We start from the raw sequence: 57,671 nt of genomic DNA on the forward strand, positions 1-57,671 counted from the left end.
CGGGCGACTTCATCGGGCTGCACTTCTTCTCGCCCGTCGACAAGATGCCGCTGGTGGAGATCATCAAGGGCGAGCGGACCGGCGACGAGGCCCTGGCCCGCGCCTTCGACCTGGTGCGGCAGATCCGCAAGACCCCGATCGTGGTCAACGACTCGCGCGGCTTCTTCACCTCGCGCGTCATCAGCCACTTCATGAACGAGGGCGTGGCGCTGGTGGGAGAGGGCGTCGAGCCCGCGTCCGTCGAGCAGGCCGCCGCCCAGGCCGGCTACCCCGCCAAGGTGCTGGCGCTGATGGACGAGCTGACCCTGACCCTGCCGCGCAAGATCCGCGAGGAGACGCGGCGGGCCGTGGAGGAGGCGGGCGGCACCTGGCGGCCCCACCCCGCCGACGCGGTCATCGACCGGATGGTCGACGAGTTCGGGCGCCCGGGCCGCTCCGGGGGCGCCGGGTTCTACACGTACGACGAGGCGACAGGCCGTCGGGCGGGGCTGTGGCCCGGCCTGCGCGAGCACTTCACCAAGCCGGACGTCGCCGTGCCGTTCGAGGACATGAAGGAGCGGATGCTCTTCTCCGAGGCGCTCGACACGGTCCGGCTCCTGGAGGAGGGCGTGCTGACCTCCGTCGCCGACGCGAACATCGGCTCGATCCTGGGCATCGGCTTCCCCGGCTGGACCGGCGGTGTGCTCCAGTACATCAACGGCTACGAGGGAGGGCTGCCCGGCTTCGTGGCGCGCGCCCGCGAGCTCCAGACCCGGTACGGCGACCGCTTCGCGCCCCCGGAGCTGCTGCTGGACAAGGCGTCGAAGGGCGAGACGTTCACGGACTGACAGGGGCCTCCGGGTCCTCCTGCCCGTACCAGCCGCGCAGCTCGCTCTTCATCGACCGCTGGAAGGCGATCACCAGCGCCTGCACCACCAGCGGCTGCATATGTGCCGACAGCGACTTCTTGGCCCTGACCCGCTCGGCCCCGGACGGGCCGGACCCGCCCTCGTGGTCCGGCCCCCACACCTCGTCGCGGAAGAGCCTGCTCAGCTCGCGCGCCGCGGACCGGGTGTGCTCGAGGACGACCGTATGGGCCGCCAGGATGGTCTCCAGCGCGATCGGCACCTCCAGCAGCCGCATGCCCAGGTGCAGCACGCCGGGGTCGATGCGCAGAACGTCCGGGTCCTCGGTGCGCTCCAGCACGTTCAGCGCGGCCAGCCGGTCGATGTCCTCCTCCGACAGCGGGCGCCCGGCCCGCCGCGCCAGCTGCTCCCGCGTCGCCTCCTCCGGCGCGTCGGGCGCCCAGGAGGCCACCAGCGCGCGGTGGATGGCCAGGTCGTCCGCGCTGAGGCCGGGCGGCAGCTGCCGCAGATAGCGCTCGATGGCGGACAGGGTCATGCCATGGTGCTGGAGCTCCTCGATCAGCGCCAGGCGGGAGAGGTGTTCGGGGCCGTAGTGGCCCACGCGGCGCGGGCCGATCACCGGAGGCGGCAGCAGCCCGCGGGTGCCGTAGAAGCGCACCGTGCGGACCGTCACCCCGGCGCGGGCCGCCAACTCGTCGACGGTGAGCGTCGGTTCCTCGGTGTCGGTGGTGGCCGTGTCGGTGGTCGCCATGCGCCGTGCCTCGCTCTCCGCTCTGCCGCACGATCGGCTCATCGGTCGGGTGTTCCAGTATTGCTGTCTCACCATCGGTGTGAAGCCCTCCCTCTGTCGACCCCCGTCCCCCGCCCCTGTTGACGCCGCAGGAGTCACTGCATAGCGTGCGGTGCTGTTCAACTGTGTTGGTTTTCTTCCGAATCTGTGAAGTGGGGTCGGAGTGAGTACTGGGCACAGCAAACACAACAGACGCGGCTTCAGAAGGCTGCTCGGCGCGGTGCTGGCGATGGCCACGGCCGCAGGACTGAGCCTCACCGCGGCGGACACGGCCCTGGGCAGGGCGGCGGACGCGGGCAAGTTCCCGGCCGATGTGCACACCTACCTCGAGGACCCGGAGGTGACCGGCGAGGGGCAGGAGCCGCCGCACACCCTGCTGCGGCCGGACGGTCCGGACCGCGAGAAGTGGGAGCGCAGCCTGGACGGCACCTGGCGGTTCGCGATCGCGGACCGGCCCGAGGACGCGCCGCAGGGCTTCTGGAAGCAGGACTACAGCGCAACAGCCACTTCGGCAACTGCCTGGAGACGCGTCCAGGTCCCGCACACCTGGCAGACCGACGACCTCGACCACCCGCTCTTCCGGAACGTCCAGAGCGAGATGGTCCCCGACGCCCCGCCGAAGGTCCCCCGCGACGTCAACCCCACCGGGGCGTACCTCCGGGACATCCAGGTGCCGGCGAGCTGGGACGGCCGCCGTCAGGTGATCCGGTTCGACGGGGTGACCTCGGGCTGGTTCCTGTGGATCAACGGCCGGTACGTCGGCTACGACCAGGGCGGCTATGTGCCCGCCGAGTTCGATGTGACCGACTATCTGCGCCCGGGCACCAACCGCGTGGCCGTCCAGGTGCACCGCTGGAGCGCCGGTTCGTACCTCGAGGACTACGACCAGTGGCGGTACGCCGGCATCTTCCGCTCCGTCACGCTGTACTCCACGCCCAGGACCCGCATGGAGGACGCGTACCTCACCACCGACCTCGATGACGACTATCGCGACGCCACCCTGCGGGCCGAGGTCGACATCGAGCGAGCCGAAAGCCCCGAAAGCAACGACAGCGGCCCGCACCGGGTCACCGGCGTCCTCTACGACCCCAAGGGCCGCGAGGTGCGGCGGCTGACCGCCGAGGAGAGCGACGGCAGGGCCGAGCTGACCGCGCGCGTCAGCGACCCCGCCAAGTGGTCGGACGAGGCGCCGAACCTCTACCGGCTGGAGCTGACCCTGCGCGACCCGGCCGGGAAGGCGGTGCAGACCGTCGGCCAGAACATCGGATTCCGCGAGGTCGAGGTCAAGGACAAGCAGCTCAAGCTGAACGGCAAGCGCGTCCTGATCCGCGGCGTCAACCGGGCCGAGACCGACCCGGCCACCGGGCGGCACGCCACCCGCGCCCGCATGGAGCAGGACATCCGGCTGATGAAGCGGCTGAACGTCAACGCGATCCGCACCTCCCACTACCCCTCGGACCCCTACCTCTACGAACTCGCCGACCGTGAGGGCATCCTCATCGACGACGAGATGGAGGTGGAGACCCACAGCCACGAGAACTGCCCGAACAACTGCCTGGCCGAGAAGCCCGAGTGGCAGAAGGCGTTCCTCGACCGCCACCAGGGCATGGTCGAGCGCGACAAGAACCACCCCAGCGTCATCATGTGGGACACCGGCAACGAGGCGGGGCTCGGCAAGGCGCACTACACCATGGCGGAGTGGACCCGGCGGCAGGAGCCCACCCGGCCGCTCTACCACCAGTCCAACCGGCCCGACGGCGACGCGCCGTTCGCCGACATCGCCGGACCGCGCTATCCGACCCCGGCCTCCCTGGAGAGCAAGGCCAAGACGTTCACCAAGCCCATCGTGATGGGCGAGTACGCCCACGCCATGGGCAACAGCCTGGGCAACTTCCGGGAGTTCTGGGAGGTCATGCGCGCCTACCCGAACGCCCAGGGCGGCTTCATCTGGGACTGGGCCGAGCAGAACATCCGCCGCCCGCTGATCACCACCCCCGACTCCTCCGGCAACCGCATCGCCGCAAGCCTGTCCGGCCGGCCCGAGGTCGTCCCGGGCAAGCGCGGCAAGGCCCTCCGGCTGTCCGGCCTGGACGACTTCGTGGAGGTCTACCGCGACCCGAAGCTCGACCTCACCGGCACCTCCGTGACCCTCGACGCCCAGGTCGAGCCCGCCGACACCTGGACCGGCGACTTCACGATAGTGAGCAAGGGGGACCAGTACGTCCTGCGGATGAAGGACGAGGACACCCTCGAGTTCACCCTCACCAGCGAGGGCAAACCGCGCACCGTCACCGCCCCCGTCCCCGACGGCTGGACCGGCGCCTGGCACCGCGTCACCGGCACCTACGACGGCAGCAGGCTGACCCTCTACGTGGACGGCGAGCGCCTCGCCGACACCCCCTGGACCGGCCGCATCGACTACACCGGCTTCGACCTCGGCGTCGGCCGCAACACCGACACCATGGAGGACGGCTACGCCGGGCGGACCGCCAAGGGCACCGTCGACCAGGTCCGCGTCTACGGGACGGCGCTCACCGCCGGGCAGCTCGCCGCGGACGAGGACCCCAAGGGCGAGGCGCTGATCGCCCTGGACTTCGACGACTTCACCCGCAAGGGCAGCTACCTTTCCTATGGCCTGTACGAGTCCGGCGTGGACGGGCTGGTCACCGCCGACCGCGACCCGGAGCCCGAGACCGCCCAGCTCGCCTGGGTGCAGGCGCCCATCCGGATCACCGCCCCCTCCGGCACCGACCCCCGCTCCGGCCAGGTGAAGGTCACCAGCGAGCGCGCCTTCACCGGCACCTCCGACCTCCGACTGCGCTGGACGGTCACCCAGGGCGCGAAGACCGTGGCGAGCGGGGCCCGCGCGCTGGACGTCGGCCCCGGCGAGAGCGCCGAGGTCCAGCTGCCCGCCCCGCCCGCCAACCCCGGCGGCCACGAGCGGTATCTCACCGTCCAGGCCGTCACCGCGCGGGACACCGACTGGGCGAAGGCCGGGCACGTCGTGTCGTTCGGCCAGTTCGCGGTCGGCGGCGACAAGGTGCCGGAGCCGGTCGCGCCCGCCGCCGCCGCCCGCCCGGCCACCGCCGACGACCGCGGCGAGAGCGTCGAGGTGACCGGCGAGGGCTTCCGCTACACGTTCGGCAAGAAGGACGGCACGCTCACCTCCATGCGCGTCGGGGGCCGCGAGCTGCTGCGCTCCGGCCCCGAACTGGACGCCTGGCGCGCCCCGATCAGCAACGAGCGCTCCGACTGGGGCACCGCCGAGGGCAAGCGGTGGCGGGCCTTCGGGCTCGACCGGCTGCGCACCACCGTGGACGGGGTGGACGTGACCCCCGCGGGGGACGGCACGGTCACCGTGACCGTCCGCTCCACCGCCGCCGCGCCCGATGTGACCGGGGCGTCCTTCGAGCAGACCGTCGACTACCGGGTCGACGGCGCGGGCCAGGTCGGCGTCCGGCACCGGGTCGAGGCGCGCGGTGAGTTCCGCACGCTGTCGTATCTGCCGCGCATCGGCCTGAAACTGCGGGTGCCCGAGCGGTACGACACCTTCCGGTGGTACGGCCGCGGGCCCGTGGAGAACTTCAACGACCGCAAGGACGGCACCCCCATGGGCGTGTGGTCCAGCCCGGTCGAGGACCAGTACGTCGAATACCTCAAGCCCCAGGACCACGGTAACCATGACGATGTGCGCTGGGCCTCGCTCACCGACGGCGGCGGCCGCGGGCTGCTGGTCTCCGGCGACCTGGAGGCCGGAGCCACCGCGTACGACGAGCTCGACCGCGCCGCCTACCCGCACTTCCTCAAGCGCAACCCGGGCTGGAACACCCTGCACGCCGACCACGCGGTCACCGGAGTGGGCGACACCCCGAACCCGGTCCGCGAGCAATACCGGGTCAAGGCCGACGAGCCCTACGACTACACCCTGACCCTGCGCCCGCTCACCGGTAAGGAGGGCATGTCGAACAGGTGAGCTCCTTGTATCCTCGCCCCTTCGGCGCTTTCGTAGACAGACGCGCGAAAACCCGGCGCCGGGGGGACGGGGGAGTGCCATGCGCCGCCAGTGGGCGGGGGAGTCCGAGCGGGACCGGGCCGTGGAGGCCTATGCCGAAGCGCGGCTGAGACGCGAGAGTGACGGAGGGCGCGGGTCCGGCCTCGGCCGGGCCCGCGCCCCCGGCCCGCAGCTCGACGCCACCCTGCTGCTCGGCCCGCGCGGCAGCGGCAAGACCACCCTCCTGCGCCATCTGGAGCGGTGGGCCCAGCGCGCGCCCGTCGCCCGCCTCGACCTGGCCGACCTCGGCCAGAAGGGCGGCAAGCCCATCGACGCGCTGACCGGTCTGGTCTTCCGGCTCAACGCGCGGAAGGCGGACTTCCCCCGGCTGACCTTCCCCTCGTTCGGCCTCCTGGTCATGGCCGTGGCCGCCCAGGTGGACGGGATCGACCGGGACACCGCCGTACGCGACATGGCGGACGCGCTGGCCGGCCCGGACAGCCGCCGCCTGGAGGTGCTGGGCCGGCTGGCGGACGCGGTGGCCGGGATGGTCGGCGCGCCCGGGCTGGCCGGCGCCGCCCTGCCGCTGCTGCCCGAGTGGCAGCGCGGCTGGGGCCGGCTGCGCACCCGCCTGCGGCTCCGGCGGATCCGCAGCACCGCGCCCCAGCAGCCGTACGACACCTTCCTCCTCGAGCTCAACCGGCGCTACGGCGCCGGTGAGGACGACGAGCGCAAGCGGGCCGAGGCGGTGCTCTTCGCGGCCTTCCTGGACGACCTGCGCCGCGCCTACGGGACCCGGAGCGGCGACCGTCGGCGCACCTCGCGCTGTCTGGTGCTGCTCGACAATGTCGACTCCCCTCTCGGCAGCGACTTCCTCGAACTCCTCCTGGAGGCGCGCCGGGAGGCCGACGCCGCGGACCCGCTGGTCGTCATGGCCGCCGCGGGCAGCTATCCGCGGGTCTTCGAGGACCACGCCTGGGGCGGGGCGCCGCAGCCCGGCGCCTACCCGGGCCGCTGGGACGGCGAGGAGTTCCGGCCGGCCCAGGTCGCCAGGGGCCTGTGCGTCGGACAGCTGCGCGATCTGCGCCGGCTGGAGGTGGAGCGCCAGGCGAAGGAGGTGCTGAGCGCGGCCGGGCGCGACTTACGGGCCCCGAGGGCCGACAGCGGCGTCAAATGGCTCGGCTGGGCGGTCTACGAGCTGACGCGGGGCCAGCCCGCCGCCACCGCCGCGGTGCTGGAGGCGCTGCTCGGCCGCGGCGACACCATGGACTGGGAGGAGCGGCTGCGGCGCGTCCTCGACCCGTCCGACGCGCTGGTCGACGGCCTGCTGGACCGGCTGCTGCCGATCGACGCGAGCAGGGAGCTGATCCGGGCGCTCACCCGGGCCGCCGCGTCCGTCGACCTCGCCCACGCGGGCGTCGCCGGACAGCTGTGGGGCGAGGCCAACGCGGCGGCGCAGAAGGAGTTCGACGACTTCTGCGCGGACGTGCTCTGCACGATGCACATCGACACCGGCGACCGGGCAGCCGACGGGCGGACCGAGACCCTGCACCCGTTGCTGCGGCTGTTGCTGCTGCGCAAGCTGGCCGCTCCGGCCCCCGCCTCGCCCGGCGAATCCGGCGCCGACGGCTGGGAGGCGACCCACACCGCGCTGCGCGCCCGCGCCGAGGAGGCGGACAAGCCCGGCCTGGCCGCGTATCACGCCCTCGCCCTGGGCGATCTGCCCGCCGCGGCCGCCTATCTGAACGAGCGCTTCGGCCGGATCGCCGCCGAGGACTGGTGCGCCGAGCTGTGCCGGCTGCGCCGGGCACCGCTGCGCCCGGTGGGTCCCGACGCCCCCCACCGCCAGCCCTGGGAGCGCTACGAGGCGCTGGTCGAATTCCTCAACGAGGGCGAGGTCGAGAGCCGGCTGCGGACCGTCACCCGCCTGCTGGCGGCCAGCTGGATCGGCCCCGAGCCACCGCCCTCGCCCGCCACCGACCGGGTCGGGGACCCCTATCGCGACCCCCTCGGCGATCTGTACGCCGAGCTCTACGGCGAGATCGCCGCCCGCTTCAGGACGCTCACCACCCACACCGAGAGCGTGAGCTGGGACCGGACGCTGCTGGCGAAGGCGGCGCAGTACGAGGGGAAGCCGTGGTGAGCGACAGGATGTACGTGCCACCGAGACCCCCGTCCCGGCGGGGCCTGTGGGCCGCGGTGACGCTGGCCGTCGTCGCCTGCCTCGTCCTGGCGGGTGTGTGGTGGCTCGGGGACGACGGGCCCGAGCGCTGCGCCGAGGGGGTCTGGAAGCGGGGGCCGGGGCAGGAGTGCGTCGGGGTGACCGACGGCTCGTATGTCTTCAGCCCCGAGCTCAAGAAGGTCAGCGAGAAGATCCGCGCCGAGAACCGCAGGGTGGAGGAGTCGGGCGACCCCTGGGTCGCGGTCGCCTACACCGAGCCCATGACGCGCAGAGAGGGCGGCCCCCGCGCGAACGACCGCGGACCGGAGGTGGTCAGGCAGGCCATCGAGGGCGCGTATCTGGCGCAGCGCGAACTCAACGACCCCGACAGCGGCCACGGCCGCACCCCGCAGATCAAGCTGCTGCTCGCCAACAGCGGGCAGGGCGGCGAGCAGTGGAAGCCGCTGGTGGAGCAGCTGACCACGATGTCCGGGGATGAGCGGCTGGTGGGGGTCGCCGGCTTCGGACAGAGCCTGGAGACCACGAAATCCGCCGTGGACGCCCTGCGTAAGGCGGAGATCCCGATGGTCGGCGCGACGGTCGCGGCCGACCGGCTGTCCGCCGAGAAACCGGTGTTCTTCCGGGTGTCCTCGCCCAACCGGGACCAGACCGCCATCGCCGCCAAGTATCTGAAGGGCCGCCAGGACGCCGATCCGCGGTTCCGGGTCGAGGTCGTCAAGGACATCAAGCACGACGACTCGTACAACGAGTCCCTCGACCAGGACTTCGACCGGGCGCGGCGCGCCCACGGGCTGAAGCTGGAGACCGCGGAGGGACAGTCCTTTGTCTCCGGCAGCTCCTCGACCGCCACCGCCCTCGCCGCGATCGCCGACACCGTCTGCCGTCCGGAGCGTCCGGCCAAGGCCGTCTACTTCGCCGGGCGCGGACGGGAGCTCAAGCTCTTCCTCCAGGCCCTCACGGCGCCCGGCCGCAGCTGCGAGCTCACCGTGGTCTCCGGCTCCAGCGCGGTCGGCGTCTTCTTCGACCCCCAGGCGAAGGGCTCGCTCGCCGTCGCCGGTGACGTCCTCACCCGGTGGAAGCACAGCGGCATCAAGGTCCTCTACACCGCCTACGCCCACCCCGACGCCACGGCCAAGCTCTACCCCCGCGACGGCAACCCCTTCCGCGCCTTCCGGGACGCCTACCACGACGCCCGCTTCGGCGGCGACCAGGAGCTTCAGAACGGCCAGGCGATGATGGGCCACGACGCGGTGCTCTGCCTGGGCAAGGCGAGCCGGCTGGCCGCGGGACCGCAGGGCGAGGCCGCGGTGGACGCGGCCGGGGTGCGCAACATGCTGCTCCAGGTCGGCAAGCGCTCCGAGCTCCCCGGCCTCAGCGGCCGGATCGCCTTCGACGAGCAGGGGAACCCGAAGCGCAAACCGATGGCCCTGGTGGAGCTGAGCCCCGCCGAGAGCGGCCACTACGTGTACCGCGGCACGGTCTCGCCATAGCCGTCCCGGGGGCGGCCGCCTTCGGCGGGGAGGGTCAGCGGGCCGGGTGCCCGTGGACCGTGTCCGTCGCGTGGATGGCGCGCCAGGACTTCGGCCGCGCCGCGGTCACCTTCGCGCCGACGCCGGTGGCCCGCGCGGCCGGCGCCGCCGGCTTGGACGCGGTGAACAGCCAGGTGTCGAAGACGGCCCCGAGCGGTCGGCCGGAGACCTTCTCGGCGTAGGCCTCGAAGTCCCGCACCGACCCGTTCCCGTAGCGCCGCTCCGTGGGCCACCCCTTGAGGATCGCGAAGAAGTCCTCGTCGCCGATCTCGTTCCGCAGCGCCTGGAGCGCGATCGCCCCACGGTCGTACACCGCCGCGTGGAACTGGTTCTGCGGCCCCGGATCCCCCGGCTTCACCGTCCAGAACGCGTCCTCGGCCGGATGCTGCGCGTACACATAGTCCGCGAGCTCCTGCGCCGTGCCGTCGCCCTCCTTCTCCGACCACAGCCACTGCGCGTAGCGCGCGAAGCCCTCGTTGACCCAGATGTCGCGCCAGTCCTTCACCGAGACGCTGTCGCCGTACCACTGGTGGGCGAGCTCATGGACCACCACCGAGACGTTCGAGCCGCCTCCGAACTGGCGGGGGCTGTAGAACGGGCGGGTCTGGGTCTCCAGCGCGTACCCCGTCGGCACATTGGGCACATAGCCGCCGAGCGCGTCGAAGGGATAGGGGCCGAAGACCCGGCTGAGCCAGTCCGCGACCTCGGCCGTCCGTTCGACGCTGGCGCGCGCCGCGCCCGCGTTGTCCCCCAGGTCCTTGCTGTACGCGTTGACGACCGGCAGGCCGTTCGCCGTGGTGTCGGTGGTGAGGTCGAACCGGCCGACCGCGAGCGTGGCGAGATAGGTGGCCTGCGGCCTGCTGGAGCGCCAGGTGTAGCGCGTCCAGCCCAGCCGGGAACTCGTGGACCGCAGCGTGCCGTTGCTGATCGCCTGTGACCCGTCGGGCACCGCGACCGACACGTCGTAGGTGGCCTTGTCGAGCGGGTGGTCATTGCTCGGGAACCACCACCACGCCGCCTCCGGCTCGTTCGCCGCGACCCCGCCGTCCGGGGTGCGCAGCCAGGCCGTAAACCCGTTCACCCGCACCTTGGAGGGCGTGCCGCGGTAGCGCACGACCACGGTGAAGGGGCGGCCGGAGTCGAGCGGGGCGGCCGGCGTGATCTCCAGTTCGTGGTCGCCGCTCGCCGCGAACTCCGCCTTTCTGCCGCCCACCAGCACCTCGCTCACCTCCAGTGCGAAGTCGAGGTTGAAGCGGGACAGGTCCTGGGTGGCGGTGGCCAGGATGGTCGCGGTGCCCTCCAGGCGGTCGGTGGCCGGCCGGTACTTCAGCCGGAGGTCGTAGTGGGAGACGTCGTACCCGCCGTTGCCGTAGCTGGGGTAGTACGAGTCCCCGATGCCGGGCGCGCCCGGGGTGGCGTCGGCCGCCGAGGCCGGGACCGCCAGCAGCAGGCAGGCGGCGGCCACGCTCGGGACGGTGAGTCTGTGACGCAAGGGTCCTCCAACTCGTCGGGGAGAACGATCACTGAGACATTGGGTACTCGCCGTGACCCCCTCCTGTCCATCACCCCGGCGACACACGATCGACATCCGGCCGACGTCAGCGACCCCTCCCGCTTGCGAACGCCCTCTTCTGCGCAGGAGTTGACTCGCGCTACGGTCCGCCCGTGCTGCTACGAATGCGGAAGCCCCGCCTCCATCGGACCGCGCTCAGGCCGCCCGTGGCCGCCGCCCTGGCGGCTCTCACCGTGGCGCTCATACCGTCCCTCGGCATATCTCCCGCCCAGGCCGCCGAGCGGGAGAGCAGACCGGTCTACTCATACGACAAGGCAATTCGCGAATCCGTATGGGTGGACACCGGCCTTGACGGCGACTCGGACGGGAAGACCGACCGGGTCGCCGTCGACATCGTGCGGCCCGGCGAGCCCGCCGCGGAGGGCCGCCGAATCCCCGTGATCATGGACGCCAGCCCGTACTACTCCTGCTGCGGACGCGGCAACGAGAGCCAGCGGAAGACCTACGACGCGGCTGGCAAGCCGGTCCTCTTCCCGCTCTTCTACGACAACTATTTTGTGCCGCGCGGCTACGCCACCGTCCTGGTCGACCTCGCCGGAACCAACCGCTCCGACGGCTGTGTGGACATCGGCGGCCGCTCCGACATCCAGTCCGCCAAGGCCGTCGTCGACTGGCTCAACGGCCGCGCCACCGGCTACACCACCCGTACCGGCAGCGCCACCGCCAAGGCGAGCTGGTCCAACGGCGCCACCGGCATGATCGGCAAGAGCTATGACGGGACCGTCGCCAACGGCGTCGCGGCCACCGGCGTCAAGGGCCTGAAGACCATCGTGCCGATCGGCGCCATCTCCTCCTGGTACGACTACTACTTCGCCAAGGGCGCCCCGCTCTTCGACAGCGGCCCCGACGGCCTCGCGGACGCCGTCGAGAGCGACGGAGCCCACGCCCGCTGCGCCGCCGTCCAGCGGGAACTCGTCGACGGAGCGCCGCGCAACGGCGACTGGACCGACCTGTGGACCGCGCGCGACTACGTGCCCAGCGCCGGCAAGGTGCGGGCCAGCGTCTTCGCCGTCCACGGCATGCAGGACCTGAACGTCCGCACCAAACACCTCGGGCAGTGGTGGAACGCGCTCGCCGACGCGGGCGTGGAGCGCAAGATCTGGCTCTCGCAGACCGGGCACGTCGACCCGTTCGACTTCCGCCGCGCGGAATGGGTGCGCACCCTGCACCGCTGGTTCGACCACTACCTGCTCGGCATCGACAACGGCGTCGAGCGCGAGCCGATGGCCGACGTCGAGCGCGCCCCCGACCGCTGGGCCACCGACCGCACCTGGCCCCCCGCCGACACCCGGCCGACCGCGCTGCGGCCGCGCCCCGGCCGGACCCCCGGCGTCGGCGTCCTCGGCACCGAGCGCGCCGAGCCCGGCGCCACCGAGACCTTCACCGACGACCCGGGGCTGAGCGAGGCCGACTGGGCCGCCCGCATCGACCAGCCGACCGCCGCCAAGACCGGGTTCTCCACCGCCCCCCTCCAACAGGACCTGCGGCTGTCGGGCTCAGGGACCGTCAAGGTCACCGCGACCCCCTCCACCTCCTCCGCCCATCTGTCCGCGGTCGTGGTGGACCTCGGCCCGGACACCATCCGGAACTACACCGGCAGCGGCGAGGGCATCCGCACGCTCGCCGACCGCACCTGCTGGGGCAGCAGCACCGCGGGCGACAGCGCCTGCTTCCGGCAGACCGAGGCGGACAGGGCGAGCGTCGACTACACCGTCCTCAGCCGCGGCTGGGCCGACCTCGGCCACTGGGCGGACGACGGGAAGGGCCGCCCGCTGACCCCCGGCAAGCCGTACACCATCACCCTCGACCTCGCCGCCACGGACCACGTCGTCCCCGCCGGCCACCGGCTGGCCCTGATCGTCGCCGGCACGGACGCGGGCCTGATAGAACCGGCTGACACCACGCCCACCGTCACGCTCGACCTGGCCCGCACCGAGGCCCGGCTGCCCTTGGTCGGCGGCGCCCCGGCGCTGGCCCGGGCCGCCGCGGGCACCCCGGCCGACCCCACCTCCGCGCCCACACTGAAGGGCGTCGCCGAACCACGCCCGCAGCCACGGCTGCCCTGATGAGAGACGCCCGACCCCCTCACCCAAGGAGACACCGCTCCGTGATCTCACGCGCACCCCTGATCCGCACCGCGGCGATCAGCGCCGTCGCACTGCTGACCACCTCGTTCTTCTCCGCGCCCGCACACGCCGGAACCCAGCAGCCCCGCACCGGCTTCGAAGCGAGCCACGGCGCCCGCTGGACGACCGAGTCGGAGGAGGAACGGTTCCTCGCCGCGGTCGACGCCGCGAGCCCGAGCGTCGCCGTCGACCGCATCGGGACCACCGAGCAGGGCCGCCCGCTGCGCCTGGTACGGATCGGCGCGCCCACCAACACCAACTCGCTCCTGCTCATCTGCTCCCAGCACGGCGACGAGCCCTCCGGCCGCGAGGCGTGCCTGTCCACCGTCCGCGACCTCGCCTACACCAAGGACGCCCGGACCAAACGCTTCCTGAGACACACCACCGTCCTCGTCATCCCCACCGCCAACCCCGACGGCCGCGCCGCCGACACCCGTGAGAACTCCCAGGGCGTCGACATCAACCGCGACCACATCGCCCTCAAGACCGCGGAGGCCCGCGCGACGGCCGCCGTCCTCCGCGACCGGCGGCCCGACACCGTCTACGACCTCCACGAGTACGGGGCCACCGTCCCGTACTACATGAAGGACCTGCTGGCGCTGTGGCCGCGCAACCTCAACACCGCGGACGCCGTGCACAAGGAGGCGCGCACGCTCTCCGACTCATACGTCCGGCCGAGCGCCGAGCGGGCGGGCTTCGACACCGGCGTCTACGGCATCTGGACCGACCCGCAGACCGGCGATCCGGTCAAGCAGGTGGCAGGCGACGGCCAGGAGCGCATCCTGCGCAACACCGCCGGGGTCAAGCACTCCGTCGGCCTCCTCGTCGAAACCAGGGTCGACCCGCTCACCGACGCCGAAAAGGCCGACCCGGCGGTCAACAACCGACGCCGCGTAGGGTCTCAACTCGCCGCACTCGACGGGGCCTTCGCCTTCGTGGACCAGCGCCGAGGGCGCATCGAGGCCGCCACCACCCGCGCCCGGCTGGCCGGCTACGCCGACCGCGGCCCGGTCCACCTCGGCGGCGCCGACAACGACCCGGCGGGCGAGGTCCTGGCCGACCCGCCCTGCGGCTACCGGCTGAACGCCGAACAGTACGCGGACGTCAAGGACGAACTCGCCCTGCACGGCGTCACGGTACGGCACGGCGCGGACGGCGCGTTCGTACCGCTGCGCCAGTCGCTGCGCTCACTCGTACCACTGCTCCTGGACGCCCGCGCCACCTACCACCTGACCGAAGGACAGCCCGTCAACAACTGCTGAGCAGCCCGGCGGCCGCCTCCGCACACCCCCAGGACACGGTCACACCCGCCCCACCGTGCCCGTAGTTGTGCACGAGGCGGCCGCCGCCCGGCACGGTCGCCGCCTCCAGCCGCACCGGCGACCGGGCCGGGCGCAGCCCCACCCGGTGCCCGATCACGGGCGCGTCCGCCAGCCGCGGCCCGACCGCGAGGGCGCAGCGCGCCACGATGGCCTCGGCCGTCGCCGGATCCGGCGTCAGATCCCAGACGCCCTCCCGGGCGGTGCCGCCGAGGACCAGCCCGTACGGCTGCGGCAGCACATACAGCGTGTCCGCCGCCGAGTCGGGATCGGCGGCCACGAACCACTCATCGACCCCCACGTTCTCCACCACCACCAACTGCCCCTGCACCGGTGCGACGCCACGATCGGACACCAGCTCGCGCGCCCCGAGCCCGGTGCAGTTGACGACAGCCGGTGCTTCCCGCGCCGCCTCGCCCAGATCGGCCACGACCCGCCGCTCGACAGTGCCGCCCGCCGCTTCCAGCCGCCGCCCCAGATAGCCGAGATAAGTCGCCATGTCGACCACCGGAACGCGCGCCCGCAGCCCATGGCCCCAGCCCTCCGGCAGCTCCTCGCGCCGCGCCGCACGCATCCCCGGCACCTCGGCCGCCCAGGGACCGAGATCTTCGAGGCGCATCCCCGCCAGAGTCCCGTCGACCATCCGGACGCCGGTCTCCCCAGGCCGGCCGGCCAGCTCGGTCAGCACCCCGAGCGTGCGCAGGGACCAGGCGCCCACCTTCTCCTCGGGCTCGACGCGATACGGCCACCAGAGCCCGCCGGCCACCGCCGACGTGGTGGCCCCGACCGGGTCCCGGCTCCACACCGCTACCCGACGGCCGCTCTCGGCCAGCACGATGGCGCTGGTCAGACCGATGACCCCGCCCCCGACGACTATCGCATCGCTCGCCATGCCCCGAGGGTATCGCCGGGGCGCTGAGCGGTGGCGGTGCCTCGATAGGGCAATACTTGGCGCATGACCTCCGAGTACGCGACCTTCGGCCTGGCGCCGGCGATGCGCGCCGGCGGCGTGCTGCCTCATGGCGCGTACCGGATGCACCGCGACTTCCTGGACTTCATCGTCGACGGCGAACCCCTGCTGTCCAGCCTCGCCGACCTCGACGTCATCTCGCCGCTCGCCGCCGACCTCGGTCCCACCGTCTTCACCACCCGGGTACGCGGCCTGCTGCTGGAGACCGAGCCGCCGCTGCCCGAGGGCCGTCGCGTCGTCTACGGCTGCCCCGAGTGCGAGGACCTGGAGTGCGGCGTGGTCACGGCGGTCATCGAGCGCGAGGGGCCGGGCGTCGTCTGGCGTGACTTCGCCTGGCAGGCCGGCGACACCCCGGACAGCTACCCCGACCTCGGCCCCTACCGCTTCCGCGGCGAGCAGTACCGCGCCGAGCTGCTGGCACACGAGGCCCCGGCGGGCCGCCGGGTGCTGCTCGTGGGGCGGCGCGCCGCCTTCCTCGCCAAGCTCGCCGCCGCGCTGCGCACCATCGGCATCGGCGCCGAGATCACCCAGGACGCGCCCTCAGCACACGCTGACGAGCTGCGCGGATACGACGCGGTGGCCTTCGGCCGCACGGTCGGCCCCGAGGAGCGCGCCGCCGTGCGCGACGCCTTCGCGGCGGCGGGCGCAGGCGCGGTCTTCGTCGCCGACGCGGCCCCGATCGTCCCCCTCCTCGTAGCCCGCATCGAACAGGCCCTCAACCACACCCCCCAACGGCTGGCCGGGCTCAGGGCCGAGGGCGCCGAGGCGCTGCTGGAGGTCGTCGCGCCGTGCCGGGTGGGGCTCCTCGCCCACCGCCTGGACCGGCTCGGCCGCCCGCGCACCCACCCCCTGTTCAACGGCTGGCTGGAGCCCGGCACCCATCGCATCCCCCTGGACGCGCGGGCGATCCGGGGAGAGGCCTATGTGGTGGCCCGCACCTCCACCACGGTCCTGGTCGCCCCGGTGGCCCGCTGACGGGCGGCCGCCGCCCCCGGACCCACCCGCACACCGCTCCGGTTAGGATCGGCGCCCTGATGACTGCCACTCTCGTAGCCAAGGACCTCGCCGCGGGACACGGCGACCGCACTCTCTTCTCCGGCCTCGACCTGGTCGTGGCGCCCGGCGAGGTGATCGGCCTCGTCGGTGTCAACGGCGCCGGGAAGTCCACACTGCTGAGGCTGCTGGCCGGGCTGACTGACCCCGAGCAGGGCGCCGTGCGGCTCAGCCCGCCGCACGCGACCGTCGGCCATCTGCCGCAGGAGCCCGAGCGGCGGCCGGGCGAGACCGTACGGGGCTTCCTGGCCCGCCGCACCGGCGTGGCCGCCGCCCAGACCGCGCTCGACACCGCCACCCAGGAGCTGGTCGACGGCGCGCCCGGCGCCGACGACGCATACGCCATCGCCCTGGAGCGCTGGCTCGCGCTGGGCGCCGCCGACCTCGACGAGCGCGCGGACGAGGTAGCGGCCTCGCTGGGGCTCGACATCTCCCTGGACCGCCCCATGACCGCCCTGTCCGGCGGGCAGGCGGCGCGCGCCGGGCTCGCCTCGCTCCTGCTCAGCCGCTACGACGTCTTCCTGCTCGACGAGCCGACGAACGACCTCGACCTCGACGGGCTGCGGCGCCTGGAGACCTTCGTCCAAGGGCTGCGCGCCGGCACCGTCCTGGTCAGCCACGACCGCGAGTTCCTCGCCCGCACGGTCGACAAGGTCCTCGAACTCGACCTCGCCCAGCAGCAGGTGAACCTCTACGGCGGTGGCTACACCTCCTACCTGGAGGAGCGGGAGACGGCCCGACGCCACGCCCGCGAACGCTACGAGGAGTACGCGAACACCCGCGGCTCCCTGGAGGCACGGGCCCGCACCCAGCGCGCCTGGATGGAGAAGGGCGTCAAGAACGCCCGCCGCAAGGCCCCCGACAACGACAAGGTCGGGCGGAGCGCCCGGGTCGAGTCCACCGAGAAGCAGGCCGCCAAGGCGCGCCAGACCGACAGGATGATCGAGCGGCTCGAGACGGTCGAGGAGCCGCGCAAGGAGTGGGAGCTGCGGATGGAGATCGCCGCCGCGCCCCGCTCGGGCGCGGTGGTGGCGACCCTGCGCGGCGCTCAGGTGCGGCGCGGCGACTTCCACTTCGGCCCCGTCGACCTCCAGATCGACTGGGCTGACCGGGTCGCGGTCACCGGAGCGAACGGCTCCGGCAAGTCCACGATGCTGGCCGCGCTCCTCGGCCGGCTGCCGCTGGACGAGGGGGCGGCGGCGCTCGGGCCGGGAGTGGTGGTCGGCGAGATCGACCAGGCGCGCGCCCTGTTCTTCGGCGGCGAGGCGCTGCTGGACGCCTTCGGCGCGGCGGTGCCGGAGCTGGAACCGGCGGAGGTGCGCACGCTGCTGGCCAAGTTCGGCCTCAAGGCCGAGCATGTGCTGCGGCCCGCGTCCACCCTGTCCCCGGGCGAACGCACCCGCGCGGCGCTCGCGCTGCTCCAGGCCCGCGGCGTCAATCTGCTCGTCCTGGACGAGCCCACCAACCACCTGGACCTGCCCGCCATCGAACAACTCGAGTCCGCGCTCGCGTCGTACACCGGCACCCTTCTGCTGGTCACCCATGACCGCCGGATGCTCGACGCGGTCCACACCACCCGCCGTCTCGAGGTCGCCGACGGCAAGGTGACCGAGAGCTGACCCGGGAGACCTGACCCGGCGGAAACGCTCTCCCGCCGGGTCGGCTCTCCGGGGATCCGCTACCGCTTCTTGGGGTCCAGCAACCCCGCCCGCCGCAGCGCGTCGGCCATCGCGTCGTTGACCGGGGCCGTGTCGCGGCCGCCCGCCCCGCCACGCTGACCGCGGCCGCCGCCCTGGCGCTGCTGAGGGGCGCCGCGGCGGCCGCCGCCGCGCGGGCCGCGGGCGTCCTGCTCGGAGCGGTCGCGGTCGCGGTCGCGGTTACGGTCCCGGCCGCCGCCGGAACCGGCGCCCGCCTCGTCGTCCAGCCGGAGCGTCAGCGAGATCCGCTTGCGCGGGATGTCCACGTCCAGGACCTTCACCCGCACGATGTCCCCGGGCTTCACCACATCCCGCGGGTCCTTGACGAACGTCTTCGACATCGCGGAGACGTGCACCAGGCCGTCCTGGTGCACACCGACGTCGACGAACGCCCCGAACGCGGCGACGTTGGTCACGACGCCCTCCAGAATCATCCCCGCAACCAGATCACCGATCTTCTCGACGCCCTCCTTGAAGGTCGCGGTCTTGAACGCGGGCCTCGGGTCACGGCCGGGCTTCTCGAGTTCCTTGAGGATGTCGGTGACCGTGGGCAGTCCGAAGGTGTCGTCCACGAACTCCGCGGGCTTGAGCCGGCGCAGCACGGCCGTGTTGCCGATGAGCGACGAGACCTCGTCGCCCGCCGAGCCGGCCATCGCCCGCACCACCGGGTACGCCTCGGGGTGCACGCTGGAGGCGTCCAGCGGGTCGTCGCCGCCGCGGATGCGCAGGAAGCCCGCGCACTGCTCGTACGCCTTGGGGCCGAGCCGGGGCACGTCCTTGAGGGCCTTGCGGCTGTGGAAGGGGCCATGGGCGTCGCGATGGGCGACGATGTTCTCCGCGAGCCCGCCGCCGATGCCGGAGACCCGGCTGAGCAGCGGGGCCGAGGCGGTGTTGACGTCGACCCCGACGCCGTTCACACAGTCCTCGACCACCGCGTCGAGCGAGCGGGAGAGCTTCACCTCGGACAGGTCGTGCTGGTACTGGCCGACGCCGATCGACTTCGGGTCGATCTTGACCAGCTCGGCCAGCGGGTCCTGGAGCCGCCGCGCGATGGACACGGCGCCGCGCAGCGAGACGTCCAGCTCGGGCAGCTCCTGCGAGGCGAAGGCCGAGGCCGAGTACACGGAGGCGCCGGCCTCGGAGACCATCACCTTGGTGAGCTTCAGCTCCGGGTGGGCGCCGCACAGCTCGCCCGCGAGCTTGTCGGTCTCGCGGGACGCCGTGCCGTTGCCGATCGCGATGAGCTCGACGTCGTGCTCGCGCGCCAGCCGCTCCAGCTTGGCGAGGGACTCGTTCCACTTGTTCTGCGGGACGTGCGGGTAGATCGTGTCGGTCGCGGCCACCTTGCCGGTCGCGTCGACCACGGCCACCTTCACCCCCGTACGGAAGCCGGGGTCCAGGCCCATCGTGGCGCGGGTGCCGGCCGGGGCCGCGAGGAGGAGATCGCGCAGATTGGCGGCGAAGACGCGCACCGCCTCGTCCTCCGCGGCCTGCCGCAGCCGCAGCCGCAGGTCGATGCCGAGGTGCACCAGGACCCGGGTGCGCCAGGCCCAGCGCACGGTGTCGGCCAGCCACTTGTCGGCGGGGCGGCCCCGGTCGGCGATGCCGAAGCGGTGCGCGATGCTGCGCTCGTACGAGGTGGGGCCCGCCTCCTCGGAGGGCTCCTCCGGCTCCAGGGTGAGGTCGAGGACCTCCTCCTTCTCGCCGCGGAACATGGCCAGCACCCGGTGTGAGGGCAGCTCGGTGAACGGCTCGGCGAACTCGAAGTAGTCGGCGAACTTCGCGCCCGCCTCCTCCTTGCCGTCCCGCACCCTGGTGGCCACCCGCCCGCGCGTCCACATGCGCTCGCGGAGCTCGCCGATGAGGTCCGCGTCCTCGCTGAACCGCTCGGTGAGGATGGCCCGGGCGCCCTCCAGCGCGGCGGCGGGGTCGGCGACCCCCTTCTCCGCGTCGACGAAGGCGGCCGCGGCGGCCGACGGCTCCACGGAAGGATCGCCGAGCAGCCCTTCGGCCAGCGGCTCCAGACCGGCCTCCCGCGCGATCTGCGCCTTGGTGCGGCGCTTCGGCTTGAAGGGCAGGTAGATGTCCTCCAGCCGGGCTTTGGAGTCCGCGGCGAGGATCTGCGCCTCCAGGGCCTCGTCGAGCTTGCCCTGCGATCTGACGGACTCCAGGATCGCGGCGCGCCGCTCCTCGAGCTCCCGCAGATAGCGCAGCCGCTCCTCGAGGGTGCGCAGCTGCGCGTCGTCGAGCATCTCGGTCGCTTCCTTGCGATAGCGCGCGATGAACGGCACGGTCGAGCCGCCGTCGAGCAGCTCGACGGCGGCCTTGACCTGCCGCTCCCGTACGCCGAGCTCCTCGGCGATCCTGCCTTCGATGGACGTCGTCACGATCACGCTCCGCTTTCTGTCTGCGCTGCGATCTGCATTGTGGCAGGTGGCACTGACAGAGGCGGGTGCGACCGACCGACAGCCGCCGCCGGGCGCCGTACGCGGCGCGGGGCACGGGCTTGTCGCCGGCGTGCGCGGCGCGCGGTTGGGCGCCCTGGAGGGACGGCCGATCGTCCTCGCTGACCGGGTATCCCGCCGCCCCACCGCCAAACCCGCGCCGCTCGGCGCCCGCCGATACCGCTCAGCGCTTCCCGATGAGGTCCGCGGGGAACCCGCCCGCCGCGATCACGGCGCCGGTGAAGGCCTCCGCCAGCTCTGTCAGCCGCGCCACGCCCGCCGCCCCGAGGTGCTCGTACGGGGCCCGGTCCAGCCGGTCCGTCTCGTCCTCCAGGGCCTTGCGCAGCTCCGTGCCCGCCGGCGTCAACTCCCCGTCGGCGGCCAGCAGTCCGCGCTCCCGAAGCCGCTCCTGCGCGGCCGCCCACTCGTCCGCCGACCAGCCCCTCGACCGCAGGATCCACGTCGGGGACATGCCCCTGCCGCTCGCCGTATGGCTGGCCAGCGCCTCCACGGGGTCGAGCCCGGCGCCCAGGATCGTCATCAGATGGCCGTCGCCGCGGTGCTCGCGCAGCAGCGTGGCGGCGTGCCAGTAGGCCAGGTGCGGGGCGTTGGGGACGGGGAGGTCGGCGTGCGCGGCGTACAGGGGGCGGGCGGCGCGGGAACACGCCTCCGTGGCGCGTAGCGCCAGCTCCGCGGCCTCGGCCATCTCCTTCGAGGAGACCGCGTCGTCGCCGAGCAGCCGCCGCAGCACGCTGTCGGCCGCGCGCAGCCGGGCCGCCAGCGCGTCGTCGGGGGAGATCACGTCCCAGGCGGCGGGGAGGTGCCGGGCGACCAGGTCGTGCTTGAAGTTGAAGAAGGTCGCGGTGACGGTCCCGGCTCCGACGCGGCCGAACGCCGCCGCACGGCTGACGAAGTAGTCGGCGCCCCGGTCCTCGACCCCCAGCCGCTCGAGCTCACGCCCGATGTCGCGCTGGAAGTAGACGGTCGAGTGGAAGGGGTTGACGACGGCGTGGCAGCGCCGACCGGCACGCTCGGGAAGTGAGGTCATGCCCGCATGTTACTTATGGGTATGCGATGGTGTGCAGGCCCGTTCCCGCCCCGGGAGCCGGGGCGGGAACGCGGTGCGGGGCTTCAGCGGCTGTGATCGGCCGGAACCGAGGGGCCGGCGACGGCGGGGTGACGGTCTGAGCGCGCCGGGGGCGTCCAGCCGAAGCGAGGGGCGCGGCGCTCGACGAAGGCGGCGATGCCCTCCCGGGTCTCGCCGCTGTCGCTCGCCTGCTCCCGCCAGTACTCCAGGCGCGCCGGATCGACGGGCCCGGCCGTGAACTCCTTGGCCGCCGCCTGGGCGAGCGCGGACCGGGACAGCAGCACCCGCGTGAACTCCGCCACCCGCCCGTCCAGCCCGCCCGGTGGCAGCACCTCGTCCACCAGCCCCGTCCGCAGCGCCCGCTCGGCGCCGATCAGTTCGCCGGACAGCAGCAGGTACTTGGCGGTCGCCGGGCCGACCAGATCCACCAGCCGCCGGGTGGACGAGGGCGCGTAGACGATCCCGAGCCTGGCCGGGGTGACCCCGAAGCAGGCGCCCTCCTCGGCGAACCGCAGATCGCAGGCGGCGGCCAGCTGGCAGCCGCCGCCCACGCAGTAGCCCCGCACCGCGGCGAGCGTCGGCTTGGGGAAGTGGGCCAGGGCCTCCTCGGCGGGCAGCGCGAGCGCCGTGGACTCCTCGTAGGTCGTGCCCAGCGAGCCGATGTCCGCGCCCGCGCTGAAGGTGTCGCCCTCTCCGGTGAGCACCAGGGCCCGTACGGCCGGGTCGGCGGCCAGCCGCTCCAGCAGCGGGGGCAGCGCGCGCCACATACCGGGGGTCAGCGCATTGCGCTTGGCGGGGTTGCGGATCACGACGGTCGCTGTGCCGTCGGCGACGTCGTGGTGCAGGCAGGGCTCCATGCGGCGGATCGTAGCCGGGCCGCTCAAGCGACCGTCGGCATCGCCGGAAGCAAGCCGGGCAGGAACAGTCGAGCGAGTGACGCTGGCATACGCACGCGGTCAAAAGCCGTCGATAGGCGGCGACTTGCGCTCAGTTACCCGGTCCGTACCAACACATTCCCAACACTCGACGGAGAGAGTTCGAGCTGCGGCGATGGGTGGGGATCGGACATGGAGATCGTCGGGAGTGTCCCTCCTGAACCGGGAGCCGCCCCGCCCCGCGGGCCGGTCGCCTACGAGGGCGTCTGGCGCTTCACCGCCCCCGCACTCGACACCTCGGTCCCGCAGGCCCGGCACGCGGTGCGGGATCTGCTGGCCCACCAGCGGGTGCCCGCCCCCGACGACCTGGTGCAGAGCCTTCTGCTGATCGTCTCCGAGCTGGTCACCAATGCCGTACGGCATGCGGCGCTGCTCTCCCCGGAGATCGCCGTGGAGGTGTCCATCGGTCCGGACTGGGTGCGGGTCGCGGTCGAGGACAACCACCCCTACCGGCCGAAGGCGCTGATGGCCGACCAGGGCCGGACCGGTGGGCGCGGGCTGTTACTGGTCCAGACGATCACGGAGGAGGCCGGCGGGGTCTATGACGTCCAGCACACTCCCAGCGGCGGCAAGGTGGTCTGGGCGGCGCTGCCGCTCGCGGCGGCCCGGGCCGGGCTGACCGCTACCAGCCCGCCGCGGTTCCGGTGATCTCCCGGATCGCCGGCCGGGCGGCGTCCAGCACGGTCATGAACCAGGCCGAGAAGGGGTTCCGCTCGAACAGCGCGGCCAGCTCCTCGGGGGTGACGAAGGCGATCTCGCCGATCTCCTCCGGGTCCGGATGCGGCTTCGCCCGCACCAGCCCCGCGAACAGGTGGTTGTACTCCTGCTCCACCAGGCCCGACACCGGATCCGGGTGGTTATAGCGCACCGTGCCCGCCTCACGCAGCAGCGCGGGCGCCACCCCCAGCTCCTCACCCGTGCGCCGGGCCGCGGCCACGAACGGCGGCTCGCCGGGGTAGGGGTGGCCGCAGCAGGTGTTCGACCAGACGCCGGGGGAGTGGTACTTGCCCAGGGCCCGGCGCTGGAGCAGCAGCCGCCCTTCGTCGTCGAAGAGGAAGACGGAGAAGGCCCGGTGCAGCCGGCCGGGGGCGAGGTGGGCGGAGAGCTTCTCCGCGGTGCCGATGGTCCTGCCGTCCTCGTCGACCAGCTCCAGCATGATCGGCTCGGTGGAACCGGCCGGGGCGCCCGGCGCGGTGGGCCCGGCGGTGTCGGCGGTGCGGCCGTTGGCGGGTGTGATTGGCATGACCGTCCTCATCGTCCGTCTCGGAACCCTCAAGTCTGCCGCACCTGTGCCATGTGTCAGTGGCAAAGCTTGGCTTCGTGCTCAGCATGTCCGCCCGGCTCCAGCTGGAACGTGCAGTGGCTCACGTCGAAGTGTTCGCCCAGACAGCCCTGTAGGTCGTGCAGCATCCGTTCATGGCCGACTGCGTCCAGCACCCGACGGCTGACCACAACGTGTGCGGAGAGTACCGGCATGCCGGAGGTGATGGTCCATACATGCAGATCATGCAGCCCTTCGACGCCGGGGAGAGCGAGGATGTGGGCCCGTACCTGGCCCATGTCCACATCCCGCGGCGCCGCCTCCAGCAGGACGTTCAGCGTCTCCTTCAGCAGCCGGAGCGTCCGCGGCACGATCATGAGGCCGATCAGCAGGGAGGCGATCGGATCGGCCGTCTGCCAGCCGGTGGCCACGATGATCCCCGCCGAGACGAGGACCGCGACCGAGCCCAGCGCGTCCGCCAGCACCTCCAGAAACGCCCCGTGGACATTGAGGCTGTCCCGCTGCCCGCCCCTGAGTATCGCCAGCGACACCGCGTTCGCGGCCAGGCCGATGGCGCCGAACAGGATCGTCAGCCCGCCGTGGCTGGTGGTCGGCGTGATGAACCGCGCCACCGCCTCGTACAGGATGTAGCCGCCGACGCCGAGCAGCAGCAGACAGTTCGCCAGCGCGGCCAGGATCTCGGCCCGGGCGTAGCCGTAGGTGCGGCGCGGGCTCGGCGGGCGGTTCGCGAAGTGGATCGCCAGCAGCGCCATCGCGATCCCGAGCGCGTCGGTGGCCATGTGGCCGGCGTCCGCCAGCAGCGCCAGCGAGCCGGCGATCACACCGCCGGTCACCTCCACGGCCGTCACCGTGAGCGTGATCCAGAGGGCGGCCCGCAGCCGCCACTGATGCCTGGCGCCCGCCGTGGCGAGGCCGCCGCCGTGGTTGTGGCCTGCGCCCATGTACGGCCTCCTCCCGCGCGACGTCGGGCCGGGGCGCGCGCCTGCCCTACGCCCCAGTGAACTACGGCGCCGCCCGGCGGCGCGGTCAGCCGCGCCGGGCTTCGGCAGGCCGCCCGGGCGGCCGTCAGCCGCGCCGGGCCTCCGGGTGGTGCAGGCACCAGCCGTCCCAGGCGGACCGCACCATCGCCTCCACCCCGTGCCGCGCGCTCCAGCCCAGGTCCTTGGCGATCAGCTCGGCCGACCCGACGACCCGGGCCGGGTCGCCCGCGCGGCGCGCCTCGACCACCGGGGCGAGGTCCGGGCGGCCGGTGACCTCGCCGATCAGCTTGGCCATCTCGCGCACGGAGACGCCCTCGCCGGTGCCGATGTTCACCGTCAGATTGCCCGCCCCCGGCCGCTCGGCCAGCCGGCGGGCCACGGCGAGGTGGGCGGAGGCCAGGTCCTCGACGTGGATGTAGTCGCGGATGCAGGAGCCGTCCGGCGTCGGATAGTCGTCGCCGAAGATCCGGGGGGCCTCTCCCCGGGTGATCCGCTCGAACATCATCGGGATGATGTTGAACACGCCGGTGTCGGCCAGCTCGGGGCGCGTGGCGCCCGCCACATTGAAGTAGCGCAGACAGGCCGTGGAGATCGAATGGGCCGCGCCCGTGGCTCTGACCAGCCATTCTCCGGCCAGCTTGGTCTCGCCGTACGGATTCATCGGCTGGCAGGGTGTGTCCTCGGTGACGAGTTCCACATCCGGCATCCCGTAGACCGCGGCGGAGGAGGAGAAGAGGAAGCTGCCGATCCCGGCCGCGACCACCGCCTCCAGCAGCACGGTCAGGCCGTGCACATTCTCCCGGTAGTAGCGCAGCGGCTGCTCGACGGACTCCCCGACCTGCTTCTTCGCCGCCAGATGCACCACCCCGGTCACCCCGAGGTCGGCGAAGGTGCGGTCCAGCAGCTCACGGTCGAGCGTGGAGCCGGTTACCAGAGGGACGCCGTCCGGCAGCCGCTCGGCGACGCCGCTGGACAGGTCGTCGAGCACGGCGACCCGCTCCCCGGCCTCCGCCATGACCCGCACGACATGCGCCCCGATATATCCGGTACCACCTGTGATCAGCCACGTCATGTCCGCACCCTACCCACAGCCGGGTCGGCCGCCGTTTGTCGTGGAGCGCCGCCATCCACCATGATGATCGCGGCAGCGGAAGCCGTCGTTCCCCCGATCGGGCGATGAATGTGCGGTGAACGGACGCTTCCTTCCATCCGATAGCCTCTGCCGACGTGCCGCCCGGCCCTTACGGGGTCCGGGGGCGTGCCACGCCCGCTGCCCGGACGGCGACCCCTGGGCCGATGCCTGTCCGGCGCGGCCACCGTGCCAGCTGCCAAGGAGTGAGTTCGTCTGTCGACCGCCATTCTCACCGGTCCCGCGGTCGCGGGCTCGTCCCTTGAGGACGACCTGCGGTCGCTGGGGTTCGACGTGCGCACGGCAGCCGACGCCGCCGGGGTCGCGAGGGAGCTCGCGGCCGCCCCGGCGCGTGAGCGGGTGGCCCTGGTCGACCCGCGCTTCGTCGGCCACGTCCACGCACTGCGCCTGGCTCTGACCGATCCGCGCTTCCCGGCCGCCGCGGTCCACGGTGCCCTCACCGCCCAGCCGGAGGCCCGCGCGGCGCTCACCCGCGCGCTGACGGCGTACGCCCCGGGAGCTCCGGCTCCCGGACGCGGCGCCCTCGCCGCGGCGGGCGCCCCGGCGGCCCCCGCGGCCGAGGCCCCGCTGCCGGTCCCGGACGGCCCGGCCGTGCTGCCCGACGCCCTCGCCGACGCCCTGGGCGCCGAGGACGTCGCCGTGCACCGGCCCGAGCTGGGGGTGCTCGTCGCCGCCGTGCCCGAGGACGCGCCGGAGCGCGGAGAGGCGCTGGCCCGCACCAACGCGGTGGACGACGAGCGGGTGCGGCTGCGCAGCGCGGTCAAGGCGCGGGACGGCTTCTTCACCACCTTCTGCATCAGCCCCTATTCGCGCTACATCGCCCGCTGGTGCGCCCGCCGCGGGCTGACGCCCAACCAGGTCACCACCGCCTCCCTGCTCACCGCCCTCATCGCGGCGAGCTGCGCGGCCACCGGCACCCGCCCCGGGTTCATCGCGGCCGGAGCGCTGCTGATCGCCTCCTTCGTCCTGGACTGCACCGACGGGCAGCTCGCCCGCTACTCCCTCCAGTACTCCACGCTCGGCGCCTGGCTGGACGCGACGTTCGACCGGGCCAAGGAGTACGCCTACTACGCGGGGCTCGCCTTGGGCGCCGCGCGCGGCGGGGATGACGTATGGGCGCTCGCGCTCGGCGCGATGGTGCTCCAGACCTGCCGCCATGTCGTCGACTTCTCCTTCAACGAGGCGAACCACGACGCCACCGGCAACACCAGCCCCACCGCCGCCCTCTCCAACCGCCTCGACAGCGTCGGCTGGACGGTCTGGCTGCGGCGGATGATCGTGCTGCCGATCGGCGAGCGCTGGGCGCTGATCGCCGTGCTCACCGCGTGCACCACGCCCCGTATCACCTTCTATGTGCTGCTCGTCGGCTGCGCGCTGGCCGCCTGCTACACCACCGCGGGCCGCGTGCTGCGCTCGCTGACCCGCAGGGCGCGGCGCACCGACCGCGCGACGCTCGCCCTCGCGGACCTCGCCGACTCGGGTCCGCTCGCCCAGGGCTTCGCCGCGGCCCTCCGCGGGGCCGCGCGCCGGCTCCCGGCCTTCGCCGCCCCCGCCGTCGCCCTGCTCGGGGCGGTCGCCGTCGTCGCCGTGGCGGCCCTCACACCCTTCGGCAGCCCCTGGGCGGTCGTCGCCGCCGCGGGCTACGCGCTCACCTCCGGGCTGGCCGTGGCCCGTTCGCTCCAGGGACCGCTCGACTGGCTCGTGCCGCCGGTCTTCCGCGCCGCGGAATACGGCACCATCCTGGTCCTGGCAGCTGACTCGGGGGTGAACGGGGCCTTGCCCGCCGCTTTCGGGCTGGTGTCGGCGGTCGCCTACCATCACTACGACACGGTGTACCGCATCCGTGGCGGCACCGGCGCGCCCCCGCACTGGCTGGTGCGGGCGATCGGCGGGCACGAGGGGCGGACCTTGGCGGTCACGGTCGCCGCCGCCCTGCTGTACGAGCAGAACCAAGGCTTCACCATCGCGCTGACCGCTCTCGCGGCGGCCCTCGCGCTGGCCGTGCTCAGCGAGAGCATCCGCTTCTGGGTGTCCTCCGGAGCACCCGCTGTACACGACGAAACAGGAGAACCCGCATGATCGGCCTCGTGCTGGCGGCCGGCGCCGGACGGCGTCTGCGCCCTTACACCGACACCCTCCCCAAGGCCCTGGTGCCGGTGGGTCCCGAAGGGAACGAGGAGGCCATCACCGTCCTCGACCTGACCCTCGGCAACTTCGCGGAGGTGGGACTGACCGAGGTCGCGATCGTGGTCGGCTACCGCAAGGAGGCCGTGTACGAGCGCAAGGAGGCGCTGGAAGCGAAGTACGGCCTCAAGCTCACCCTGATCGACAACGACAAGGCCGAGGAGTGGAACAACGCCTACTCCCTGTGGTGCGCCCGTGATGCGATCAGGCACACCGTGATCCTCGCCAACGGCGACACCGTGCACCCGGTCTCCGTCGAGAAGACCCTGCTCGCCGCCCGGGGCGACGGCAAGAAGATCATCCTCGCCCTGGACACGGTGAAGCAGCTCGCCGACGAGGAGATGAAGGTCGTCGCGGACCCCGAGAAGGGCGTCCAGAAGATCACCAAGCTGATGGACCCGGCCGAGGCGACCGGCGAGTACATCGGCGTCACCCTCATCGAGGGCGAGGCCGCCGCGGAGCTGGCCGACGCGCTGAAGACCACCTTCGAGCGCGACCCCGACCTGTACTACGAGGACGGCTACCAGGAGCTGGTGAACCGCGGCTTCAAGGTCGACGTGGCCCCGATCGGCGACATCAAGTGGGTCGAGATCGACAACCACGACGACCTCGCGAAGGGCCGTGAGATCGCATGCCAGTACTGACCCGCCTCATTCCGTCTCCCGTCTCCGTCGACATCAACGCCGGGGCCCTGGACGACTTGGCGGGCCTGCTGGCCGACCAGCGCATCTCGGCCTCCGGGAAGCTGGCGGTCGCGATCAGCGGCGGCTCCGGCGCCGTGCTGCGCGACCGGCTGGCCCCGGTGCTGCCGGGCGCCGACTGGTTCGAGCTGGCCGACGGCACCATCGACGGCGCCATCCAGCTGGGTGACGCCATGAAGTCCGGGCACTACGACGCGGTCGTCGGCCTGGGCGGCGGGAAGATCATCGACGCCGCCAAGTACGCCGCGGCGCGCATCGGCCTGCCGATGGTCGCCGTCGCGACGAACCTGTCGCACGACGGCATCTGCTCGCCGGTGTCGATCCTGGACAACGACGCGGGCCGCGGCTCGTACGGTGTGCCGACCCCGATCGCGCTGGTCATCGACCTCGATGTGATCCGCGACGCCCCGGTCCGCTTCGTCCGCTCCGGCATCGGCGACGCCGTCTCCAACATCTCCGCGATCGCGGACTGGGAGCTGTCCCACAAGGAGACGGGCGAGCCGATCGACGGCCTCGCGGCGGCCATGGCCCGCACCGCGGGCGAGTCGGTGCTCCGGCACCCCGGCGGCTGCGGTGACGACGACTTCCTGACCGTGCTGTCCGAGGGCCTGGTGCTGTCCGGCATCGCCATGTCGATCGCCGGTCACACCCGGCCGTCCTCAGGCGCCTGCCATGAGATCAGCCACGCCTTCGACCTGCTCTACCCCAAGCGCTCCGCGCTCCACGGCGAGCAGGTCGGCCTCGGCGCCGCCTTCGCGATGCACCTGCGGGGCGCGCACGAGCAGTCCGCGCTGATGGTCGATGTGCTGCGGCGGCACGGCCTGCCCGTCCTGCCGACCGAAATCGGATTCAGCGAGGACGAGTTCGTCAAGGCGGTGGAGTACGCGCCGCAGACGCGCCCCGGGCGCTACACGATCCTCGAGCACCTTGACCTCTCCTCCGACGCGATCAGGGACGCATACGCCGACTATGCCAAAGCAGTCAGTCAAACCATCGGTGGCTGAACTCCGCCCGGTCGTCCACCCCGCGGGTGTGAAGGACCGGCGGAGCGGTGAGCACTGGATGGGACGCCTCTACATGCGCGAGGTCTCCCTGCGGGTCGACCGCCATCTGGTCAACACCAGGGTCACGCCCAACCAGCTCACGTACCTGATGACCGTCTGCGGCGTGCTCGCGGCCCCGGCACTCCTGGTGCCGGGGATCCCGGGCGCCGTGCTCGGTGTGGTCGCGGTTCAGCTCTATCTGCTGCTGGACTGCGTCGACGGTGAGATCGCGCGCTGGAGGCAGCAGTTCTCGCTCGGCGGGGTCTACCTGGACCGGGTCGGCGCCTATCTGACCGACGCCGCGGTGCTCGTCGGCTTCGGTCTGCGCGCCTCCGACCTGTGGGGCGGCGGCCGGATCGACTGGCTCTGGGCCTTCCTCGGCACCCTGGCCGCCCTCGGCGCGATCCTCATCAAGGCCGAGACCGACCTCGTCGGCGTCGCCCGCCACCAGGGCGGGCTGCCGCCGGTCAAGGAGGCGGCGTCCGAGCCGCGCTCCTCCGGCATGGCGATGGCCCGCAAGGCCGCGGCGGCGCTGAAGTTCCACCGGCTGGTCCTGGGGATAGAGGCGTCCCTGCTGATCCTGGTCCTGGCGGTCCTGGACTCGGTGCGGGGCGACCTGTTCTTCTCCCGGCTCGGCGTCGCCGTACTCGCGGGCATCGCCCTTCTGCAAACCCTTCTTCACCTGGTGTCCATCCTCGCGTCGAGCAGGTTGAAGTGATGACGGACACACTCAAGGTCGGCGCGGTCGTCCTCACGATGGGCAACCGCCCCGACGAGCTGCGCGCGCTGCTCGACTCGGTCGCCAAGCAGGACGGCGACCGGATCGAGGTGGTCGTCGTGGGCAACGGCTCGCCGCTGCCCGAGCTGCCGGACGGGGTGCGCACCGTCGAGCTCCCGGAGAACGTGGGCATCCCGGCGGGGCGCAATGTCGGCATCGAGGCGTTCGGCCCCGGCGGCGCCGAGGTCGACGTGCTGCTCTTCCTCGACGACGACGGCCTGCTGCCCAACTCGGACACCGCCGAGCTGTGCCGCCAGGCCTTCGCCGCCGACCCCGAGCTCGGCATCGTCTCCTTCCGTATCGCCGACCCTGAGACCGGCACCACACAGCGCCGCCATGTGCCCAGGCTGCGCGCCTCCGACCCCATGAGGTCCTCGCGCGTGACCACCTTCCTCGGCGGCGCCAACGCGGTCCGTACGAAGGTCTTCGTGCAGGTCGGCGGCCTGCCGGACGACTTCTTCTACGCCCATGAGGAGACCGACCTGGCCTGGCGCGCACTGAACGCCGGCTGGATGATCGATTACCGGTCGGACATGGTGCTGCACCACCCGGCCACCGCGCCGAGCCGGCACGCGGTCTACCACCGCATGGTCGCCCGCAACCGGGTCTGGCTGGCGCGGCGCAACCTCCCCATCCCGCTCGTCCCCGTCTATCTCGGCGTCTGGCTGCTGCTCACCTTGGCCCGGCGACCCTCCAAGGATGCGCTTCGTGCCTGGCTGGGCGGGTTCCGGGAAGGCTGGAAGACGCCATGTGGTGCGCGGCGCCCCATGAAGTGGCGTACGGTATGGCGCCTGACCCGACTGGGCCGACCGCCTGTCATCTGACAAGCTCGTATCTGAGAGCATCGGGCGCGACCCGGGGCGCGGCCCCCGTCAGCGCACCCCTGATGAGGACGAAAGTGTCAACTGTGAGCGAGACTACGCACAACAGTGCGGTCGCCAGCGCCCCGCCGTCGCCGGACGACGGCTTGGCCCCGGCAGAGCTGGCGGCGAAGTACGGGCTGTCGGTGAGCGGCGCCCGGGTGAGCCTTCCCGATTACGTCCGGCAGATGTGGGGCAGGCGCCACTTCATTCTGGCTTTTTCGCAGGCCAAGCTCACCGCCCAGTACAGCCAGGCCAAGCTCGGCCAGCTGTGGCAGGTGGCGACGCCGCTGCTGAACGCGGCGGTGTACTTCTTCATCTTCGGACTGCTGCTGAAGAGCAGCCGGGGCATGCCGCACGACATGTACATCCCGTTCCTGGTGACGGGTGTCTTCGTCTTCACCTTCACCCAGAACTCCGCGATGTCGGGTGTGCGCGCGATCTCCGGGAACCTGGGTCTGGTGCGGGCCCTGCACTTCCCGCGGGCCTCGCTCCCCATCTCCTTCTCGCTCCAGCAGCTCCAGCAACTGCTGTTCTCGATGATCGTGCTGGTGATCGTGCTGCTGGGGTTCGGGCACTACCCGGGCCCGTCCTGGGTGCTGATCCTCCCGGCGCTCGCGCTCCAGTTCGTCTTCAACATCGGTCTCTCGCTGATCATGGCCCGGCTGGGAGCCAAGACCCCGGACCTGGCTCAGCTGCTGCCGTTCCTCCTGCGGACGTGGATGTACGCGTCCGGAGTGATGTTCCCGCTGGCGCGGACGCTGGAGTCGGCGGGGGCGAGCGGCTGGGTCTCGGACGCCATGATGGCCAACCCGGCGGCCGTCTACATGGATCTGATGCGGTACGCGCTGATCGACGGCTATGGCGCGGGGAACCTGCCGCCCCATGTGTGGGCGCTGGCCCTGGGCTGGGCGGTGCTCTTCGGCGTCGGCGGCTTTGTGTACTTCTGGAAGGCAGAGGAGCAGTACGGCCGTGGCTGAGCAAATCCTTGATCAGGCTTCTCAGGCGTCCGACGCGCCCCAGGCCTCTCCGGCGGCGCCGACCGCCGGGCGCATCCCGACCGTCATCGCCGACGATGTGCACATCGTCTACCGGGTCAACGGCGGTCCGCGTGGCCGGGGCAGCGCCACCGCGGCCCTCAGCCGCATCCTCCGGCGCAAGAACTCCCCGGGTATGCGCGAGGTGCACGCCGTGCGCGGGGTCACCTTCGTGGCCTACCGCGGTGAGTCGATCGGCCTGATCGGCTCCAATGGCTCCGGCAAGTCGACGCTGCTCAAGGCCGTCGCGGGGCTGCTGCCCACCGAGCGCGGCAAGGTCTACACCGATGGCCAGCCATCGCTGCTCGGCGTGAACGCGGCGCTGATGAACGACCTGACCGGCGAGCGGAACGTCATCCTCGGCGGGTTGGCCATGGGGATGTCGCGGGAGCAGATCCGCGAGCGCTACGAGGGCATCGTCGACTTCTCGGGCATCAACGAGAAGGGCGACTTCATCACGCTGCCGATGCGCACCTACTCCTCCGGTATGGCGGCCCGGCTGCGGTTCTCGATCGCCGCCGCCAAGGACCACGATGTACTGATGATCGACGAGGCGCTGGCCACCGGCGACCGGAAGTTCCAGAAGCGCTCGGAGGCCCGCATCCGCGAGCTGCGCAAGGACGCCGGCACGGTCTTCCTGGTCAGCCACAACAACAAGTCGATCCGGGACACCTGTGACCGGGTGCTGTGGCTGGAGAAGGGCGAGCTGCTGATGGACGGCCCGACCGACGAGGTCATCAAGGCGTACGAGAAGGAGACCGGCAAGTAGCCGACCTCCGCGCACCAGCAGGCCCCGCCGGACACCGTCCGGCGGGGCCTGCGGCGTTTGCCGGCCGATGGGAGAACCCCGCGCCGCTGAAATTGACCGAGACTCAAATTGACCCCAGCGACAAGTGTTTGCTCCAGAGCGACGCGGGCTGCGCCTGTCAACCGTCTCCGGGGGCTGTGGAAATGTCGTCTGGCGGGTAGTCAATCGTCTATGCGTCCGCCGTATCTGAATCTGACATTCCGCCATCTGTAGAGTGAGGTGCGCCAAGAGAGGAGTCACCCGATGAGCGAGACCGCGAGCGAACGCGGCGGGATCCGTGTCGCGCGCCTGGCGGATGTGCAGCCTGGCGAGATGACGACGGTGGAAATAGAGGGCGTCAAGGTGCTCCTGGCGAACGTCGGAGGAACGCTCCGCGCCCTGCGCGACAGCTGCTCGCATGAGGAAGCTCCCCTGTCCGAGGGCGAGTTGGAGGGGGAGACGGTGGTCTGTCCCTGGCACTACAGCAGCTTCTGCCTCCGCACGGGCGAGGCCCTGGAGCCGCCCGCGGTGGACCCCGTGGAGGCCTACGCGGTCCACGTGGCGGACGGAGAGGTGTTCCTTTCTCGCCAGTGAACGCGGGGAACTGACGTGGGCGGCGTTCACTAAACGGAGGCGCTGTATCGTGTGCCTGAACGCCGAGTTCTTGTCGAGCGGCGGGGTATCAGGGAGGGGGACGCGTGTCGCCAGGGGAAGCGCACGTCGCACCGTACTCACGGCGCGAGCGGCTGCGCATCGCGACCATCCGAGAGATCAAGGATGTCGCCCGGACGCTCCTGGTTCAGGAGGGTCCGGAGAATGTGACGATCCGGGCCATCGCCCGTGAGATGGGCATGACCGCGCCCGCCGTCTACCGCTATTTCAGCAGCCGTGACGCCCTGATCCTCCAGCTGCGTGTGGACATCTTCGCCGAGATGGCCCGTTATATGCGCGGGGTGATCGGCCGGCTGCCCGAGTCGGAGCCCGGCCGCGGGCTGATCGGCGGGGCGCGAGCGCTGCGCATCTGGGCCATCAAGCACCCCCATGAGTTCGGGCTCATACTCGGCCCCTGGGCCCCGGGCCTGGGCCGGGAGGAGACCAAGCCGGACCGGAACATGGGCTGGGTCTTCGGCTCGGTGTTCTCCGACCTGATCTCGGACCTGTGGCGGGTGCGCGGCTTCCCCGCCCCCAAGGAGGAGGAGCTCGACCCCGGGCTGGTGCGGGCGCTGGTGGAGCTCAGCGAGGACCAGGGCGTCGAGATGCCTCCGGGCGCGCTCGCCGTGATGCTCCGCTGCTGGGTGCGGCTGTACGGGGTGATCTCCATGGAGGCCCTCGGCCATATGTCGTTCGCGATGCCGGAGGGGAAGTCGTTCTTCGAGTTCGAGCTGCGCCATCTGTGTCTGATGCTGGACATCGAGGAGTTCTACGAGGAGGACACGGCCTAGGGTCCCCCTAGGGGATCTCCCGGGGCCGCCTCGGGGTACATCCCCGCACGTTTGTACACCGAGAGGCGTAAGCTGTACCGGTGCTCATTCGGACACGTGGGACCTGCGTCGCCGCCCCCTGCGGGGGGCGTGGCCGTGAGCGCCCTTGACCTGGCGGTGCGGCGTGTCGGCGTGTCGGCGTGTTCACGTCTTGTCGACCTTGGTAACCGGTGTAGAACGGGGGATGTGACGGCATTGGCTACCCGGCCCATCTCCAGCTCTCCTACAGGGCCCGGTCACCCGGGTCCGGGCGGAGACCTGGACCTTGCCCGTGCGCCTGGCTGTCCACGGTGACCGTGGAGGACGAGCGCAGCGGGTCCCATAGCACGTCCAGCGGTCCCCTCGACGGGCGGGAGGCCGCCCGGGCCGTACTCGACAAGGCCGCGCACGAGAACTTCCCCGTCGCACCCTTCTTCCTCCCCCGCGCCTGGCGGGCCGACCTCATGGCCGTCTACGGCTACGCCCGTCTGGTCGATGACATCGGCGACGGCGATCTGCCCCCCGGCGGCGCCGACGCCGAGCTGCTGGGCCTCGACCGGGACCGGGCCGGCGATCCACTCGCGATGCTCGACGCCTTCGAGAGCGATCTCAGGCGCGTGTTCGACCATGCGCACAGCAACATCGCAAACGGCAACATCGCAAACGGCAACATCGCAAACGGCAACATCGCAAACAGTGACAACGCAGGCGGCACCGGCGACACGGACACCGCGGACGGAGCGTCCCCGGAGCCCCGCCATCCGCTGCTGCGCGCGCTGCTGCCCACGGTCCGCCGCCACCGGCTGTCCCCCGAGCCGTTCCTCGGCCTGATCGAGGCGAACCGGCAGGACCAGCGGGTGCGCCGGTACGCCACCTATGAGGACCTCCTCGGCTACTGCGAGCTGTCCGCCAACCCCGTGGGCCGCCTGGTGCTCGGCGTCACCGGCACCACGAGTCCCGAGCGGGTCCGCCGCTCCGACAAGATCTGCACCGCACTCCAGATCGTCGAGCATCTCCAGGACGTCGCCGAGGACCTCCGCCGCGACCGCGTCTATCTGCCCGCCGAGGACATGAAACGCTTCGGTGTGACCGAAGCCGACCTCGCCGCTCCCACGGCCGGGGCCCCGGTGCGCGCCTTGATCGCCCATGAGGCGGCGCGCGCCGAGACCCTGCTGAATGAAGGGACCCCCCTCGTGGGTAGCGTCCACGGCAGGCTCAGGTGGTTGCTCGCCGGGTTTGTGGCCGGGGGGCGGGCCGCTCTGAGGGCGGTCGCGGCCGCGGGATACGACGTACTTCCTGGACCGCCCAGACCCACCAAGCTCAGCCTGCTGCGCGAGGCGGGGGCGACACTGCGAAGAGAGGGGTGAGCCGGACCGTGACCGGATCTCCGCACGAGTCCGCGCCAGTGCTCGCGGCGTACCGGTACTGCGAGGTCGTGACCGGGCAGCAGGCCCGTAACTTCGCGTACGGCATCAGGCTGCTGCCGACCGAGAAGCGCCGGGCGATGTCGGCGCTCTACGCCTTCTCGCGCCGTATCGACGACATCGGGGACGGCCGGCTGGACGCCGACGCCAAGCGGGCGCGGCTGACCGAGACCCGCGCCGTGCTCGACCGCATCAGGAGCGGCGCCATCGAGGAGGACGACACCGACCCGGTCGCCGTCGCGCTCGCCCACGCCGCGCGCCGCTTCCCGATCCCGCTCGGCGGGCTCGACGAGCTGATCGACGGCGTGCTGATGGACGTGGCCGGCCAGACCTATGAGACCTGGGACGACCTCAGGGCCTACTGCCGCTGTGTCGCGGGCGCCATCGGGCGGCTCTCCCTCGGCGTCTTCGGCACCGTGAGCGCCCCCGGGGTGAGCGCGCGCGAGCGGGAGCGCGCCCCCGAGTACGCCGATACGCTCGGCCTGGCCCTCCAGCTCACCAACATCCTCCGGGACATCCGCGAGGACGCCGTCGGCGGTCGCACCTATCTCCCCGCGGAGGACCTCGCCAAGTTCGGCTGTCCGCCGAGCATCCACACCTCGACGGCCCCGCCGGACGCCGACTTCACGGGACTGGTGCAGTTCGAGGTCCGGCGGGCCAGAGCCCTCTTCGCCGAGGGCTACAAGCTGCTGCCGATGCTCGACCGCCGCAGCGGGGCCTGCGTGGCGGCCATGGCCGGGATCTACCGCAGACTCCTGGAGCGCATCGCCCACGAGCCGGAGGCCGTGCTGCGCGGCCGGGTCTCGCTCCCGGGCCGCGAGAAGGCGTATGTGGCCGTCCGCGGCCTGGCCGGGCTCGACGCCCGCGCCGCCGCCCGGCGCACTCCCCGGGGGCGGACATGACACTCCCCGCGGATCCGCACCCACGCCCGCGCCCACGTGCGCAGGCCGGCCCCGGCGCCCGGGGCGCAGAGACTGAAGGCCGCCCCCTCGGGGCGGCCGCGCCGTCGCGGACGAAGACCGAAGCGACGGCCGGAGCGAAAGCCGGAGCGAAGGCGGACGGCGTCGGTGCGGGGGCGGGAGCCGGCGGCGGGCGGCGGGGCTCCGTGGTCGTCGTGGGCGGCGGGCTGGCGGGCACCACCGCGGCGCTCGCGCTGGCCGACGCCGGGCTGCGGGTGACGGTGCTGGAGGGCCGCCCCCGGCTGGGCGGGCTCGCCTTCTCCTTCCGCCGCCCGTCCCCCGTCGGGGAGCTGACCGTGGACAACGGCCAGCATGTGTATCTGCGTTGCTGCACCGCCTACCAGTGGTTCCTCGACCGGGTCGGCGGCTCCCGGCTCGCCCCGCTCCAGAGCAGGCTGGACGTGCCCGTTCTGGACGCCGCAGGGCGGCCGGGGCGGCGCCTGGGCCGGCTGCGCCGCGCCGCCCTGCCCGTGCCGCTGCACCTGGCCGCGAGCCTGGCCACCTACCCGCACCTCTCGCTCGCCGAGCGCGCCCAGGTGGGGCGCGCCGCGCTCGCCCTGGGGCGTCTTGACCCGGCCGACCCGGCGCTGGACGGGGTGGACTTCGGCGACTGGCTGCGCCGCCACGGGCAGTCCCCGCGCGCCGTCGAGGCGCTGTGGGACCTGGTCGGGGTCGCCACGCTCAACGCCACCGCCCGCGACGCCTCGCTCGGCCTGGCCGCCATGGTCTTCAAGACCGGGCTGCTCTCCCACCCCGGCGCGGCGGACATCGGCTGGGCCCGCACCCCCCTCGGCGAGCTGCACGACACCCTCGCCCGCGCGGCCCTGGACCAGGTCGGCGTGGACTGCGAGCTGCGAGCGAAGGTGACCGCCGTCACCCGCACCGCCCAGGGCCGCTGGACCGTGCACAAGGCGGGCGGCGCGCCGCTGGAGGCGGACGCGGTGGTGCTGGCCGTACCGCAGCGCGAGGCCCATGCACTGCTGCCCGAGGGCGCCCTGGCGGACCCGGACCGGCTGCTGCGCATCGACACCGCGCCGATCCTCAACGTCCATGTCGTTTACGATCGCAAAGTCATGCGCCGCCCCTTCTTCGCCGCGATCGGCACCCCCGTCCAGTGGGTCTTCGACCGCACCGACGCCTCGGGCCTGGCGAAACTCCCCGGGGCGGGGGAGAGCCAGTATCTGGCGCTGTCCCAGTCCGCGGCGCACCAGGAGATCGACCTCCCCGCCGCCGAGCTGCGCGCCCGCTATCTGCCCGAGCTGGAGCGGCTGCTGCCCGCCGCCCGCGGCGCGGCGGTGCGCGACTTCTTCGTCACCAGGGAGCGCACCGCGACCTTCGCCCCCACCCCCGGCGTCGGCCGGCTGCGGCCCGGGGCCCCCACGAACGTGCCTGGCCTGTATCTGGCCGGTGCGTGGACCGCCACCGGCTGGCCCGCGACCATGGAGGGCGCCGTGCGCAGCGGGTTGTCCGCCGCCCGTGCGGCCGTCTCCGACATCGTCCGCCCGCACCTCGACCCTCCCCCCGCCGCCGGCCGGGGGATCCCCAAGGAGGCGGCATGAGCACCATCACACAGAACCATCAAGGAGAGACCGTGACTCCGGCGACCCCCGCAGCCGACACCGCAGGCGTCATCGCGCTGCTCGAGCGCGGACGCACGCTTGCCACGCCGGTGCTGCGCGCCGCCGTGGACCGACTGGCCTCACCCATGGACACCGTGGCCGCCTACCACTTCGGCTGGATCGACGCCGAGGGCCGTCCTGCCGCGGGCGACGGCGGCAAGGCCGTCCGCCCCGCCCTCGCGCTGCTGTCCGCCGAGGTGGCGGGCCAGGCCCCCGAGGTGGGCGTGCCCGGCGCGGTCGCGGTGGAGCTGGTCCACAACTTCTCGCTGCTGCACGACGACCTGATGGACGGCGACGAGCAGCGCCGCCACCGTGACACCGTCTGGAAGGTGCACGGACCGGCGCAGGCCATCCTCGTCGGCGACGCGCTCTTCGCCCTGGCCGGCGAGATACTGCTCGAACTGGGCACGGTGGAGGCCGGGCGCGCCACCCGCCGGCTCACCTCCGCCACCCGCAAGCTCATCGACGGCCAGGCCCAGGACATCAGCTACGAGCACCGCGAGCGGGTCACCGTCGCCGAGTGCCTGGAGATGGAGGGCAACAAGACCGGAGCGCTGCTCGCCTGCGCCGCCTCCATCGGCGCCGTCCTCGGCGGCGCCGACGACCGCACCGCCGACACCCTGGAGCGCTACGGCTACCACCTGGGGCTCGCCTTCCAGGCCGTGGACGACCTGCTGGGCATCTGGGGCGACCCCGACGCCACGGGCAAGCAGACCTGGAGCGACCTGCGCCAGCGCAAGAAGTCACTGCCGGTGGTGGCCGCCCTCGACGCGGGCGGCGAGGCCTCCGAGCGCCTCGCCCGGCTGCTGGCGGCCGACGCGAAGAAGACCGAGGCCGAGTTCGCCGACTTCGACGAGGAGGAGTTCGCGGCCCGCGCCGAGCTGATCGAGCAGGCCGGCGGCCGCGACTGGACCTCCCAGGAGGCCCGCCGGCAGCACGCCACCGCCATCGCGGCGCTCGACCAGGTGGACATGGAGGACCGGGTCCGGGCGCAGCTCGTGGCGCTCGCCGATTTCGTCGTCGTACGAGAGAGATGATCACTATCGACCGCATATAGCTCGCAGTCGCCGGCCGGTACCCCATCGGGGTGCCGGCCGACGGAAGCCCCACGACGGCAGAGATCTCACACTGCAAGGGGAAGCCATGACAGCGACAACAGTCCATCCGCCCGAGCCACTCGAACCCGCGACTTTAACGCTTGCCCGGGAGGCGACGGCCCGGGCCACCCGCCACCTGTTGGACCGCCAGGACGAACAGGGCTGGTGGAAGGGCGACCTGGAGACCAATGTCACCATGGACGCCGAAGACCTGATGCTGCGCCAGTTCCTGGGCATCCAGGACCCGGCCACGCTCGAGGCCGCCGCCCGTTACCTCCGCTCCGAGCAGCGCGCGGACGGCACCTGGGCCACCTTTCACGGCGGCCCTCCGGAGCTCTCCGCCACCATCGAGGCGTATGTCGGCCTGCGGCTGGCCGGCGACCGGCCCGACGCGCCCCATATGGCCGCCGCCTCCGTCTGGGTGCGCGAGCAGGGGGGCATCGCGAGCAGCCGGGTGTTCACCCGCATCTGGCTGGCGCTTTTCGGCTGGTGGAAGTGGGAGGACCTGCCCGAGCTGCCCCCTGAGCTCATCTACTTTCCGAAGTGGTTCCCGCTCAACATCTACGACTTCGGCTGCTGGGCGCGGCAGACGATCGTGCCGCTCACCATCGTCTCGGCCAAGCGCCCCGTGCGGCCCGCGCCCTTCGCCCTCGACGAACTCCACACCGACCCCCGGCGGCCCAACCCGCCGGCCGCTCCCGCCCCCCTCGCCTCCTGGGACGGCGCCTTCCAGCGCCTGGACCGGGTGCTGCACGCCTACCACAAGGTCGCGGTCCGGCCGCTGCGCCGGGCCGCGCTGAGATCCTGCGCGCGCTGGATCGTCGAGCGCCAGGAGAACGACGGCTGCTGGGGCGGCATCCAGCCACCGGCCGTGTACTCCCTGATCGCCCTGCACCTGCTCGGCTACGACCTCGACCACCCCGTGATGCGCGCCGGGCTGGCCTCCCTGGACCGCTTCGCGCTGTGGCGCGAGGACGGCAGCCGGATGGTCGAGGCCTGCCAGTCACCGGTCTGGGACACCTGTCTGGCCACCATCGCGCTCGCCGACGCCGGGCTGGCCCCGGACCACCCCGCGCTGGTCAAGGCCGCGGACTGGATGCTCGACGAGCAGGTCACCCGCCCCGGCGACTGGTCGGTGCGGCGCCCCGGGCTGCCGTCCGGCGGCTGGGCGTTCGAATTCCACAACGACAACTACCCCGACACCGACGACACCGCCGAGGTCATCCTGGCGCTGCGCCGGGTGAGCCACCCCGACCCCGGGCGGGTCGAGGAGGCCGTGCGGCGCGGCACGCGCTGGACGCTCGGCATGCAGTCCAGCGACGGCGCGTGGGGCGCCTTCGACGTCGACAACACCAGCCCGCTGCCCAACCGGCTGCCGTTCTGCGACTTCGGGGAGGTCATCGACCCGCCGTCCGCCGATGTCACCGCACATGTCGTCGAAATGCTCGCCCATGAGGGCAGGGCCCAGGACCCGGCCGCCCGGCGCGGCGTCGCCTGGCTGCTGGCCGAGCAGGAGGACGACGGCTCCTGGTTCGGCCGCTGGGGCACGAACTACGTCTACGGCACCGGCTCGGTCGTCCCCGCGTTGGTGGCCGCCGGGATCCCGGCCTCCCACCCGGCGGTCCGCCGCGCCGTCCGCTGGCTGGAGGGCGTCCAGAACGAGGACGGCGGCTGGGGCGAGGACCAGCGCTCCTACCCCCACCGGCAGTGGTCCGGGCGGGGCGCCTCCACCGCCTCGCAGACCGCCTGGGCGCTGATGGCCCTGCTGGCGGCGGGGGAGCGGGAGAACAAGGCGGTCGAGCGCGGGGTCACCTGGCTCGCCGAGACGCAAGGCCAGGACGGGTCCTGGGACGAGCCGTACTTCACGGGCACCGGCTTCCCCTGGGACTTCTCCATCAACTACCACCTGTACCGGCAGGTCTTCCCGGTCACCGCGCTGGGGCGGTACGTCAACGGCGAGCCCGCCGTGGCGCGGCCGCGGAGATCCTGATGACCCCCGGCCCGGGCCCGGCGCCGCTGCTGATCGCCTGCGCGCTCGGCATCGAGCGGTTCGCCCTGCGCGGCGGCGACTTCGGCGCGGCCGCCGGGCCGGTGACCGTACTGCGCACCGGCATGGGGCCGCAGGCCGCCGAGCGCGCGGTGACGCGCGCGCTCGCCGGGTCCGTCGTGCCCGGCGGAGGCGCGCCCGGCGCCGCCGTCATCGCCACCGGCTTCTGCGCCGGCCTGGCCCCCGGGATGCACCCGGGGGACCTGGTGGTGGCCGAGGAGACCCGGGACGGGGCGGGCCACACGCCGTGCACCGGCACCGCGGTTCTCGCCGAGGCGCTCACCCGACTGGCCCGGGCGGGCCCCGGGCGCGCCGTCCACACCGGCCCGCTCGTCGGGTCCGGCCATGTCGTACGGGGCGCCGAGCGCGCCCGGCTGCACGCCACCGGCGCGATCGCGGTGGACATGGAGTCCGCCGCGACGCTCCGAAGCGCCGTGGCCGCCGGGGTACGCCCGGTTGCGGCCGTACGAGTGATCGTGGACGCTCCTGAACATGAACTCGTCCGTATCGGAACACTGCGCGGGGGAATATCGGCTTTCCGTGTACTACGCACTGTCCTTCCCGCTTTCTTTGCCTGGCACCGTTCTTCGCTGCTCCCAGGAGGTGAGCTAGATGGCCATGCCGCTCCGTCAGACCATCCGGGTCGCGACGTATCTCTTCGACCAGAAAGTGATCAAGCGTCGTGACAAGTTTCCGTTGATCGTCGAGCTTGAGCCGTTGTACGCCTGCAACCTGAAGTGCGAGGGATGCGGAAAGATCCAGCACCCCGCCGGGGTGCTGAAGCAGCGGATGCCGGTCGCCCAGGCGGTGGGCGCGGTGCTGGAGTCCGGTGCGCCGATGGTGTCCATCGCGGGCGGCGAGCCCCTGATGCACCCGCAGATCGACGAGATCGTGCGGCAGCTGGTGGAGCGCCGGAAGTATGTCTTCCTGTGCACCAACGCCATGCTGCTGCGCAAGAAGATCCACAAGTTCAAGCCCTCTCCCTATTTCGCGTTCGCGGTGCACATCGACGGGCTGCGCGAGCGGCACGACGAGTCCGTCGCCAAGGAGGGGGTGTTCGACGAGGCCGTCGAGGCGATCAAGGAAGCGCAGCGGCGCGGCTTCCGGGTGACCACCAACTCCACCTTCTTCAATACCGACACCCCGCAGACCGTCGTCGAGGTGCTCAACTTCCTCAACGACGAGCTCAAGGTGGACGAGATGATGATCTCGCCCGCCTACGCCTATGAGAAGGCGCCCGACCAGGAGCACTTCCTGGGCGTCGAGCAGACCCGCGAGCTGTTCAAGAAGGCCTTCGCGGGCGGCAACCGGAGGCGCTGGCGCTTCAACCACAGCCCGCTCTTCCTGGACTTCCTGGAGGGCAAGGCCGACTTCCCCTGCACCGCGTGGGGAATCCCCAACTACTCGCTCTTCGGCTGGCAGCGCCCCTGCTATCTGATGGCCGACGGATACGTCCCCACGTACCGTCAGCTCATCGAGGAGACCGACTGGGAGAAGTACGGCCGCGGCAAGGACCCGCGCTGCGACAACTGCATGGCCCACTGCGGCTATGAGCCCACCGCCGTGCTGGCCACGATGGGCTCCCTCAAGGAGTCGCTGCGCGCGGCCCGCGAGACGGCCGGTGGAAGCCGCGGGTGACGTTGGCCGAAGACGGCGACGGCGGATGTCTCGTCGAATCCGCGGCAGTGGCCGATACGCAAGGAGGGGATCCGCGCATGCGACTGCTCGAGGGTGTCCGGGGCCCACACGACCTCAAGGAGCTGAGTGAGGGAGAGCTCGCCGAACTGGCGGAGGAGATCAGGGCGTTCCTGATCGAGGCGGTGGCCAGAACCGGCGGACACCTGGGGCCCAACCTCGGTGTCGTCGAGCTGTCCATAGCCCTGCACCGCGTCTTCGACTCGCCCCGGGACCGCATCCTGTGGGACACGGGGCACCAGTCCTACGTCCATAAACTGCTCACCGGCCGCAAGGACTTCTCCAAGCTCCGCGGCAAGGGCGGCCTGTCCGGCTACCCCTCGCGAGCCGAGTCCGAGCACGACGTCATCGAGAACAGCCACGCCTCCACCGTCCTCGGCTGGGCCGACGGCCTGGCCAAGGCCAACGAGGTGCTCGGCCGCACCGACCGGCATGTCGTCGCGGTCATCGGCGACGGCGCGCTGACCGGCGGCATGGCCTGGGAGGCGCTCAACAACATCGCCGCCGCCCGGGACCGCCCGCTGATCATCGTCGTCAACGACAACGAGCGCTCCTACGCGCCCACCATCGGCGGCCTCGCCGACCACCTCGCCACCCTCCGCACCACCGACGGCTACGAGCGCTTCCTGGCCTGGGGCAAGGATGTGCTCCAGCGCACCCCGGTGGTCGGCCAGCCGCTGTACGAGTCGCTGCACGGCGCCAAGAAGGGGTTCAAGGACGCCTTTGCGCCGCAGGGCATGTTCGAGGACCTGGGGCTGAAGTACGTCGGCCCCATCGACGGACATGACATCGCGGCCGTCGAATCGGCCCTGCGCCGCGCGCGGCGCTTCCACGGCCCGGTCCTCGTCCACTGCCTCACCGAGAAGGGCCGTGGCTACCGGCCCGCGCTGGAGGACGAGGCCGACCGCTTCCACACGGTCGGCGCCATGGACCCGCTCACCTGCGCGCCCCTCGCGCCCTCCGGCGGACGGTCCTGGACCTCGGTGTTCGGCGAAGAGATGGTGCGGATCGGGGCCGAGCGCCCCGACGTGGTGGCGATCACCGCCGCGATGCTGGACCCGGTCGGCCTCGCCGAGTTCGCCCGGGCGTATCCGCGGCGGGTGTGGGACGTGGGCATCGCCGAGCAGCACGCCGCGGTCTCGGCCGCCGGTCTGGCGACCGGCGGGCTGCACCCGGTCGTCGCGGTCTACGCCACCTTCCTCAACCGGGCCTTCGACCAGGTGCTGATGGATGTCGCCCTGCACAAGTGCGGGGTGACCTTCGTGCTGGACCGCGCGGGCGTCACCGGCACCGACGGCCCCAGCCACAACGGCATGTGGGACATGTCCGTCCTCCAGGTGGTGCCCGGTCTGCGGATCGCGGCCCCGCGCGACGCGGAGCAGCTGCGCGCCCAGCTGCGCGAGGCGGTCGATGTGGACGACGCGCCCACCGTCATCCGCTTCCCGAAGGAGTCGGTGGGCGCGCCGATCCCGGCGCTCGCCCGCGTCGGAGGCATGGATGTGCTGCGCCACGGCGGCCCGGAGCCGGCGGACCGGGGCGGCGGCGGTGATGTGCTGCTGGTCGTGGCCGGGGTGATGGCCCAGGTCGGCCTGGCGGCCGCCGAGCTGCTGGCCGAGCGCGGCATCGGCTGCACGGTCGTCGACCCGCGCTGGGTCAAGCCCGTCGACCCCGCGCTGCCCGGGCTGGCGGCGCGCCACCGCGCGGTGGCCGTCGTCGAGGACAACAGCCGCACCGGCGGGGTGGGGGCGGCCGTCGCGCAGGCGCTGCGCGACGCCGAGGTGGATCTGCCGGTGCGCACCTTCGGCATCCCCGAGGCGTTCCTGGCGCACGCCAAGCGCGGGGAGGTGCTCGCCGACCTCGGGCTCACCCCCGCCGAGACGGCGGGCCGGATCGGGGCCGCCCTGGCCCGTATCGACATGGCCCGGATGGGCGCGCCCGCCCCGGCCGGCGCCGGCTCCGCCTCCACCCCCGCCGCCCGCCCGGCCCCGCCCGCGGCCCGCAAGGAGAAGGACGCATGACAGCAGCCGAGCAGCGATCGGGCTTCGACCTCGGGAAGCTCCTGGCCGACCGCGGCTCCGAGCGCTACGACCTGCACGCCCGGCACCTCAACCACCAGCTGCCGCGCATGCTGCACACCATCGGCTTCGACAAGGTCTACGAGCGGGCCGAGGGAGCGTACTTCTGGGACGCCGAGGACCAGGACTACCTCGACATGCTCGCCGGCTTCGGGGTGATGGGCCTGGGCCGCCACCACCCGGTCGTCCGCAGGGCGCTGCACGACGTGCTGGACGCCCAGCTGGCCGATCTGACCCGGTTCGACTGCCAGCCGCTGCCCGGCCTGCTGGCCGAGAAGCTGCTCGGCCACGCCCCGCACCTGGACCGGGTCTTCTTCGGCAACAGCGGCACCGAGGCCGTGGAGACCGCGCTGAAGTTCGCCCGGTACGCCACGGGCAGGCCGCGCGTCCTGTACTGCGAGCACGCCTTCCACGGGCTGACGACCGGCTCGCTGTCGGTCAACGGGGAGGACTCCTTCCGCAAGGGGTTCGCGCCGCTGCTGCCGGACACGCCGATTCCGCTCGGCGACCTGGCCGCGCTGGAACGGGAGCTGAGGCGCGGCGACGTGGCCGGGTTCGTCGTCGAGCCGATCCAGGGCAAGGGCGTCCACGAGACCCCGCCCGGCTATCTGCCGGCCGCACAGGAGCTGCTGCGCAGGCACAAGGCGCTGCTGATCGCCGACGAGGTGCAGACGGGGCTCGGCCGCACCGGGGACTTCTTCGCCTATCAGCACGAGGCGGGCGTGGAGCCGGACCTGGTGTGCGTGGCCAAGGCCCTGTCGGGCGGATATGTGCCCGTCGGCGCGACGCTCGGCAAGGACTGGATCTTCAAGCGCGTCTATTCGTCGATGGACCGGGTGCTGGTCCACTCGGCGAGCTTCGGGGCCAACGCGCAGGCGATGGCGGCGGGGCTGGCCGTCCTCGCGGTCATGGAGGACGAGAAGGTCGTCGAGAACGCCCGGATCACCGGCGACCTGCTGCGCACCCGGCTGGCCGCGCTGGTGGACCGCTATGAGCTGCTCCATGAGGTGCGCGGCCGCGGGCTGATGATCGGCATCGAGTTCGGGAGGCCGACCTCACTGGGGCTGCGGAGCCGCTGGGCGATGCTCCAGGCGGCCCGCAAGGGGCTGTTCGCGCAGATGGTGGTGGTGCCGCTGCTCCAGCGGCACCGCATTCTCACCCAGGTCTCCGGCGACCATCTTGAAGTCATCAAGCTGATCCCGCCGCTGATCATCGGGGAGCGGGAGGTGGACCGCTTCGTCGACGCGTTCACGGCGGTCATGGACGACGCGCATGGGGGCGGCGGCCTGATGTGGGACTTCGGGCGGACGCTGGTCAAACAGGCCATGGCGCAACGCTGACCGCGCCGGGGCGGGCGGTGGCGCCCGCGCCCGCCCCACGCCGGATCAGCGGCTCAACCGGCGAGCAGCCGCTCCCGCAGCCGCTCCCGCTTGGCCGCGTCGAGGCCGAGCCCCTGGGCGAGGTACTTGTCGGTGTCGCCCCAGGTCTCCTCGATGGCCTCGAAGGCGGTCGCCAGATACTCGGCGCGGGCGTCGAAGAGCGGCGAGAGCAGCTCCATCACCTCGGGGGACATGCCGTCCTCCGCATGTGAGGCGCGCCATACCTTGTAGCGGCGGTGGGCGGCGGCCGACTCCAGATAGTCGGCCTCGATGGCGTCCCGCTCCACGCCGAGGGCCAGCAGGGTCACCGCGATCGACAGACCCGCGCGGTCCTTGCCGGCCGAACAGTGCATCAGCGCGGGCGCGCTGCCGTTCGCGAGCTCGTCGAGCACCTGGCTGTGCTCGGCGGTCCGGGTGGTGATGATCAAGCGGTACGAGTCGATCATCCGCTGCGCCGCCCGCCCCTCGCCGAGCATCTCGCGCAGGGTGGCCAGATCGCCCTCGCGGACCATGGTCCAGAACCCGGCGCCGTCGGCCGGGTCGGAGAGCGGGAGGCCGACGGTCCGTACGCCCGTGAGCGCCACGTCCGAGCCCTCGAGCCTGATGTCGGCGGAGTTCCGGAAGTCGAAGACGGTGTGCAGCCCGAGCGATTCGAGGAAAGCGGTGTCGCTCTCGGTGGCGTGCGCTAGATGACCGCTGCGGAACAGTACGCCAGGCCCCACGCGCCGCCCGTCGACCGTCGGCAGACCGCCCACGTCCCGGAAGTTGCGCACGCCCGAGAGCTCGGGCTCGATCGACGGAACCTGCGGCGTCTGCTGCGTCACGGGCGCTCCTCACGGCTCGGCCGCCAGCGCCGCTCGTCGGCGAGGCGGACTGTGCTGACCATACGACATGCGTGCGCACCGGCGACCGGTCCATGACCGGGGCCGGTCGAGTATTGCGCGCCGGGTGCGCTGCCCCGATGATGTTCAGGTCTGTGCGGAATTGGGGAGAGTGATGATCGAAATCGGTGGTAGTGGTCGCGTCTGGCTGCTGTCGGGACGGCGGAGCAGCTATGCGCTGCACCTCACGGAGAACGACGAGCTGCTTCACCTCCACTGGGGCCCGCGCATCGCGCTCCCGGACGCCGAGGCGCTCGCTGATGAGTCCGTCCCCCCGGAATGGGGGTTCGAATCCCCCCTGGACGGGCGCGAGGAGTACCCGGTGGAAGGCGGGCCCCGCTTCGTACGCCCCGCCCTGTCGGTGCGGTCGCGGGACGTCCGGGGCACCGAGTGGCGCTTCGAGCGGGGCGAGGTGGCCGACACCGGCGACGAGCTGCGGCTCCACTTCCACGACCCGCTGCACCACCTCGCCCTCACCCTCCACTACCGGATGCGCGACGACTTCGACGTGATCGAGCGCTGGACCACCGCCGCCCACGCGGGCGGCCCGGACGACGCCCCGCTGGAGCTGCTGCGCGTCGACTCCGCCGCCTGGTCCCTCCCGGGGCGCGACCGCTGGCGGCTGACGCATCTGTACGGGCGCTGGGCCGCCGAGAGCCAGGTGGCGCGCACCGAGCTCACCCCCGGCGAGAAGGTGCTCGGCAGCCGCCGCGGCCACACCAGCCATCAGCATCTGCCCTGGATCGCCCTGGACGAGGGCGCGGCCACCGAGGACCACGGCGAGGTGCACAGCTGCGCCCTCGCCTGGTCCGGGTCCTGGCGGATCGCCGTACAGCGGCTGCCCGTCGGCACCGTGCAGACGGTCGGCGGCGTCGGCCACGACGACTCGGGCCAGCTGAGCCTGGCACCCGGCGAGTCCTACGCCACGCCCGTCTTCGCGGGCCTGTGGACCGACGGCGGGTTCGGCGGAGCCAGCCGCGCCTGGCACGCCTGGCAGCTGGCCCATGTGATCCCCGACGCCGACCGGTCCAGGCCGGTGCTCTACAACTCCTGGGAGGCGACGTTCTTCGACGTCGGCGAGGAGCAGCAGCGCGGGCTCGCCCGCCGAGCCGCCGAGATGGGCGTGGAGCTGTTCGTCGTCGACGACGGCTGGTTCGGGGCGCGCACCAGCGACCGCGCCGGGCTCGGCGACTGGACCCCCAACCTCGACCGCTTCCCCGGCGGCCTGAAGCCCCTCGCCGACGAGGTGCACGCGCTGGGCATGCAGTTCGGCATCTGGGTCGAACCGGAGATGGTCAACCCCGACAGCGACCTCTACCGGGCCCACCCCGACTGGGCGCAGCACCGCCCCGGGCGCACCCGCACCGAGTTCCGCAACCAGCTGGTGCTCAACCTCGCCCGGCCCGATGTGCGCGAGCACCTGTGGGAGCGGCTGGACACCCTGCTGTCCGGCGCGCCCATCGACTATGTGAAATGGGACTTCAACCGGTCCTTCACCGACCCGGGATGGCCCGGCGACCCGTACCCCCAGCGGCTCTGGATCGAGCATGTGCGCGGGTTCTACGAGCTGCTGGAGCGCCTGAGGGCCGCGCACCCGGGCGTCGCCTTCGAATCCTGCTCGGGCGGCGGCGGCCGGATCGACCTGGGCGTCCTCGGACTCACCGACCAGGTGTGGACCTCGGACAACACCGACCCGCTGGACCGGCTGCCCATCCAGCACGGCTTCAGCCAGCTGCACCCGGCCCGCGTCATGGCCGCCTGGGTCACCGACACCCCCAACGCCCTGGGCAATCAGCGGGTCACCTCGCTGCGCTTCCGCTTCATCAGCGCGATGGCCGGGGTGCTCGGGGTGGGCGGCGACCTGAGCCGGTGGAGCGAGGCCGAACTCGCCGAGGCGCGCGACTGGGTGGCGCTCTACAAGCGCATCCGGCCCGTCGTCCAGCACGGCGAGCTGTACCGGCTGCGGCCGCCGGGGGACGGCGGGCTCAGCGCGGTGCAGTACGTGCGCGGCGAGGAGACCGTGGTGCTGGCCTGGCTGCACGCGCAGCGCCTCGGCGAGCGCCAGCCACGGCTGCGGCTGCGCGGGCTCGACCCCGAGGCCCGGTACGAGGACCTGGAGACCGGAACGGTCCACCGGGGAGCCGTGCTCGCCCACCACGGCCTCGCGACCGGGCTGCGTCACGACCTGGACGCCGCCGTATTCCACCTTCGGCGCATCTGACCAGGTGGGATAGATCACCCTTCGTCAACCCCTGCCTACGGTGGCGTAGGTCACTCGTCAGGGTGAAAGATGTCGGGACGTGGCAGACGATGCGAAGAGACTCAACAGTGGCGTGATCGGGTCGTACGCAGCCATCGGGGACAGCTTCACCGAGGGCGTCGGAGACCCGGATCCCGAAGGCATGTTCATCGGCTGGGCGGACCGGCTGGCCGTCCTGCTCTCCGACCGGCATTCCGGGGGCGGGCCCGCGAGCCCGCCCCCGGCCGAGTTCCGCTACGCCAACCTCGCCGTGCGCGGCCGGCTCCTCGACCAGATCGTCGAGGAGCAGGTCCCGCGCGCGATGGAACTCGGCCCCGATCTGGTGACCTTCTGCGCGGGCGGCAACGACATCCTGCGGCCCGGCAGCGACCCCGACGATGTCGCCGAGCGCTACGAGGCGGCCGTGGCCAGGCTCACCTCCCGCGTCGGCACCGTGCTGCTGTGCACCGGGTTCGACCCGCGCGGCGTGCCGGTGCTGCGCCATCTGCGCGGCAAGGCCGCCATGTACACGGCCCATGTGCGCTCGATCGCCGACCGGTACCGATGCCCGGTGCTCGACCTGTGGTCGCTGCGCTCCGTACAGGACCGGCGGGCCTGGAGCGAGGACCGGCTGCATCTGTCGTCCGACGGACACACCCGGGTCGCGCTGCGCGCCGCCCAGGTGCTCGGCCTCGAGGTGCCGGCCGACCCGGATCAGCCCTGGCCGCCGGAGGGGCCGCGCTCGGCCGCCGAGGTGCGCCGGGACAACCTCCACTGGGCGCGCGAATACGCGGTGCCCTGGATCGGCCGACGGCTGCGCGGGGAGTCGTCGGGGGACCATGTGGAGCCCAAGCGACCGGATCTGCTGCCGCTGCGCCCCTGAAGCTCCCGAAGCGCCCCTGAACTCCCGGCCCCCTGAACTCCCGGCCCCCCTGAACTCCCGAAGATGGCCAAACCGCGAACGCGGAACAGGGCCGCGTGCGATGCTAGGCCAGGTAGGCCCACACGGCGCGGCCCGTGCCTCCGGTGTCAGGTCTGACGCCCCATGCCTCGGAGAGGGCCTCCACCAGCATCAGCCCGCGTCCGCCCTCCTGGTCCACGCTCACCGACCGGGCCTGTGGCTCCGTACGGGCGCACCCTTGGTCGGCCACTTCCAACCGCAAGCGCTTGCCCATGAGCTGCAAGCTGCACCGCACCTCTTCGCTGGATGTGTGGCGCACGGCGTTGGTGAAGAGTTCGGAGACCACCAGCTCGGCGTTGTCGCACATTTCCTGCGTTGCTCCCCATGAGCACAGCCGCAGCACGACCAGCCTTCTCGCCTCCGCGACGGAAGTGCTCAGTGCCGGCAGACGAAACGCGTCTTGCAGGCACGGAGCGGAGAGCGAGCCGCTGCGCCCTAACCGGAGAGCCTCATAGGAAGGAGCCACGCCGACACTATGCTCTGCGCCACTCGCGTATGGCAAGGTTCAATCTGTAAATTGCAGAATCGAAGACACAGTCTGTTGTTGAAGCTGAGCGCGTGCCAGACTGCTGTGATGTGAAGGTAGTTGGAGGGGGACGGTAGTGCCGGATGCGAGGGCGGGCGGCGGCGCCCCGACCGTCCTGAGAGTCGTGCTCGGCAAGCGGCTACAGGACCTCAGGGAGAAGGCCGGGCTGTCGTACGAGCGGGCGGGACGCGCGCTCGACGTCACCCATGCCACGATCCGTCGCATGGAGAAGGCCGAGGTCGGCCTGAAGCTCCCGTATGTCGAGAAGTTGCTCCGCACCTACGGGGTCACCGACCCGGAGGAGGTCGAGGGGTTCCTCTCCCTCGCGCGCGAGGCCAACAAGCCCGGCTGGTGGCACCGCTTCCGGGATGTACTGCCGGAGTGGTTCAACACGTTCGTCAGCCTCGAGGGCGAGGCCAACCTCATCCGGGCCTACGAGCCGCACTATGTCCCCGGGCTGCTCCAGACCGAGGACTACGCCCGTGCGGTGCTGCGCGCCGGCATGCCGCACGCCCCCGAATCGGAGATCGAGCGCAATGTCGCCCTGCGCATGGAGCGGCAGTCCCTCCTCATCCGCGAGAACTCACCGATGCTCTGGGTGGTGATGGACGAAACGGTGCTGCGCCGTCCCATTGGCGGGCCCGACGTCATGCGCGATCAGATCACGCGGCTCATCGATGCCGCGACCTTGTCCAACATCAGGTTGCAGATCATGCCGTTCGACGCCGGGCCCCATCCGGCGATGTACGGCCCCTTCCATATCTTCCGGTTCCCGATCCAGGAGTTGCCGGATATCGCGTACACGGAGTCGCTCGTCAGCGGCTCCTACTACGACCAGCGCGATGACGTTTCGGCGTTCCTGGAGGCCTTGGACCGGATGTGTGCGCAGGCCGCGCCTGCACAGACCACTCAGGCCATTCTGAGTGGCATTCGCAAGGAGATCTGACCAATGGATCGCATTCGCAGGGACCGCGTCTACAGCGGAATGCCGGCGACCGACCTCGGAACCGAGGGCTGGCACAAGCCGTGGAGCGGCGGCAACGGGGGAAGTTGCGTCGAGGCCATGAGACTGAAGGACGGAAGGGTCGCGCTGCGCCAGTCCACGGATCCGGACGGGCCGGCCCTCATCTACACGCACCTGGAGATGAAGCGGTTCATCCAGGGGGCGAAGTCGGGCGAAGCGGACTTCCTCCTCGCCTGATCCGAACCGGGCCGGCCGTGGCCGGAATCCGCTCCAGCACCCCGCCCGCGAAGACGTCGTACAGCGGCAGCGACTCCAGGTGCACATAGCCGATATGGCAGTCGCAGACGGCGAGCGGGCAGGAACGGGGTGCCAGGGCCGCGCGGTACGACCCGTCGTAGAGATTGCCCAGTTCCGCCCGGACGAAATGGCAGCGGCGCACCGTGCCGTCGCCGTCCACCGAGATCACCGAAGCGCCGGTCCGGCACGGCAGACCGGCGCTTCGGTGCGGATGGCGGCTGTAGCCGAACAGCGGGTCGAGCGCGGTCCACTCGGCCGCCTCCTCGTCCGTATAGGAGCGCCCCTCGGCCGCGTTGACCCACAGATAGACGTGCTCGGGCAGCTCGGCGCGCAGCCTCCGGGCGGGCTCCAGATGCTCGGGCAGGCCGACGATGCCGACGCTGTGGCGCACCCCGAGCGCCGCCAGCTCACGGCTCTTGGCCAGGAACCGGTCGTACGGCGTCTGGCCCGGGTGGAAGGTGCACCACAGCGCCACGGTGTCCGTGTCGGCCTCCGCCAGCCAGCCCGTACGGCAGCTGAGATTCGTCTGGATCGCCACCCGGGCGATGTGCGGCAGCCGGCTGAGCTCGGTCAGCGCACGGCGGTACCAGGAGCGCACCAGTCCCTCGCCCCACGGGGTGAACAGCACCGACAGCCGGTCGCCCGTGTTCGCCGCCGCCCAGGCGGTGAAGCGCTCCAGCGCGGCCCGGTCGGCGCGCAGCTGCTCCGGGGTGTCGCGCCGCTTGGCGAACGGGCAGTAGGGGCAGTCGTAGTCGCACGAGGCCAGCGGGCCGCGGTAGAGGATCGTCAGGTCCACGCCGGTCGCCTCACTTCAGGTCGTAGTCGGCCATGGCGGCGCGCACCGCGGGGGAGAACAGCTCCGGCCCGAGCGCGTCGGAGTACGCCAGCCCCTCGGCGGAGAGCCGCAGCAGTCCGGGGGCGGCGTCCGGGTCCAGCCAGCCGCGCTCGGCGAACCGCGCCAGCTCGGTGGGGAAGTCCTCGGCCGGGTCGGTGCCGAACCGTGCCTGGTAGCCGGCGACCGGCATGCCGTCCGCCTGGAGGACCGACTGGAGAAGGTGGCGCCGGCGGGCCTCGTCCCCGGTCATCGCGCGGCCCACCTCGGCGCGCGCGAAGTCGGCCGCGGGCCGCGCCGTGTAGTCGTCGATGATGCCGCGGATCTCCCGCATGTCCACCGCGTAGTCGAACGAGTAGTGCAGCGCCGAGGTGTACGAGCGGGCGCCGCAGCCAAGACCGACCATGCCGTCGGTCTGGCAGGCGTAGTCGTCCCCGCCGCCTGGCTCCCTGCCGGTCCCGGGCGCGTCCCGGCGGCGGAACATGCGCATGGACACCTGCTCATAGCCGTGGGCGAGCAAGTGGTCCCGGCCCGACCGGTACAGCCGCAGCCGCTGGGCGTCCCACTCCGCGTCGGTGGCCGCGGCGTCGCGGCGGCCCAGACCGGTCAGCGGGCGCACGTACAGCGGATACAGATACAGCTCCTCGGGGCGCCAGGCCAGGGCGGCGTCCAGGGACCGCCGCCAGCTCCGCTCGGTCTGCCCGTCGATGCCGTAGATCAGATCGATGTTGAGCACGGGGATACCGGCCTCGCGGATCCGCCCCAGCGCCGCCTCGACGTCCTCCCGGCGCTGCGGCCGCACCGCCGAGCGCGCCTCGTCGTCCACGAAGCTCTGCACGCCCAGGCTCAGCCGGGTGGTGCCGCGCTCGGCCAGCACGGCCAGCCGGTCGGCGGTGGCGGTGGCCGGGGACGCCTCGACCGAGAGCGGAACGGCCGCCAGATCGGCCCCCATGCGCCGGCTCGCGATATCGCACAGCCGCTCCAGCTCGGCGGCCTCCAGGAAGGTCGGGGTGCCGCCGCCGAAGGCCGCCGTGGTGAACCGGGCCCGGTCGCCCAGCGCCTCGCGGACCGTGTCGGCCTGCCGCTCCAGGGCGCCCAGATAGGCGCTCACCAGCCCCTCGGGGGCGCCGACGCGCGTGAAGAGATTACAGAAGCCGCAGCGCACCTCGCAGAAGGGGATGTGCAGATACAGCGAGAGCGAGTCCTTGGGCTCCTCCTCCCACAGCTCGCGCAGCGCGGGCCGCGGGTCCAGCGGGCGGTAGGCGGTCTTGTGCGGGTACGCGTAGACGTACGACTGGTACGGGCGGACGGGCGCGGCGGTACCGGTGGCGTGGCTGACGGTGGTGCTGGTGGTCATGAGGCCTCGAGGAAGAAGTGGGTGTACGGCACGGTCCAGACGACTTCATGGCCGAGCCGGTGGCCCGTGTAGCCGTCGTCTCCGTACGCCGTGCCGTGGTCGGAGCAGACGATCGCGAAGCCCGGGCCGCGGCCGCTCATCGCGGAGAACAGCCGGCCGATGTGGCGGTCGACGTACTCAAGTGCGGCGGCGTGCGTGGCGCGCGAGTCGCCCGCCTCGCGGGTCGCGCCGGGCAGATGGAACCAGTTGGGCTGGTGCAGCGCCGAGATGTTCACGAAGAGGAACAGTCGGCGGTCAGGCTCCAGCCCGGCGATGACCTTCTCGGCGCACGCGACCTGCGCCTCGAAGGAGGTGGGGGACGGAACGCCGAACTCCGGCTCCCAGTGGCTCTCCTGGAAGAGCCCGGGGAGCACCGAGCCCAGCGCACCCCGCTTGTTGAAGAACCCCACCCCGCCCACGCAGACCGTGTGATACCCGGCGGCCGCGAGCCCGGACACCAGGTCCGGGGTGTCGAACACATAGGTGCCCTCGGCGGTGGTCTCGCTGCCCGCGAACCGGGCGGCGAACAGCCGCCGGTGCGGACCCGGCGCGGCGGGTGTGGGCAGGAACCCGGCGAACATCGCCTGGTGCGAGGCGTAGGTGAAGCTGCCGGGCGCATGCCGCTCGTCCCACGCCCCGCCGGGCATCCGGCTCGCCAGGTGCGGGATCCGACCCTCGGCGGCCAGCTCGGCCGCCACGTCGTAGCGCAGGGTGTCCAGGGTGACCAGCAGCAGATCGTGGCTGCCCACGATCTCGTTCATATCGGGCTCAGGCAACGGCATCGGCGCCGCCCTCTCCCGCCACCCTTTTTGCCGCGGGCTTTCGCCCCCGGACCACGGCCGCGACCTGCGCGCCGTAGGTGTCCAGGCCCTCCGCGCCGCTGCCGGGCAGGCCGGTGAGCCGGGGCAGCAGATCGCCGAAGGCGTTGACCTCGCCGATCGAGAAGTGCCGCCATCCGGTGCCGGGCAGCAGATCCACGCCGACGCACAGGGTGCCAGGGAAACAGGCCGCCGCCCGCTCCGCCAAGCCCAGCACCTCGCCCCAGGACACCCCGGCCGCCTCCGCCGCGGCGCGCGCGGCGGCCAGGTCGCCACGGATGCCGCCGAGGTGGAGATTGGTCATCGGGGAGCGGCTGGTGCGCACCACGGCGTGGCTCGCCCGCCCGTCGACCACCACGACGCGCAGGTCGGCGGCGCGGCCGTGCTGCGCCGCCTTGGGCACCCAGCGCTCGATGTGCAGCCCGTCCGGGGCCAGCGTGTCGACGATCGCGGCGATCTCCGCCTCCGTCTCGTACCGGCGCACCCGCAGCGAGTTGAACAGCCGCCCGTCGGCGGTGCGCTCCACCGAGGTCGCGGCGCGCACCCGGCCGTGGGCGCCCCACTCGACGGCGAGCACCCCGGAGGCGGACGAGCCGTGCGCGAGCTTCACAAAGGCGCGACGCAGCCCACCGGTGCCCGCCAGCAGCGCCCGTACGTCCTCCCAGCCGCGGACGGGCGGCGCCTGGGGGCCGGAGGTCGGCGACGGCGGCACCGGGACCCCGGCCTCGCTCAACACGCCGTGGCACAGCCGCTTGTCGAACATGACGGCCAGCTCGCCCGGATCGTCCAGCATCCGCGCGCCCCCCGCCGCGGCCGCCCCGGCGACCTGGCGCACGGCGCCGGTGAACCGGGCGTACCAGCGCGCGGTGCCCTCGACGCGGGTCGGGTCGTCGGCGCCGCGCAGCAGCAGCTCCACCTCCTCGTCCTCGCCGGGGGAGTCCAGCCGCACCGTCTCGCCCGGCTCGAACCGGGGCCCGCTGTCGTACAGCACCTCGCGCCAGGGCAGCACCCGGGGCTCGGTCAGCCCCGCCGCCCGCACGGCGTCCGCGAACATCTCCACCCGGCGGCCACCGGGGTTGCCGACCACCGCGAAGCGCACGTCGCCGCGCCCCTCATGGCGCGTCTCATTCGGAGACGGCGACATAGCGGTGCTCCTCGTCGCTCTCGTCCCCTGCCCACCTGTGCGGCTGTTGCTGCTCCGAGAGGTCCACCTCGACCCCGCTCGGCTCCAGCGCCTCGCGCACTCGCTGCGCCAGCTTCTCGCTCAGGTAGTGGTGGTGGAGGTCGAGCGCTGTGAGGTGGGTCAGCGGCTGGCCTTCGAGCAGGGCCTCGGCGCCCGCGTCGGTCAGCGTGCCCATGGACAGGTCCAGGGAGGCGAGCTGGGCGACGACGGGGGCGGCGGCGACGGCGGCGGCTATCTCGTCCTGCATCTCGCTGTTCTGAAGGCCCAGATGGCGCAGCTCGGGGAAGCGGCCGCCGGCCAGCAGCGGCGCGAGGTCGGCGACGGTGGCGTCGCCGCCGTACTGGTCGATCCCCAGCCACAGCGCGAGGTGTTCGAGGCGGGGCAGCTCGCTGTCGCAGACGGCCCGTACGATACTCGCGGGCAGACCGCCGGACTCGAACCGCAGCGTCCGCAGCCGCTCATGGCGCACGGGGCGG

47 protein-coding genes (2 of these 47 cut by a window edge) are annotated in these 57,671 nt (G+C 72.3%); 31 read left to right on the forward strand and 16 right to left on the reverse strand.

The features are described from left to right. Positions 1-827, forward strand: partial view of a 3-hydroxyacyl-CoA dehydrogenase NAD-binding domain-containing protein gene (locus ACH4S9_RS25575; protein WP_398373958.1) — the 3' portion only. The gene continues 1,357 nt to the left of window position 1, outside the view; 827 of the gene's 2,184 nt are visible here — the last part of the coding sequence; the start codon falls outside the window, past its left edge; it ends in the stop codon at positions 825-827. On the opposite strand, the gene ACH4S9_RS25580 is transcribed toward ACH4S9_RS25575, so the two are convergent. Continuing rightward, positions 817-1,596: a MerR family transcriptional regulator gene (locus tag ACH4S9_RS25580; protein WP_311725618.1), complete on the reverse strand. Its 780-nt coding sequence runs from the start codon at positions 1,594-1,596 to the stop codon at positions 817-819. The two genes, ACH4S9_RS25575 and ACH4S9_RS25580, sit on opposite strands and share 11 nt — an antisense overlap. Positions 1,597-1,798: 202 nt before the next feature. Here ACH4S9_RS25580 and ACH4S9_RS25585 point away from each other — a divergent pair, with 202 nt between their 5' ends. The 3 genes from ACH4S9_RS25585 (at position 1,799) to ACH4S9_RS25595 (ending at position 9,298) form a co-directional block, all read left to right on the forward strand. Then, positions 1,799-5,608 carry a glycoside hydrolase family 2 TIM barrel-domain containing protein gene (locus ACH4S9_RS25585; protein ID WP_398373959.1) on the forward strand — a complete coding sequence of 1,270 codons (3,810 nt, stop codon included), beginning with the start codon at positions 1,799-1,801 and terminating at the stop codon, positions 5,606-5,608. A gap of 79 nt (positions 5,609-5,687) precedes the next feature. Continuing rightward, positions 5,688-7,769, forward strand: coding sequence for an ATP-binding protein (locus tag ACH4S9_RS25590; protein WP_398373960.1), 2,082 nt, complete (start codon positions 5,688-5,690; stop codon positions 7,767-7,769). Positions 7,770-7,777: 8 nt separating this feature from the next. Then, complete coding sequence (locus ACH4S9_RS25595; RefSeq protein ID WP_398374019.1) at positions 7,778-9,298, forward strand: ABC transporter substrate-binding protein; 1,521 nt, start codon at positions 7,778-7,780, stop codon at positions 9,296-9,298. Positions 9,299-9,332: 34 nt separating this feature from the next. On the opposite strand, the gene ACH4S9_RS25600 is transcribed toward ACH4S9_RS25595, so the two are convergent. After that, positions 9,333-10,829, reverse strand: coding sequence for a M1 family metallopeptidase (locus ACH4S9_RS25600; RefSeq protein WP_398373961.1), 1,497 nt, complete (start codon positions 10,827-10,829; stop codon positions 9,333-9,335). Between the two features lie 185 nt (positions 10,830-11,014). Between ACH4S9_RS25600 and ACH4S9_RS25605 the strand changes: the two genes are divergently transcribed. Next, positions 11,015-12,976, forward strand: coding sequence for a Xaa-Pro dipeptidyl-peptidase (locus ACH4S9_RS25605; RefSeq protein ID WP_398374020.1), 1,962 nt, complete (start codon positions 11,015-11,017; stop codon positions 12,974-12,976). Continuing rightward, positions 12,976-14,298: a M14 family metallocarboxypeptidase gene (locus tag ACH4S9_RS25610; RefSeq protein WP_398373962.1), complete on the forward strand. Its 1,323-nt coding sequence runs from the start codon at positions 12,976-12,978 to the stop codon at positions 14,296-14,298. The genes ACH4S9_RS25605 and ACH4S9_RS25610 overlap by 1 nt, the downstream gene beginning before the upstream one ends. Here the strand turns inward: ACH4S9_RS25610 and ACH4S9_RS25615 are convergent. Continuing rightward, the gene (locus tag ACH4S9_RS25615) at positions 14,285-15,247 is read right to left on the reverse strand and encodes an FAD-dependent oxidoreductase (protein ID WP_358844693.1); all 963 of its coding nucleotides are present in this window, start codon (positions 15,245-15,247) and stop codon (positions 14,285-14,287) included. The two genes, ACH4S9_RS25610 and ACH4S9_RS25615, sit on opposite strands and share 14 nt — an antisense overlap. A gap of 63 nt (positions 15,248-15,310) precedes the next feature. Between ACH4S9_RS25615 and ACH4S9_RS25620 the strand changes: the two genes are divergently transcribed. Beyond that, positions 15,311-16,300, forward strand: coding sequence for an oxidoreductase (locus ACH4S9_RS25620; RefSeq protein ID WP_398373963.1), 990 nt, complete (start codon positions 15,311-15,313; stop codon positions 16,298-16,300). Positions 16,301-16,359: 59 nt separating this feature from the next. Further along, positions 16,360-17,997: an ABC-F family ATP-binding cassette domain-containing protein gene (locus ACH4S9_RS25625; RefSeq protein WP_385344677.1), complete on the forward strand. Its 1,638-nt coding sequence runs from the start codon at positions 16,360-16,362 to the stop codon at positions 17,995-17,997. Between the two features lie 59 nt (positions 17,998-18,056). Here the strand turns inward: ACH4S9_RS25625 and ACH4S9_RS25630 are convergent, their stop codons facing one another. The 3 genes from ACH4S9_RS25630 to ACH4S9_RS25640 all read right to left on the reverse strand — a co-directional run bounded on the left by ACH4S9_RS25630 (position 18,057) and on the right by ACH4S9_RS25640 (position 22,463). Then, a complete protein-coding gene (locus ACH4S9_RS25630) occupies positions 18,057-20,462 on the reverse strand; it encodes a Tex family protein (protein WP_398373964.1) in 2,406 nt (801 codons plus the stop codon). Positions 20,463-20,703: 241 nt separating this feature from the next. Beyond that, complete coding sequence (locus ACH4S9_RS25635) at positions 20,704-21,567, reverse strand: hypothetical protein (RefSeq protein ID WP_398373965.1); 864 nt, start codon at positions 21,565-21,567, stop codon at positions 20,704-20,706. Between the two features lie 83 nt (positions 21,568-21,650). Next, on the reverse strand, positions 21,651-22,463 hold the full coding sequence (locus tag ACH4S9_RS25640) for an enoyl-CoA hydratase/isomerase family protein (RefSeq protein WP_398373966.1): 813 nt from the start codon (positions 22,461-22,463) through the stop codon (positions 21,651-21,653). Between the two features lie 210 nt (positions 22,464-22,673). Between ACH4S9_RS25640 and ACH4S9_RS25645 the strand changes: the two genes are divergently transcribed. Continuing rightward, positions 22,674-23,189: an ATP-binding protein gene (locus tag ACH4S9_RS25645; protein WP_311725629.1), complete on the forward strand. Its 516-nt coding sequence runs from the start codon at positions 22,674-22,676 to the stop codon at positions 23,187-23,189. Here the strand turns inward: ACH4S9_RS25645 and idi are convergent. From idi to galE, 3 genes are all read right to left on the reverse strand, one after another. Continuing rightward, positions 23,164-23,784, reverse strand: a complete 621-nt coding sequence (gene idi, locus ACH4S9_RS25650) for an isopentenyl-diphosphate Delta-isomerase (protein ID WP_358844698.1) — start codon at positions 23,782-23,784, stop codon at positions 23,164-23,166. The genes ACH4S9_RS25645 and idi overlap by 26 nt on opposite strands. A 56-nt stretch (positions 23,785-23,840) precedes the next feature. After that, positions 23,841-24,764 carry a cation diffusion facilitator family transporter gene (locus ACH4S9_RS25655; protein ID WP_311725631.1) on the reverse strand — a complete coding sequence of 308 codons (924 nt, stop codon included), beginning with the start codon at positions 24,762-24,764 and terminating at the stop codon, positions 23,841-23,843. 124 nt (positions 24,765-24,888) lie between these two features. Beyond that, the gene (gene galE, locus ACH4S9_RS25660; protein ID WP_398373967.1) at positions 24,889-25,875 is read right to left on the reverse strand and encodes a UDP-glucose 4-epimerase GalE; all 987 of its coding nucleotides are present in this window, start codon (positions 25,873-25,875) and stop codon (positions 24,889-24,891) included. Between the two features lie 273 nt (positions 25,876-26,148). Here galE and ACH4S9_RS25665 point away from each other — a divergent pair, with 273 nt between their 5' ends. From ACH4S9_RS25665 to ACH4S9_RS25750, 18 genes are all read left to right on the forward strand, one after another. Continuing rightward, positions 26,149-28,032: a DUF5941 domain-containing protein gene (locus ACH4S9_RS25665; protein ID WP_398374021.1), complete on the forward strand. Its 1,884-nt coding sequence runs from the start codon at positions 26,149-26,151 to the stop codon at positions 28,030-28,032. Then, positions 28,029-28,781: a phosphocholine cytidylyltransferase family protein gene (locus ACH4S9_RS25670; protein ID WP_311725634.1), complete on the forward strand. Its 753-nt coding sequence runs from the start codon at positions 28,029-28,031 to the stop codon at positions 28,779-28,781. The genes ACH4S9_RS25665 and ACH4S9_RS25670 overlap by 4 nt, the downstream gene beginning before the upstream one ends. Beyond that, positions 28,769-29,842: an iron-containing alcohol dehydrogenase family protein gene (locus tag ACH4S9_RS25675; protein WP_311725635.1), complete on the forward strand. Its 1,074-nt coding sequence runs from the start codon at positions 28,769-28,771 to the stop codon at positions 29,840-29,842. The genes ACH4S9_RS25670 and ACH4S9_RS25675 overlap by 13 nt, the downstream gene beginning before the upstream one ends. Continuing rightward, a complete protein-coding gene (locus ACH4S9_RS25680) occupies positions 29,808-30,599 on the forward strand; it encodes a CDP-alcohol phosphatidyltransferase family protein (protein ID WP_311725636.1) in 792 nt (263 codons plus the stop codon). The genes ACH4S9_RS25675 and ACH4S9_RS25680 overlap by 35 nt, the downstream gene beginning before the upstream one ends. Beyond that, on the forward strand, positions 30,599-31,483 hold the full coding sequence (locus ACH4S9_RS25685; RefSeq protein WP_311725638.1) for a glycosyltransferase: 885 nt from the start codon (positions 30,599-30,601) through the stop codon (positions 31,481-31,483). The genes ACH4S9_RS25680 and ACH4S9_RS25685 overlap by 1 nt, the downstream gene beginning before the upstream one ends. 83 nt (positions 31,484-31,566) lie before the next feature. Then, the gene (locus ACH4S9_RS25690) at positions 31,567-32,499 is read left to right on the forward strand and encodes an ABC transporter permease (RefSeq protein ID WP_311725639.1); all 933 of its coding nucleotides are present in this window, start codon (positions 31,567-31,569) and stop codon (positions 32,497-32,499) included. After that, positions 32,492-33,325 (forward strand): ABC transporter ATP-binding protein, encoded by an 834-nt coding sequence (locus tag ACH4S9_RS25695; RefSeq protein ID WP_358844701.1) that lies wholly within the window; start codon positions 32,492-32,494, stop codon positions 33,323-33,325. Before ACH4S9_RS25690 ends, ACH4S9_RS25695 begins: the two co-directional genes overlap by 8 nt. Before the next feature lie 282 nt (positions 33,326-33,607). Further along, positions 33,608-33,937, forward strand: a complete 330-nt coding sequence (locus tag ACH4S9_RS25700; RefSeq protein ID WP_398373968.1) for a Rieske (2Fe-2S) protein — start codon at positions 33,608-33,610, stop codon at positions 33,935-33,937. A gap of 104 nt (positions 33,938-34,041) precedes the next feature. Then, on the forward strand, positions 34,042-34,785 hold the full coding sequence (locus ACH4S9_RS25705; RefSeq protein WP_311725641.1) for a TetR/AcrR family transcriptional regulator: 744 nt from the start codon (positions 34,042-34,044) through the stop codon (positions 34,783-34,785). 335 nt (positions 34,786-35,120) lie between these two features. After that, a complete protein-coding gene (gene hpnC, locus ACH4S9_RS25710; protein WP_398374022.1) occupies positions 35,121-36,170 on the forward strand; it encodes a squalene synthase HpnC in 1,050 nt (349 codons plus the stop codon). Beyond that, on the forward strand, positions 36,167-37,129 hold the full coding sequence (gene hpnD, locus ACH4S9_RS25715; protein ID WP_311725642.1) for a presqualene diphosphate synthase HpnD: 963 nt from the start codon (positions 36,167-36,169) through the stop codon (positions 37,127-37,129). Before hpnC ends, hpnD begins: the two co-directional genes overlap by 4 nt. Before the next feature lie 203 nt (positions 37,130-37,332). Beyond that, positions 37,333-38,745, forward strand: a complete 1,413-nt coding sequence (hpnE, locus tag ACH4S9_RS25720; RefSeq protein ID WP_398373969.1) for a hydroxysqualene dehydroxylase HpnE — start codon at positions 37,333-37,335, stop codon at positions 38,743-38,745. Continuing rightward, a complete protein-coding gene (locus ACH4S9_RS25725; protein ID WP_311725645.1) occupies positions 38,742-39,842 on the forward strand; it encodes a polyprenyl synthetase family protein in 1,101 nt (366 codons plus the stop codon). Before hpnE ends, ACH4S9_RS25725 begins: the two co-directional genes overlap by 4 nt. 106 nt (positions 39,843-39,948) lie before the next feature. Continuing rightward, entirely contained in the window at positions 39,949-41,892 is a 1,944-nt protein-coding gene (shc, locus tag ACH4S9_RS25730) for a squalene--hopene cyclase (RefSeq protein ID WP_385344705.1), read from the forward strand. Beyond that, entirely contained in the window at positions 41,892-42,635 is a 744-nt protein-coding gene (locus tag ACH4S9_RS25735; protein WP_398373970.1) for a 1-hydroxy-2-methyl-2-butenyl 4-diphosphate reductase, read from the forward strand. Before shc ends, ACH4S9_RS25735 begins: the two co-directional genes overlap by 1 nt. Further along, entirely contained in the window at positions 42,562-43,587 is a 1,026-nt protein-coding gene (gene hpnH, locus ACH4S9_RS25740) for an adenosyl-hopene transferase HpnH (protein ID WP_311725648.1), read from the forward strand. The genes ACH4S9_RS25735 and hpnH overlap by 74 nt, the downstream gene beginning before the upstream one ends. A gap of 77 nt (positions 43,588-43,664) precedes the next feature. Continuing rightward, a complete protein-coding gene (dxs, locus tag ACH4S9_RS25745; protein WP_398373971.1) occupies positions 43,665-45,662 on the forward strand; it encodes a 1-deoxy-D-xylulose-5-phosphate synthase in 1,998 nt (665 codons plus the stop codon). Next, positions 45,659-47,059, forward strand: a complete 1,401-nt coding sequence (locus tag ACH4S9_RS25750) for an aspartate aminotransferase family protein (protein ID WP_398373972.1) — start codon at positions 45,659-45,661, stop codon at positions 47,057-47,059. The genes dxs and ACH4S9_RS25750 overlap by 4 nt, the downstream gene beginning before the upstream one ends. Before the next feature lie 53 nt (positions 47,060-47,112). Here the strand turns inward: ACH4S9_RS25750 and ACH4S9_RS25755 are convergent, their stop codons facing one another. Beyond that, the gene (locus ACH4S9_RS25755) at positions 47,113-47,922 is read right to left on the reverse strand and encodes a tyrosine-protein phosphatase (protein ID WP_398373973.1); all 810 of its coding nucleotides are present in this window, start codon (positions 47,920-47,922) and stop codon (positions 47,113-47,115) included. 172 nt (positions 47,923-48,094) lie between these two features. On the opposite strand from ACH4S9_RS25755, the gene ACH4S9_RS25760 reads away from it, so the two are divergent. Together ACH4S9_RS25760 and ACH4S9_RS25765 are read left to right on the forward strand one after the other, a co-directional pair. Further along, on the forward strand, positions 48,095-50,200 hold the full coding sequence (locus tag ACH4S9_RS25760; protein WP_398373974.1) for an alpha-galactosidase: 2,106 nt from the start codon (positions 48,095-48,097) through the stop codon (positions 50,198-50,200). A gap of 79 nt (positions 50,201-50,279) precedes the next feature. Further along, positions 50,280-51,101, forward strand: a complete 822-nt coding sequence (locus tag ACH4S9_RS25765) for an SGNH/GDSL hydrolase family protein (protein WP_311725653.1) — start codon at positions 50,280-50,282, stop codon at positions 51,099-51,101. Positions 51,102-51,204: 103 nt separating this feature from the next. Here ACH4S9_RS25765 and ACH4S9_RS25770 read toward each other — a convergent pair whose 3' ends face one another. After that, positions 51,205-51,645 (reverse strand): ATP-binding protein, encoded by a 441-nt coding sequence (locus ACH4S9_RS25770; RefSeq protein WP_311725654.1) that lies wholly within the window; start codon positions 51,643-51,645, stop codon positions 51,205-51,207. Between the two features lie 136 nt (positions 51,646-51,781). Here ACH4S9_RS25770 and ACH4S9_RS25775 point away from each other — a divergent pair, with 136 nt between their 5' ends. Together ACH4S9_RS25775 and ACH4S9_RS25780 are read left to right on the forward strand one after the other, a co-directional pair. Then, on the forward strand, positions 51,782-52,651 hold the full coding sequence (locus tag ACH4S9_RS25775; RefSeq protein WP_358844712.1) for a helix-turn-helix transcriptional regulator: 870 nt from the start codon (positions 51,782-51,784) through the stop codon (positions 52,649-52,651). A 3-nt stretch (positions 52,652-52,654) separates the two neighbouring features. Further along, positions 52,655-52,906 carry a DUF397 domain-containing protein gene (locus ACH4S9_RS25780; protein WP_311725656.1) on the forward strand — a complete coding sequence of 84 codons (252 nt, stop codon included), beginning with the start codon at positions 52,655-52,657 and terminating at the stop codon, positions 52,904-52,906. Here ACH4S9_RS25780 and ACH4S9_RS25785 read toward each other — a convergent pair. The 5 genes in view from ACH4S9_RS25785 to ACH4S9_RS25805 are tightly spaced (at most 10 nt apart) and all read right to left on the reverse strand, a layout consistent with a single transcriptional unit that may run on beyond the window. Further along, positions 52,860-53,762 (reverse strand): STM4011 family radical SAM protein, encoded by a 903-nt coding sequence (locus ACH4S9_RS25785; protein WP_398373975.1) that lies wholly within the window; start codon positions 53,760-53,762, stop codon positions 52,860-52,862. The two genes, ACH4S9_RS25780 and ACH4S9_RS25785, sit on opposite strands and share 47 nt — an antisense overlap. 10 nt (positions 53,763-53,772) lie before the next feature. Beyond that, the gene (locus ACH4S9_RS25790) at positions 53,773-55,155 is read right to left on the reverse strand and encodes an STM4012 family radical SAM protein (RefSeq protein WP_398373976.1); all 1,383 of its coding nucleotides are present in this window, start codon (positions 55,153-55,155) and stop codon (positions 53,773-53,775) included. After that, a complete protein-coding gene (locus tag ACH4S9_RS25795) occupies positions 55,152-55,955 on the reverse strand; it encodes an STM4013/SEN3800 family hydrolase (protein ID WP_398374023.1) in 804 nt (267 codons plus the stop codon). Before ACH4S9_RS25795 ends, ACH4S9_RS25790 begins: the two co-directional genes overlap by 4 nt. Before the next feature lie 7 nt (positions 55,956-55,962). After that, complete coding sequence (locus ACH4S9_RS25800) at positions 55,963-57,156, reverse strand: STM4014 family protein (RefSeq protein ID WP_361191952.1); 1,194 nt, start codon at positions 57,154-57,156, stop codon at positions 55,963-55,965. Then, on the reverse strand, positions 57,137-57,671 hold the 3' portion of the coding sequence (locus ACH4S9_RS25805; RefSeq protein ID WP_398373977.1) for an STM4015 family protein. 446 nt of this gene lie beyond the right edge of the window; the window shows 535 of its 981 coding nt (coding positions 447-981); the start codon falls outside the window, past its right edge; the stop codon is at positions 57,137-57,139. The genes ACH4S9_RS25800 and ACH4S9_RS25805 overlap by 20 nt, the downstream gene beginning before the upstream one ends.

Origin of the sequence: Streptomyces sp. NPDC021225 (assembly GCF_044332865.1) — a bacterium.
Classification (GTDB): Bacteria; Actinomycetota; Actinomycetes; order Streptomycetales; family Streptomycetaceae; genus Streptomyces.

What these genes read in the sequence shown, in the direction of transcription:
- ACH4S9_RS25680 (WP_311725636.1), top strand. Translation starts at nt 29,808, where the DNA reads ATGCCAAAGCAGTCAGTCAAACCATCGGTGGCTGAACTCCGCCCGGTC.
- shc (WP_385344705.1), top strand. Translation starts at nt 39,949, where the DNA reads ATGACAGCGACAACAGTCCATCCGCCCGAGCCACTCGAACCCGCGACT.
- ACH4S9_RS25615 (WP_358844693.1), bottom strand. Translation starts at nt 15,247, where the DNA reads ATGGCGAGCGATGCGATAGTCGTCGGGGGCGGGGTCATCGGTCTGACC.
- ACH4S9_RS25790 (WP_398373976.1), bottom strand. Translation starts at nt 55,155, where the DNA reads ATGACCACCAGCACCACCGTCAGCCACGCCACCGGTACCGCCGCGCCC.
- ACH4S9_RS25645 (WP_311725629.1), top strand. Translation starts at nt 22,674, where the DNA reads ATGGAGATCGTCGGGAGTGTCCCTCCTGAACCGGGAGCCGCCCCGCCC.
- ACH4S9_RS25580 (WP_311725618.1), bottom strand. Translation starts at nt 1,596, where the DNA reads ATGGCGACCACCGACACGGCCACCACCGACACCGAGGAACCGACGCTC.
- ACH4S9_RS25780 (WP_311725656.1), top strand. Translation starts at nt 52,655, where the DNA reads ATGGATCGCATTCGCAGGGACCGCGTCTACAGCGGAATGCCGGCGACC.
- ACH4S9_RS25640 (WP_398373966.1), bottom strand. Translation starts at nt 22,463, where the DNA reads ATGGAGCCCTGCCTGCACCACGACGTCGCCGACGGCACAGCGACCGTC.
- idi (WP_358844698.1), bottom strand. Translation starts at nt 23,784, where the DNA reads ATGCCAATCACACCCGCCAACGGCCGCACCGCCGACACCGCCGGGCCC.
- ACH4S9_RS25595 (WP_398374019.1), top strand. Translation starts at nt 7,778, where the DNA reads ATGTACGTGCCACCGAGACCCCCGTCCCGGCGGGGCCTGTGGGCCGCG.
- ACH4S9_RS25760 (WP_398373974.1), top strand. Translation starts at nt 48,095, where the DNA reads ATGATCGAAATCGGTGGTAGTGGTCGCGTCTGGCTGCTGTCGGGACGG.
- ACH4S9_RS25700 (WP_398373968.1), top strand. Translation starts at nt 33,608, where the DNA reads ATGAGCGAGACCGCGAGCGAACGCGGCGGGATCCGTGTCGCGCGCCTG.
- ACH4S9_RS25735 (WP_398373970.1), top strand. Translation starts at nt 41,892, where the DNA reads ATGACCCCCGGCCCGGGCCCGGCGCCGCTGCTGATCGCCTGCGCGCTC.
- hpnH (WP_311725648.1), top strand. Translation starts at nt 42,562, where the DNA reads ATGGCCATGCCGCTCCGTCAGACCATCCGGGTCGCGACGTATCTCTTC.
- ACH4S9_RS25685 (WP_311725638.1), top strand. Translation starts at nt 30,599, where the DNA reads ATGACGGACACACTCAAGGTCGGCGCGGTCGTCCTCACGATGGGCAAC.
- ACH4S9_RS25635 (WP_398373965.1), bottom strand. Translation starts at nt 21,567, where the DNA reads ATGACCTCACTTCCCGAGCGTGCCGGTCGGCGCTGCCACGCCGTCGTC.
- ACH4S9_RS25605 (WP_398374020.1), top strand. Translation starts at nt 11,015, where the DNA reads ATGCGGAAGCCCCGCCTCCATCGGACCGCGCTCAGGCCGCCCGTGGCC.
- ACH4S9_RS25750 (WP_398373972.1), top strand. Translation starts at nt 45,659, where the DNA reads ATGACAGCAGCCGAGCAGCGATCGGGCTTCGACCTCGGGAAGCTCCTG.
- dxs (WP_398373971.1), top strand. Translation starts at nt 43,665, where the DNA reads ATGCGACTGCTCGAGGGTGTCCGGGGCCCACACGACCTCAAGGAGCTG.
- ACH4S9_RS25795 (WP_398374023.1), bottom strand. Translation starts at nt 55,955, where the DNA reads ATGAACGAGATCGTGGGCAGCCACGATCTGCTGCTGGTCACCCTGGAC.
- ACH4S9_RS25590 (WP_398373960.1), top strand. Translation starts at nt 5,688, where the DNA reads ATGCGCCGCCAGTGGGCGGGGGAGTCCGAGCGGGACCGGGCCGTGGAG.
- ACH4S9_RS25610 (WP_398373962.1), top strand. Translation starts at nt 12,976, where the DNA reads ATGAGAGACGCCCGACCCCCTCACCCAAGGAGACACCGCTCCGTGATC.
- ACH4S9_RS25675 (WP_311725635.1), top strand. Translation starts at nt 28,769, where the DNA reads ATGCCAGTACTGACCCGCCTCATTCCGTCTCCCGTCTCCGTCGACATC.
- ACH4S9_RS25670 (WP_311725634.1), top strand. Translation starts at nt 28,029, where the DNA reads ATGATCGGCCTCGTGCTGGCGGCCGGCGCCGGACGGCGTCTGCGCCCT.
- galE (WP_398373967.1), bottom strand. Translation starts at nt 25,875, where the DNA reads ATGACGTGGCTGATCACAGGTGGTACCGGATATATCGGGGCGCATGTC.
- ACH4S9_RS25725 (WP_311725645.1), top strand. Translation starts at nt 38,742, where the DNA reads ATGAGCACCATCACACAGAACCATCAAGGAGAGACCGTGACTCCGGCG.
- ACH4S9_RS25620 (WP_398373963.1), top strand. Translation starts at nt 15,311, where the DNA reads ATGACCTCCGAGTACGCGACCTTCGGCCTGGCGCCGGCGATGCGCGCC.
- ACH4S9_RS25625 (WP_385344677.1), top strand. Translation starts at nt 16,360, where the DNA reads ATGACTGCCACTCTCGTAGCCAAGGACCTCGCCGCGGGACACGGCGAC.
- ACH4S9_RS25655 (WP_311725631.1), bottom strand. Translation starts at nt 24,764, where the DNA reads ATGGGCGCAGGCCACAACCACGGCGGCGGCCTCGCCACGGCGGGCGCC.
- ACH4S9_RS25800 (WP_361191952.1), bottom strand. Translation starts at nt 57,156, where the DNA reads ATGTCGCCGTCTCCGAATGAGACGCGCCATGAGGGGCGCGGCGACGTG.